Annotated in this window: 46 protein-coding genes and 1 tRNA gene (2 of these 47 cut by a window edge); 11 read left to right on the top strand and 36 right to left on the bottom strand. The window is 65.6% G+C overall.

Features of this window, described 5'->3' with window-relative positions; genetic code table 11:
* Together sufB and ACTIIH_RS02615 are read right to left on the bottom strand one after the other, a co-directional pair.
* Nucleotides 1-184, bottom strand: partial view of a Fe-S cluster assembly protein SufB gene (gene sufB, locus ACTIIH_RS02620; protein ID WP_441450319.1) — the start only. 1,247 nt of this gene lie to the left of the window's left edge; only the first 184 of its 1,431 coding nucleotides appear in the window; it begins with the start codon at nt 182-184; its stop codon lies off the left edge, out of view.
* Entirely contained in the window at nt 181-900 is a 720-nt protein-coding gene (locus ACTIIH_RS02615; RefSeq protein ID WP_441450318.1) for a helix-turn-helix transcriptional regulator, read from the bottom strand. Before ACTIIH_RS02615 ends, sufB begins: the two co-directional genes overlap by 4 nt.
* A 137-nt stretch (nt 901-1,037) precedes the next feature.
* On the opposite strand from ACTIIH_RS02615, the gene ACTIIH_RS02610 reads away from it, so the two are divergent.
* The 4 genes from ACTIIH_RS02610 to ACTIIH_RS02595 are packed head-to-tail and all read left to right on the top strand — an operon-like array spanning nt 1,038 to nt 4,021.
* Complete coding sequence (locus ACTIIH_RS02610) at nt 1,038-1,955, top strand: ABC transporter ATP-binding protein (RefSeq protein ID WP_441450317.1); 918 nt, start codon at nt 1,038-1,040, stop codon at nt 1,953-1,955.
* On the top strand, nt 1,952-2,683 hold the full coding sequence (locus tag ACTIIH_RS02605; protein ID WP_441450316.1) for an ABC transporter permease: 732 nt from the start codon (nt 1,952-1,954) through the stop codon (nt 2,681-2,683). The genes ACTIIH_RS02610 and ACTIIH_RS02605 overlap by 4 nt, the downstream gene beginning before the upstream one ends.
* Nucleotides 2,684-2,691: 8 nt before the next feature.
* On the top strand, nt 2,692-3,594 hold the full coding sequence (locus tag ACTIIH_RS02600) for a COX15/CtaA family protein (RefSeq protein WP_441450315.1): 903 nt from the start codon (nt 2,692-2,694) through the stop codon (nt 3,592-3,594).
* 16 nt (nt 3,595-3,610) lie between these two features.
* Complete coding sequence (locus ACTIIH_RS02595; RefSeq protein ID WP_441450314.1) at nt 3,611-4,021, top strand: VOC family protein; 411 nt, start codon at nt 3,611-3,613, stop codon at nt 4,019-4,021.
* 130 nt (nt 4,022-4,151) lie between these two features.
* Here the strand turns inward: ACTIIH_RS02595 and ACTIIH_RS02590 are convergent, their stop codons facing one another.
* Both ACTIIH_RS02590 and ACTIIH_RS02585 read right to left on the bottom strand, forming a co-directional pair.
* Nucleotides 4,152-5,138 (bottom strand): heme o synthase, encoded by a 987-nt coding sequence (locus ACTIIH_RS02590; protein ID WP_441450313.1) that lies wholly within the window; start codon nt 5,136-5,138, stop codon nt 4,152-4,154.
* A 10-nt stretch (nt 5,139-5,148) separates the two neighbouring features.
* The gene (locus tag ACTIIH_RS02585; RefSeq protein ID WP_441450312.1) at nt 5,149-5,706 is read right to left on the bottom strand and encodes a hypothetical protein; all 558 of its coding nucleotides are present in this window, start codon (nt 5,704-5,706) and stop codon (nt 5,149-5,151) included.
* A 225-nt stretch (nt 5,707-5,931) separates the two neighbouring features.
* Here ACTIIH_RS02585 and tkt point away from each other — a divergent pair, with 225 nt between their 5' ends.
* From tkt to ACTIIH_RS02570, 3 genes are read left to right on the top strand one after another with little or no spacing between them, the layout of a single operon-like run.
* Entirely contained in the window at nt 5,932-8,013 is a 2,082-nt protein-coding gene (gene tkt, locus ACTIIH_RS02580) for a transketolase (RefSeq protein ID WP_441450311.1), read from the top strand.
* A complete protein-coding gene (tal, locus tag ACTIIH_RS02575; RefSeq protein ID WP_441450310.1) occupies nt 8,010-9,113 on the top strand; it encodes a transaldolase in 1,104 nt (367 codons plus the stop codon). The genes tkt and tal overlap by 4 nt, the downstream gene beginning before the upstream one ends.
* A complete protein-coding gene (locus tag ACTIIH_RS02570) occupies nt 9,110-10,741 on the top strand; it encodes a glucose-6-phosphate isomerase (RefSeq protein ID WP_441089962.1) in 1,632 nt (543 codons plus the stop codon). The genes tal and ACTIIH_RS02570 overlap by 4 nt, the downstream gene beginning before the upstream one ends.
* Nucleotides 10,742-10,837: 96 nt before the next feature.
* Here the strand turns inward: ACTIIH_RS02570 and secG are convergent, their stop codons facing one another.
* The 10 genes from secG to ACTIIH_RS02520 form a co-directional block, all read right to left on the bottom strand.
* Complete coding sequence (gene secG / locus ACTIIH_RS02565) at nt 10,838-11,083, bottom strand: preprotein translocase subunit SecG (protein ID WP_152346380.1); 246 nt, start codon at nt 11,081-11,083, stop codon at nt 10,838-10,840.
* Between the two features lie 55 nt (nt 11,084-11,138).
* Entirely contained in the window at nt 11,139-11,924 is a 786-nt protein-coding gene (gene tpiA, locus ACTIIH_RS02560; RefSeq protein ID WP_441089963.1) for a triose-phosphate isomerase, read from the bottom strand.
* Nucleotides 11,925-11,938: 14 nt separating this feature from the next.
* Entirely contained in the window at nt 11,939-13,156 is a 1,218-nt protein-coding gene (locus ACTIIH_RS02555) for a phosphoglycerate kinase (protein ID WP_441450309.1), read from the bottom strand.
* Nucleotides 13,153-14,154, bottom strand: a complete 1,002-nt coding sequence (gene gap / locus ACTIIH_RS02550; RefSeq protein WP_441450308.1) for a type I glyceraldehyde-3-phosphate dehydrogenase — start codon at nt 14,152-14,154, stop codon at nt 13,153-13,155. The genes ACTIIH_RS02555 and gap overlap by 4 nt, the downstream gene beginning before the upstream one ends.
* A gap of 9 nt (nt 14,155-14,163) precedes the next feature.
* Complete coding sequence (whiA, locus tag ACTIIH_RS02545; protein ID WP_441089966.1) at nt 14,164-15,147, bottom strand: DNA-binding protein WhiA; 984 nt, start codon at nt 15,145-15,147, stop codon at nt 14,164-14,166.
* Between the two features lie 25 nt (nt 15,148-15,172).
* Nucleotides 15,173-16,168 (bottom strand): gluconeogenesis factor YvcK family protein, encoded by a 996-nt coding sequence (locus ACTIIH_RS02540; RefSeq protein ID WP_441089967.1) that lies wholly within the window; start codon nt 16,166-16,168, stop codon nt 15,173-15,175.
* 1 nt (nt 16,169) lies between these two features.
* Complete coding sequence (gene rapZ / locus ACTIIH_RS02535) at nt 16,170-17,060, bottom strand: RNase adapter RapZ (protein ID WP_441090054.1); 891 nt, start codon at nt 17,058-17,060, stop codon at nt 16,170-16,172.
* Nucleotides 17,061-17,144: 84 nt separating this feature from the next.
* Entirely contained in the window at nt 17,145-19,004 is a 1,860-nt protein-coding gene (uvrC, locus tag ACTIIH_RS02530; protein WP_441450307.1) for an excinuclease ABC subunit UvrC, read from the bottom strand.
* 5 nt (nt 19,005-19,009) lie between these two features.
* Nucleotides 19,010-21,880, bottom strand: a complete 2,871-nt coding sequence (gene uvrA / locus ACTIIH_RS02525) for an excinuclease ABC subunit UvrA (protein WP_441450329.1) — start codon at nt 21,878-21,880, stop codon at nt 19,010-19,012.
* A 58-nt stretch (nt 21,881-21,938) separates the two neighbouring features.
* A complete protein-coding gene (locus ACTIIH_RS02520; protein WP_441450306.1) occupies nt 21,939-24,434 on the bottom strand; it encodes a DEAD/DEAH box helicase in 2,496 nt (831 codons plus the stop codon).
* A gap of 65 nt (nt 24,435-24,499) precedes the next feature.
* Here ACTIIH_RS02520 and ACTIIH_RS02515 point away from each other — a divergent pair, with 65 nt between their 5' ends.
* A complete protein-coding gene (locus ACTIIH_RS02515) occupies nt 24,500-24,790 on the top strand; it encodes a YciI family protein (RefSeq protein ID WP_441450305.1) in 291 nt (96 codons plus the stop codon).
* 132 nt (nt 24,791-24,922) lie between these two features.
* On the opposite strand, the gene ACTIIH_RS02510 is transcribed toward ACTIIH_RS02515, so the two are convergent.
* The 5 genes from ACTIIH_RS02510 to rpsA all read right to left on the bottom strand — a co-directional run bounded on the left by ACTIIH_RS02510 (nt 24,923) and on the right by rpsA (nt 32,933).
* A complete protein-coding gene (locus ACTIIH_RS02510; RefSeq protein WP_441450304.1) occupies nt 24,923-25,981 on the bottom strand; it encodes a TerC/Alx family metal homeostasis membrane protein in 1,059 nt (352 codons plus the stop codon).
* A gap of 186 nt (nt 25,982-26,167) precedes the next feature.
* On the bottom strand, nt 26,168-28,300 hold the full coding sequence (uvrB, locus tag ACTIIH_RS02505) for an excinuclease ABC subunit UvrB (protein WP_101593453.1): 2,133 nt from the start codon (nt 28,298-28,300) through the stop codon (nt 26,168-26,170).
* 90 nt (nt 28,301-28,390) lie between these two features.
* Nucleotides 28,391-29,566 (bottom strand): dephospho-CoA kinase, encoded by a 1,176-nt coding sequence (coaE, locus tag ACTIIH_RS02500; RefSeq protein ID WP_441450303.1) that lies wholly within the window; start codon nt 29,564-29,566, stop codon nt 28,391-28,393.
* Between the two features lie 9 nt (nt 29,567-29,575).
* Nucleotides 29,576-31,471: a hypothetical protein gene (locus ACTIIH_RS02495; RefSeq protein WP_441450302.1), complete on the bottom strand. Its 1,896-nt coding sequence runs from the start codon at nt 31,469-31,471 to the stop codon at nt 29,576-29,578.
* Nucleotides 31,449-32,933, bottom strand: coding sequence for a 30S ribosomal protein S1 (gene rpsA / locus ACTIIH_RS02490; RefSeq protein WP_441089976.1), 1,485 nt, complete (start codon nt 32,931-32,933; stop codon nt 31,449-31,451). The genes ACTIIH_RS02495 and rpsA overlap by 23 nt, the downstream gene beginning before the upstream one ends.
* Before the next feature lie 206 nt (nt 32,934-33,139).
* Here rpsA and ACTIIH_RS02485 point away from each other — a divergent pair, with 206 nt between their 5' ends.
* Complete coding sequence (locus ACTIIH_RS02485) at nt 33,140-33,979, top strand: class I SAM-dependent methyltransferase (RefSeq protein WP_441089977.1); 840 nt, start codon at nt 33,140-33,142, stop codon at nt 33,977-33,979.
* A 451-nt stretch (nt 33,980-34,430) separates the two neighbouring features.
* On the opposite strand, the gene polA is transcribed toward ACTIIH_RS02485, so the two are convergent.
* Nucleotides 34,431-37,094, bottom strand: a complete 2,664-nt coding sequence (gene polA, locus ACTIIH_RS02480; RefSeq protein ID WP_441450301.1) for a DNA polymerase I — start codon at nt 37,092-37,094, stop codon at nt 34,431-34,433.
* Nucleotides 37,095-37,136: 42 nt separating this feature from the next.
* On the opposite strand from polA, the gene ACTIIH_RS02475 reads away from it, so the two are divergent.
* Nucleotides 37,137-37,598, top strand: coding sequence for a PaaI family thioesterase (locus ACTIIH_RS02475; protein ID WP_441450300.1), 462 nt, complete (start codon nt 37,137-37,139; stop codon nt 37,596-37,598).
* Between the two features lie 135 nt (nt 37,599-37,733).
* Here the strand turns inward: ACTIIH_RS02475 and ACTIIH_RS02470 are convergent, their stop codons facing one another.
* Nucleotides 37,734-38,354 carry an ANTAR domain-containing response regulator gene (locus tag ACTIIH_RS02470; protein ID WP_035320143.1) on the bottom strand — a complete coding sequence of 207 codons (621 nt, stop codon included), beginning with the start codon at nt 38,352-38,354 and terminating at the stop codon, nt 37,734-37,736.
* Nucleotides 38,355-38,545: 191 nt separating this feature from the next.
* Here ACTIIH_RS02470 and ACTIIH_RS02465 point away from each other — a divergent pair.
* Nucleotides 38,546-38,627, top strand: a tRNA-Leu gene (locus ACTIIH_RS02465).
* A 158-nt stretch (nt 38,628-38,785) separates the two neighbouring features.
* Here ACTIIH_RS02465 and ACTIIH_RS02460 read toward each other — a convergent pair.
* From ACTIIH_RS02460 to ACTIIH_RS02390, 15 genes are all read right to left on the bottom strand, one after another.
* Complete coding sequence (locus ACTIIH_RS02460; RefSeq protein ID WP_441089980.1) at nt 38,786-39,031, bottom strand: GNAT family N-acetyltransferase; 246 nt, start codon at nt 39,029-39,031, stop codon at nt 38,786-38,788.
* A complete protein-coding gene (locus ACTIIH_RS02455; protein ID WP_441450299.1) occupies nt 39,012-40,385 on the bottom strand; it encodes a dicarboxylate/amino acid:cation symporter in 1,374 nt (457 codons plus the stop codon). Before ACTIIH_RS02455 ends, ACTIIH_RS02460 begins: the two co-directional genes overlap by 20 nt.
* Before the next feature lie 219 nt (nt 40,386-40,604).
* Nucleotides 40,605-42,152, bottom strand: a complete 1,548-nt coding sequence (gene pyk, locus ACTIIH_RS02450) for a pyruvate kinase (protein WP_101593442.1) — start codon at nt 42,150-42,152, stop codon at nt 40,605-40,607.
* A gap of 123 nt (nt 42,153-42,275) precedes the next feature.
* Complete coding sequence (locus ACTIIH_RS02445) at nt 42,276-43,739, bottom strand: glutamate synthase subunit beta (protein WP_101553496.1); 1,464 nt, start codon at nt 43,737-43,739, stop codon at nt 42,276-42,278.
* On the bottom strand, nt 43,732-48,432 hold the full coding sequence (gene gltB, locus ACTIIH_RS02440; protein ID WP_101553495.1) for a glutamate synthase large subunit: 4,701 nt from the start codon (nt 48,430-48,432) through the stop codon (nt 43,732-43,734). The genes ACTIIH_RS02445 and gltB overlap by 8 nt, the downstream gene beginning before the upstream one ends.
* A 185-nt stretch (nt 48,433-48,617) precedes the next feature.
* Nucleotides 48,618-49,664 (bottom strand): prolipoprotein diacylglyceryl transferase, encoded by a 1,047-nt coding sequence (locus tag ACTIIH_RS02435; RefSeq protein ID WP_101553494.1) that lies wholly within the window; start codon nt 49,662-49,664, stop codon nt 48,618-48,620.
* Nucleotides 49,661-50,452 (bottom strand): tryptophan synthase subunit alpha, encoded by a 792-nt coding sequence (gene trpA, locus ACTIIH_RS02430; protein ID WP_101553493.1) that lies wholly within the window; start codon nt 50,450-50,452, stop codon nt 49,661-49,663. The genes ACTIIH_RS02435 and trpA overlap by 4 nt, the downstream gene beginning before the upstream one ends.
* The gene (gene trpB, locus ACTIIH_RS02425; protein ID WP_441450298.1) at nt 50,449-51,663 is read right to left on the bottom strand and encodes a tryptophan synthase subunit beta; all 1,215 of its coding nucleotides are present in this window, start codon (nt 51,661-51,663) and stop codon (nt 50,449-50,451) included. The genes trpA and trpB overlap by 4 nt, the downstream gene beginning before the upstream one ends.
* A 126-nt stretch (nt 51,664-51,789) precedes the next feature.
* Nucleotides 51,790-52,587 carry an indole-3-glycerol phosphate synthase TrpC gene (gene trpC / locus ACTIIH_RS02420; RefSeq protein WP_101553491.1) on the bottom strand — a complete coding sequence of 266 codons (798 nt, stop codon included), beginning with the start codon at nt 52,585-52,587 and terminating at the stop codon, nt 51,790-51,792.
* Nucleotides 52,584-52,853 (bottom strand): HGxxPAAW family protein, encoded by a 270-nt coding sequence (locus ACTIIH_RS02415; RefSeq protein WP_101553490.1) that lies wholly within the window; start codon nt 52,851-52,853, stop codon nt 52,584-52,586. The genes trpC and ACTIIH_RS02415 overlap by 4 nt, the downstream gene beginning before the upstream one ends.
* A gap of 96 nt (nt 52,854-52,949) precedes the next feature.
* Complete coding sequence (locus ACTIIH_RS02410) at nt 52,950-53,498, bottom strand: Trp biosynthesis-associated membrane protein (protein ID WP_441450297.1); 549 nt, start codon at nt 53,496-53,498, stop codon at nt 52,950-52,952.
* Nucleotides 53,499-53,502: 4 nt separating this feature from the next.
* Entirely contained in the window at nt 53,503-55,056 is a 1,554-nt protein-coding gene (locus tag ACTIIH_RS02405) for an anthranilate synthase component I (RefSeq protein ID WP_241241397.1), read from the bottom strand.
* Nucleotides 55,046-55,402, bottom strand: coding sequence for a phosphoribosyl-AMP cyclohydrolase (gene hisI, locus ACTIIH_RS02400; protein WP_101553487.1), 357 nt, complete (start codon nt 55,400-55,402; stop codon nt 55,046-55,048). Before hisI ends, ACTIIH_RS02405 begins: the two co-directional genes overlap by 11 nt.
* Nucleotides 55,399-56,163 carry an imidazole glycerol phosphate synthase subunit HisF gene (gene hisF / locus ACTIIH_RS02395; protein WP_101593434.1) on the bottom strand — a complete coding sequence of 255 codons (765 nt, stop codon included), beginning with the start codon at nt 56,161-56,163 and terminating at the stop codon, nt 55,399-55,401. The genes hisI and hisF overlap by 4 nt, the downstream gene beginning before the upstream one ends.
* Before the next feature lie 9 nt (nt 56,164-56,172).
* Nucleotides 56,173-57,671 carry the 3' portion of a carboxyl transferase domain-containing protein gene (locus ACTIIH_RS02390; RefSeq protein ID WP_441450296.1) on the bottom strand. The gene runs 4 nt beyond the window's last position, so only the last 1,499 of its 1,503 coding nucleotides appear in the window; its start codon lies beyond the right edge, outside the window — the gene reads right to left on this strand; the stop codon is at nt 56,173-56,175.

The raw sequence follows: 57,671 nt of genomic DNA, 5'->3' as shown, positions 1-57,671 counted from the left end.
GCCGACGCTTGAGCATCCACTCGGGTTCGTCCTTGAGCTTCGAGATGTTGCGGACGACTGCCTCGCTCAGGCCGCGTTCCGCGGTCGCGCCGGCGTCGTTCTCGTCGTGCCAACCGTATGCGTACTGCCCGAGGTCTTTGAGCTCGGGATTCGCATCGATGATCCGATTTCCTGTGTCAGTCATCGTGAACCTCCTTGAGGTCGATCATTGCTGTGGATGAGTGGTCTGGTCAGTTCCGAAGTCGGAATGTGGGTGGTGCACACATGGTCGCCCTGCGCCAGCGAGGACAGCCGGCGCACGTCGACGCCGAGGTAGTCGGAGAACATCGCGAGTTCCGCTTCGCAGATCTCCGGGTACTCCGCCGCCACGGCCTGGATCGGGCAGTGTCCCTGGCACAGCTGCATCGCCTCCAACGGGGTCCCGGCCGCAACCGGTGTCGCCGAGGCGGCGTACCCCTCCCGTGTCAGCGCTGCGGCGAGAGCGCGTGAGCGTGACGCCACTGTGGTGCCGCCGCGCTTCTCGAGCTCCGGTCCGAGGCGGTCCCGCAGACGGCCGACGAGGTCTTCGGTGAAGTCCTCCACGGCCGACTTGCCGTGCTTGTGCTCCATGAAGCGCAGGATGTTCACGGCCAACTCGTCGTAGGAATGACTGACCGAATCGTGTCCGGCCGTCGTGACCACATAGTGCCGGGCCGGTCGGCCCCTGCCCGCCTGTTTGCCGGCGAGTTCACGGACCTCGATGAGGCCCTCGATCTCCAATGCGTCCAGGTGACGACGGATCGCCGCGGGAGTCAGCTCGAGGGCTTTGGCCAAAGATGAAGCAGTGATCGGCCCTTCGTCGAGCACCGACTGGAAGACCTTCTGCCGGGTGCGGCGATCTTCCGTGTCGTTTGCAGCCATAATCCACCTCCTTGACTAACACAACAATATTGTTGCGTAATTTGTTTCGTAAAACTAGGTGAGCCTAACCACCGCTCGATCGGGCGCCCGCCGCCTGCGGTTTCGACACCCGTTTCGACGCGTCGTAGAATAGCCTGGTGTCATCTCCGGCCCTGACCATCCGCGGTCTCCAATTCTCCTACGGCACCCACCGTGTCGTCGACGGAATCGACCTCACGGCCGAGACCGGGTCCGTCCTCGGCGTCCTCGGACCCAATGGCGCGGGCAAATCCACGACCATCTCCCTGGCGGTGGGCACCCGCCGTCCCGATGGGGGCACGGTGGAGATCTTCGGCCACGACCCCGTCACCGCCCACGCCACGACCTCGCAGCTGGCCGGGGTGATGCTCCAGGACGGCGGACTGCCGATGAGCTCGAAGCCGCTGCAGGTGCTTCGCCATCTCTCCTCCCTCTATGAGAACCCTCTGCCGGTCGACGAACTCGCCGAACCCCTGGGCCTCCACGACTTCGCGGGACGCACGATGCGCCGACTCTCGGGCGGACAGAAGCAGCGGGTGGCGCTGGCTGCAGCCCTCATCGGTCGGCCCCGCCTGGTCTTCCTCGACGAACCCTGCGCCGGCCTCGACCCCCAAGCTCGTGAGGTCGTCCACAGCTTCATCCGAGATCTCGCCGACCGCGGAGTCGCCGTCGTCCTCACCACCCACGACCTGACCGAGGCCGAGGAGCTCGCCGACGAGGTCGTCGTCATCGATCGCGGACGGATCATCGCCCAGGGAGCGCCCGAGGAGCTGCGCAGCGCCTCCGCCGGGTCGCGGGCGCTGACGATCCGGCTCGACTCCCCCGCCCCCGCCGCTCTCGTCGATCGACTCACCGAGCTCGGTCCCGCCTCGGCGCAGGGCGCCCTGATCATCATCGACGGAGCACCGACGGCGAGCCAGATCGCGGCCGCGTGCACGGCCATCGCCGAGGCGGGCAGACAGATCACGGACATCGGCATGCAGAGACAGTCCCTGGCCGACGTCTTCTTCGAACTGACCGGGAGGCCGCTGCGATGACAGCCGCACGCATCATCTCGCAGACGAAGTTCGAGACCCTGTCCGTTCTGCGCAACGGCGAACAGCTGCTGCTCTCGGTCATCTTCCCCCTGGGCCTGCTCGTCTTCCTCGCGAAGACTCCCCTGCTCACCGGCCTCGGAGTCATCGACGCCGGGGCCGATCCGCTGTCGATCGCCGTCCCCGCAGCGCTGAGCCTGAGCCTGGCCTCCAGCGCATTCACCGGTCAGGCGATCGCGACCGCCTTCGACCGCCGCTACGGAGTGCTGCGGCAGCTGGCGACGACTCCGCTGGGGACGAACGGACTCATCCTCGGCAAACTCGGCGCCGTCATCGTCGTCGTCCTCATTCAGTACGCACTCGTCTTCGCCGCGGCGGCGATTCTCGGCTTTCGGGGTCCCGTCGACGTCCTCGGACTCATCCTGACCACACTGCTGGGCACCGCAGCGCTGCTCTCACTCGGTCTGCTCATGGCCGGCACCGTCCGCGCCGAGGCGACCCTGGCGGCGACGAACCTCATCTGGGTGCTCATGGCAGGCGTCGGTGGCCTCGTCCTCGCACATCCGGGAGAATGGGGAACGGTTGTGGGCTACCTGCCCTCCGGTGCGCTCGGCGACGCCATGCGGTCCGCCATCGGAGACGGCGGCACAGACATCAAGGCAATCATCGTGCTCCTGGTATGGGGGCTTGTGGGAACGCTTACGGCACGCAGGTGGTTCCGTTTCGAATGAGGAGTGAAGTGGTCACGAAGAAGATCCGCATCGCCGCTTGGGCCATGCTCATCGCCCAGGCAGGGATCATCCTGACCGGCGGAATCGTCCGGCTCACCGGCTCGGGGCTCGGCTGTACGGACTGGCCGAAGTGCACCCCGGATTCCCTGGTGTCCACCAGCGAGATGGGCATCCACGGCGCCATCGAGTTCGGCAACCGCCTGTTGGCTGTGGCGCTGGCGCTCCTCGGCGTGTGCATTGCGCTCATGCTGTGGAGGGTTCGGAAGCAGCGCCCGGATCTGTTCTGGCTCAATATCGGACTGCTGGCCATCGTGCCGGTCCAGGCCGTCGTCGGCGGAATCACCGTGTGGACGAAGCTCAATCCCTGGGTCGTCGCCGGACACTTCGTCCCCTCGGCCGTCGCCGTCGGCGTCGCCGCCTACTTCGTCCGCCGCACCTACGACACCGGCGTGCGGCTGGGCACGAAGGCCCCGGCTCCGCTGCCGGCATTGGGCTGGATCATCCTCGGCCTCACCGCGATCATCGTCGTCTTCGGCGTGCTCACCACCGGGGCCGGGCCCCATTCGGGTTCGACGATCTCGACCCGCAACAACCTCGACAACATCTGGGTCACCCGTTTGCATGCCGCGCCGGTGTGGCTGCTCGTCGTCGCCACGCTCTCTGCGCTCGTCGTCGCGCGGAAGAAGGCACAATCGGCGATGGTCGCTCCGCTGACCGTGCTGCTCATCGTCGAGGTCGTCCAGGGCGTCATCGGCTACGTCCAATACTTCCTCGGTGTTCCCGAACTGCTCGTGGCCTTACACATGGTCGGCCTGTCGGCTACGATTGCGGCAAGCGTTGCCGTCCTCGACAGCGCATACCCGAGGCACACCGATGTCAGTCCCGATCGTTCCGTGTCTGTGGTTCCCTGACTGCGCCGAGGAGGCCATGGAGTTCTACTGCTCCATCTTCCCCGACTCTTCCATCCTCTCCATCGAACGCTATCGGGACGAATCCCTCGACGAACACTTCGAGGGGATGAGCGGGAAGGTCATCAGCGGCCGGTTCGTCCTCGGCGGCACAGAGTTCATCTGCCTCGACGGCGGACTGGTGTTCACGTTCAACGAAGCGATCTCACTGACCGTCGAATGCGCCGACCAGGCCGAGATCGACCACGACTGGTCACATCTGTCGGCCTCTCCCGAGCACGAACAGTGCGGCTGGCTCAAGGACCGCTACGGAGTCAGCTGGCAGATCATTCCCGCGAACCTCGGCGAGCTGATGACCGGTCCGGCACGGACTCAGGCACTCATGCAGATGAAGAAGATCGTCATCGACGACCTCGTGAACGCCGGCTGAGAATTTGCGTTCCGACCCGAAGCGCAAGGCACAGACGTACAACGGCCCAACTTGAGCTGGATAGCACTGTTTCAAATCTGTGCTATCCAGCTCAAACTGGGCCGATTGGATCAGCGGGTTCTTCGGCGAGTCACCAGGTCCCGGGGATCAGGGTGGGCACGAACGGGTCGATGGCCACTGCCAGGAAGAGCAGCGACAGGTACGTGATCGACCCGTGGAAGACCTTCATCGCCTTGAGAGACGTGCCGTCCTTGCCCTGCTTGGCCCGGGAGACCAGCGAGTAGCACGACCACAGGAACCAGGCTCCGGCGCCCACGGCCACGATCGTGTAGACCGGACCCATCGGAGCGATGGGAATGAGTGCGAGTGAGCAGGCGATCATCGCCCACGTGTAGAGGATCATCTGCCGGCCGACGGACGTCGGCGGAACCTTCGACGGCAGCATGGGCACGTCGGCGGCGTCGTAGTCGGCCTTGTACTTGATCGCCAGCGGCCAGTAGTGCGGCGGGGTCCAGAAGAAGACGACGAGGAAGAGCAGCACGGGCTCCCAGGCGACTCCCCCGGTCACGGCCGACCAGCCGATGAGCACGGGCATGCAGCCGGCGGCGCCGCCCCAGACGATGTTCTGTGAGGTGCGGCGCTTGAGCACGAGGGTGTAGAAGACGGCGTAGAGCAGGATCGCCGAGGCGGTCAGCCCCGCCGTGACCCAGTTCGTGAATCCGCCGAGCCAGAAGATCGAGCCGATGCCCAGCACGAAGGCGAAGGTCAGCGCAGAGCGGGGACTGATCTCACCGGTGACGAGGGGTCGGTCCTTCGTCCGCTCCATCTTCGCGTCGATGTCGCGGTCGACGTAGCAGTTGAAGACCGAGGCCGAGGCGGCTGCGGCGGCTCCGCCGATGAGCGTATTGACGACGAGCCAGATGTTCGGCATTCCCTGAGCGGCCAGGAACATCACGGGCGCGGTCGTGACGAGGAGCAGCTCGATGACGCGCGGTTTGGTCAGCGCGATATATGCGCTGATGATCGAACGTGGTCGGGTGGAGAGGCTCTGCTCGTCGATGGCCCTCTGCAGAGGTCGTTCACTCTGCTCTTCCCGGTTCTGACGAAGTTTGCTCACGCCCAAGATTCTACCTGTTGTCGAAGTTTTTGCCAGTCGCACGCAGGCGAGTCGAGTCACTGACGATGCGGACGAGGAAGGCCACCGCGGCACACACGGGAGCAAGCACGACGACCTGTACGACGAGCACTGAGATGAAGCTCAGCGAGGCCGACTGCGAATCCGTGCGGAGGAGATTCACATCGACGCACAGGCCGATGATTCCGGCGATGACGGTATAGACGAGGGCGGTCGTCCACACCAGTCCGCCGCGCCGTGCATTGAGCATCACGGCCAGCGCGGCCGCGAAGGGGGTGAGCAGAAGGAGAGTTCCCAACGTCCACAGACCGAGCTCCTCGATGTCGACGCGGCCGCGCAGCGGCTGTGCGATCGCCGACGACACGGACACGGTCGCCATGGCGAAGAACACCGGGCACGCCGTGCCGATCCGGGAGATCAGCCGACGGAGCCCTCTCGTCTGTTCGGCCAGCTCGGCGAGGTCGGGTCGCCTGCCCGTCAGCCATCCGGGTCGACGGTCTCCGCTGTCTGCGACGGCGGCATCGATCATGGGATCAGCCTCTTTGCTCACCCTGTCATCCCTCCAGTCAGGCACGGCCCATTCTCAGTCTCTTCGGCACACCGCAGTTGTTGAATGTCGAACCACAGCTGTGCGCGAGACCACACTTTACCCGTCGGTAGCCTAAATGTCTCGCTCCCTGCCAGCAGGGCAGGTGAACAGGGGCGGCGCTTCAGACGTCCGACGGGTAGAGTTTGAATGCACGCTCTTCAGACGAACGAAGGATCGCTCGACGACATGACAACTCTGTCCTGGACTGAACTCGACAATCGCGCAGTCGACACTGCCCGCCTCCTCGCCGCGGATGCGGTGCAGAAGACAGGGAACGGGCACCCGGGCACCGCCATGAGCCTGGCTCCCATCGCCCACTACCTGTATCAGCACGGACTCACTCACGACCCGGCCGACCCGACTTGGGTCGGCCGAGATCGTTTCGTCCTCTCCTGCGGTCACAGTTCGCTCACCCAGTACGTCCAGCTCTACCTGGCAGGGTTCGGGCTCGAACTCGACGATCTGAAGGCCCTGCGCACATGGGGTTCGCTGACCCCTGGGCACCCGGAGGTCGGCCACACCGCCGGCGTCGAGATCACCACGGGGCCTCTGGGCTCCGGGCTGGCCTCGGCCGTGGGCATGGCCATGGCCGCTCGCCGTGAACGCGGACTCTTCGACCCCGAGGCGGCTCCCGGCACCTCACCGTTCGACCACAACATCGTCGTGCTCGCCTCCGACGGCGACCTCGAAGAGGGAGTCTCCGGTGAGGCCTCATCGCTGGCCGGGACACAGGAGCTGTCGAACCTGCTGGTGATCTGGGACGACAACAAGATCTCCATCGAAGACGACACCGCGATCGCCTTCGGCGAGGACACGGCCGCCCGGTACGCCGCCTACGGCTGGCACGTCCAGCACGTCGACTTCACCGCCGGCGGTGACTACCACGAGGACATCGAAGCCTTCCACGCCGCCGTCGAAGCCGCTCGCGCCGATTCCCGCCCCTCGTTCATCCGCCTGTCCACGATCATCGCCTGGCCGGCCCCGAACGCCCAGAACACCGGCGGATCCCACGGCGCGGCCCTCGGAGAGGACGAGATCCGGGCGACCAAGGAGATCCTCGACTTCGACCCGGAGGCGACCTTCGCCGTCGCCGACGAGGTCCTCGCCCACACCCGTCAGGCCCTCGACCGGGGTCGCGCCGCCCACCTCGAATGGGACAAGTCCTTCGCCGAATGGCGCAGCGCCAACCCGGACAACGCCGCACTCTTCGACCGTCTGTCCAAGCGCGAGCTGCCCGCCGACCTCGACGCGGCCTTCCCGGTCTTCGAAGCCAGCGAGAAGGGGATCGCCACTCGTGCCGCCTCCGGCCAGGTGCTCAATGCGATCGCCGAGACCATGCCCGAGCTGTGGGGCGGCTCCGCCGACCTCGCGGGTTCGAACAACACCCTGGTCAAGGGTGAGCCGAGCTTCCTGCCCGCTCACCGGTCCACCGGTGCCTTCTCCGGACATGAGTACGGCCGCAATATCCACTTCGGCGTCCGCGAGTTCTCCGCCGGTCTCATCGGCAACGGCATCGCCCTCCACGGCGGAACCCGCCCGTACAACGGCACGTTCCTCGTCTTCAGCGACTACCAGCGTCCGGCCGTGCGTCTGGCCGCTCTCCAGCAGCTGCCGAACCTGTTCGTGTGGACGCACGATTCGATCGGCCTCGGCGAGGACGGACCGACCCATCAGCCGATCGAGCACCTCTCCGCACTGCGCGCCATCCCCGGCCTCGACGTCGTCCGACCGGCCGATGCGAACGAGACCGCGGTCGCATGGCGAAAGATCCTCGACCGCACCGACGGTCCCAGCGGACTCGTCCTCACGCGCCAGGCCGTGCCGGTCCTCGACCGTGAGAGGTACGCTCCCGCCTCCGAAGCCGCACGCGGCGGCTATGTGCTCACCGATACCGGCGACCAGCCCGAGGTGGCCATCATCGCCAGCGGTTCCGAGGTCGCCATCGCCCTCGAAGCAGCCGAGACTCTGCAGGCATCGGGCACAGCAGCACGCGTCATCTCCATGCCGTGCCAGGAATGGTTCGACGCGCAGCCAGAGGACTACCGGACCACGGTGCTGCCGCGTACGCTGAGGGCCCGCGTGAGCATCGAAGCCGCCTCGGCGATGAGCTGGCACAAGTACCTCGGCGATGCCGGACGTGCCGTGTCCATCGAACACTTCGGTGCCTCCGCGGACTACCAGACCCTGTACGAGAAGTTCGGCATCACGGCCTCGGCCGTCATCGACGCAGCCAAGGAATCCATCAACGCAGCAAAGGCGGAAGCATGAGTGAACGTCTCCAGCAGCTCAGCGCGGCCGGAGTCTCGATCTGGCTCGACGACCTCTCCCGCACCCGACTCGAATCCGGGGATCTCGCGCGCCTCATCGAGGACTCCTCCGTCGTGGGTGTGACGACGAATCCGACGATCTTCGCGAACGCGATCTCCAGTTCCGACGCTTACGACTCGGCGGTCGCCGAGCTGGGCGCCTCCGGCGCCGATGTGGATGAGGCCATCGAGGCACTGACCACCGCGGATGTCGCCGAGGCGGCGCGCCTGTTCCGTCCGGTCTTCGAGTCCACGGATGGACAGGACGGTCGCGTGTCGATCGAGGTCGCTCCCCCGCTGGCCCACGATTCGCAGGGGACCGTCACCTCGGCGAAGGCCCTGTGGGAACGCGTCGGCGAACCGAATGCGATGATCAAGATCCCCGCCACCGAGGAGGGGCTGACCGCGATCTCCGAGACGATCGCCGCCGGGATCAGCGTCAACGTCACGCTCGTGTTCTCCCTGACCCGCTACCGCCACGTCGTCGAAGCCTTCCTCCAGGGACTGGAGAAAGCCCGCGCCGCCGGTCATGACCTCTCGACGATCCGGTCGGTGGCCTCGGTGTTCGTCTCCCGGGTGGACTCCGAGATCGATTCCCGACTCGACTCGATCGAGGACCCGAGGGCCGCCGAACTCAAGGGCAAGGCGGGCATCGCGAACTGCGTGCTCGCCCATGAGATCCATTCGCAGCTGTTCACCTCCGAACGCTTCCGAGTCCTCGAACTCGCCGGGGCCCGTCCGCAGCGTCTGCTGTGGGCCTCGACCGGAGTGAAGAACCCCGACTACGCCGACACGATGTATGTGACCGGGCTCGTCGCGCCGAAGACCGTGAACACGATGCCCGAACCCACCCTGGAGGCGTTCGCCGACCACGGTGAGGTTGTCGGCCAGATCACGTCCGAGCACTACCGTGCCGCCGACGAGGTCTTCGACGCTCTGGCTCGACTGGGCATCGACTACGCTGAGGTCATGACCGTGCTCGAAGAACAGGGCCTGGAGAAGTTCGATGTCAGCTGGACCGAACTCCAGGACACGATCCGGACAGCTCTGGAGCGCTCATGAGGCTCTCACTCTCTGTTCCCGTCGGCGAGGAATTCGAGGCCGAGGCCGCGCGTCTCATCGACACCGGTCTGGCTTCCCGGCTGAGCGCCAAGGATGCGGAACTGTTCGCCGGAGCCGCCGATGCCGCGGACCGGATGGGCTGGGTGGACCTTCCGCAGCAGGCTGCTGAGCTGCTCGATGAGATCGAGTCCCTGCGGGTGCGTCTGCAGGAGCAGGGTCTGCGCACGATCAGCTTGGCCGGAATGGGCGGATCATCGCTCGCTCCCGAGGTGATGGCTCAGTCGGCCGGTGTCCGACTCGAGATCATCGACTCGACGGATCCCAATCAGGTCGCCGAGGCGATCGGCACCGATCTCGACCACACGGTCCTCATCGTCGCGTCGAAGTCCGGAACCACGGTGGAGACGGATTCGATCCGCCGCAGCTTCGCCGCGGCTTTCGAATCGATCGGTGTCGATCCGGCGTCCAGGATGATCGCGATCACCGATCCGGGAACCGAACTCGAGGCGCTGGCCGCCGATCAGGGCTTCCTTGCGACCTTCCTCGTCGACCCCACGGTCGGCGGACGTTTCAGTGCGCTTTCGGCCTTCGGGCTCGTTCCCGCAGGTCTGGCCGGTGCCGATGTGCGCGGAATCGTCGCAGAAGCCGCCGCTGCCGACGCCGACCTGTCTGCCGACGGTCCGGACAATCCTGCGCTGCGGTTCGGCGCTTGGCTGAGCATCGCTCACGCCCGGACGACAGAGAAGCTCGTCCTCGCCGAGACCGCTGAGCAGCTGAACGGGCTCGGGGCCTGGGTCGAGCAGCTCGTCGCCGAATCCCTCGGCAAGGACGGTCAGGGCATCCTTCCCGTCGTCGTCGACTCCCCCGCCGACATCGGGTTCTCCGATGCACGTGCAGACGCGCTCCTGTGCCTGCTCGGGCCGGCAGCCGATGATTCAGAGCTGGGTGCGCCGTCCGGATTCGAAGCGACGATCACGGGTGGATTGGGCGAGCTGCTCCTGTTCTGGGAATACGCCACGGCGATTGCCGGTTACAGCATCGGGGTCAATCCCTTCGACCAGCCTGATGTGGAGGCGGCGAAGGCACAGGCCAGGCATCTGCTCGACGGACCGGACTCCGGTTCGACGGAGCAGCCGCAGTTCCGTGAGGGTGACATCGACGTTCTCGAGGTCGTCGATGAGGCCACGGATCTCATCGGAGCCCTTGAGGAGCTGTTCTCGCAGGTCGACGAGTACGGGTATGTCGGCATTCAGGCCTACCTCGATCGGATCGCCGATGCCGAGGCTGCGTATCTGCGTCCGCTCGTGTCCACACATGCCGGAGTACAGACAACTTTCGGCTTCGGCCCCCGCTACCTGCATTCGACCGGTCAGTACCACAAAGGCGGTCATCCCAACGGAGTGTTCCTCCAGATCACCGGTGAGGCTCGCACGGACCTGCTGGTGCCGGGACGCGGCTTCGGCTTCGCTCAGCTGCAGCGCGCCCAGGCCGCCGGCGATGCGGCGGTGCTCAGTAAGAAGGGCCGGCCCGTGCTGCGTCTGCATCTGCTTGATCGTGCTCGTGGGCTCGAACAGCTGCGGGAGGCGATCGGGTCGATCAGCCCCCGGCACCACTTCGGTCAAGACTGATCGGCTCCGACCGAGACTGATCAGCCGGAACGATGGGCAGACCACGAACGAGAAGGACCCCGACCGGAATGGTCGGGGTCCTTCTCGTTCGTCTGCTCAGGCGTTGAAGCGGGTGAGGACGCCCAGCAGGATGATGCAGGCCGCCCAGATGATCGCCATGAGCGTCGTGAACCGGTTGAGGTTGCGCTCGGCGACGCCCGAGGATCCCAGCGACGAGGACATTCCGCCGCCGAACATGTCGGACATGCCACCGCCCTTGCCCTTATGCATGAGAATCAGCAGGGTGAGGAAGATGCTCGTGAGCACGAGCAGAGCGATGAGAATGATGTTGAGGATTTCCACGTCGGATTCAACCTATGTTTCGTCGAGTGTTTCGTCGAATGATGCGTCTGTCAGTCTACTTCGCGACCGCGGCCTTGCACAAAGCGGCGAAGTCCGGGCCGCTCAAGCTCGCACCGCCCACCAGAGCGCCGTCGACGTCAGCGGAGGCGACGATCTCTGCCACATTGTCGGCCTTGACCGATCCGCCGTAGAGGATGCGGGTGGTCTGAGCAAGAGCGTCACCGTACTTCTCACCGATGCGTGCGCGGATCGCCGACGCCATCTCGGCGGCATCGGCGGCCGTGGCGGTCTCACCGGTGCCGATCGCCCACACGGGTTCGTAGGCGATGACTAGTCCGGAGAGGTCGCCTGCGTCGAAACCGGCCAGCGACTCCTCAAGCTGACCGAGGGTGAACTCGACGTGGCTCTTCTCCTGCCGCTGCTCCAGCGACTCCCCCACGCAGAGGATCGGAGTGAGTTCAGCCGAAACTGCGGCCTTGATCTTCGCGGCCGCGACCTCGTTGGTCTCATGGTGGTCGGCACGGCGTTCGCTGTGGCCGATGACCACGTAGCTGCAGCCGAGGCGGGAGAGGAACGATGCGGCGATCTCTCCGGTATGCGCTCCGGGAGCGTGCTGGGAGACGTCCTGGGCACCGTACTTCAGCCACAGCTTGTCGCCCTGGACGAGTGTCTGCACCGAACGGATGTCGGTGAACGGCGGAATGACGACGACTTCGCAGTCCCTGTCGTCGAGTTTGGCGTCCTCGAGTGCCCAGGCGAGCTTCTGGACAGTGGAGATCGCCTCCAGATGATCGTGGTTCATCTTCCAGTTGCCTGCCAGCAGCAGGGTGCGGTCGCTCATGGTGTCTGTCTTCCTCATTTGAGTGCGTCGAGTCCGGGCAGGGTCTTGCCTTCGAGATATTCGAGGCTGGCACCTCCGCCGGTGGAGATATGGCCGAAAGCATCGTCGGCGAAGCCGAGGCTGCGCACGGCGGCCGCGGAATCGCCGCCGCCGACCACGGTCAGCCGCTGTCCCCGACCGCTGGCGTCATCGGTCAGTGCCTGGGCGACGGCCTTGGTTCCGGCAGCGAAGGCAGGGAATTCGAAGACGCCCATCGGCCCGTTCCAGAACACAGTGGTCGAGCCCGCGATGATCTCGGCGTAGGCGCGAGCCGATTCGGGGCCGATGTCGAGGCCGAGGCCGTCGCCTCCGGCCGGAGTGTCTTCGAGTTCGGCGACGGGCCGGACCCAGTGCTCGGCGTCGGCGGCGAAGGAGGCGGCCATGACGATGTCCGTGGGCAGGACGATGCGTGCACCACCGGACCGGGAGCGTTCGAGGTAGCCCTTGACGTCGTCGATGCGGTCCTTCTCGACCAGGCTCGACCCGATGTTGTGACCGAGTGAGGCGAGGAAGGTGAAGACCATTCCCCCGCCGATGAGCAGATTGTCGGCACGGTCGATGAGGTTGTCGATGACGCCGAGTTTGTCCGAGACCTTGGATCCGCCGAGGACGACGGTGAACGGTGGTTCGGGGTTGTTGAGCAGCCTGTCGCTGACCTCGACTTCGGCGCGCACGAGTGAGCCGGCATAGTGCGGGAGGAGGCCGGCGATGTCGTAGACCGAAGCCTGTTTGCGGTGGACGACGCCGAATCCGTCGGAGACGAAATCGTCGGCCAGCGCTGCCAGCTGGGTGGCGAATTCCTGGCGCTCGGCATCGTCCTTCGCCGTCTCGCCGGGGTTGAAGCGCAGGTTCTCCAGCAGCAGCACGTCGCCGTCGGACAGGGCCGCGGCCTTCGTCTGCGCATCGTCACCGACGGTGTCGGCGGCGAAGGCGACCGGACGGCCGATGGCTTCGGCGAGTTCGGGGACGATCGGGGCCAGTGAGAACTGCGGATCCGGTTCTCCCTTCGGCCGGCCCAGATGTGACATCACGATGACCTTGGCTCCCGCCTCGGCGAGGGACCTGATGGTTCCGGCCGAGGCCAGGATGCGACCGCGGTCGGTGATGGTGCCGTCGTCCATCGGCACGTTGAGATCGCTGCGGACGAGTACCGTGTGTCCGGCGAAGATGCCCGCATCGTCGAATGTCCTCATGAGTCCCTTTCGCTGAGAATGTAGCTGACCATGTCTTTGAGTCGGTTCGTGTATCCCCACTCGTTGTCGTACCAGGCCACGACCTTGATCTGGTCGCCCAGCACCATCGTGAGCTTGGAATCGACGATCGCCGAGGCGGAGGTGCCGACGATGTCGCTGGAGACGAGTTCGTCGGTGGAGAAGTCGAGGTAGGGCGATCCATCTGCTGCGGAGGCGAGGATTGCGTTGACCTCGTCGCGGTCGGCGCTCGTGGAAGTGGTGAAGGTGAAATCGATGATCGAACCGGCGGGCACGGGCACGCGCACGGCCAGTCCGTCGAGCTTACCCTCGAGGTGGGGCATCACGCGGCCGACGGTGCGAGCAGCTCCGGTCGTGGTGGGCACGATGTTGACGGCGGCGGCGCGAGCACGACGCAAATCCCGGTGGGGTCCGTCGACGAGCATCTGGTCGCCTGTGTAGGCGTGAACGGTGTTGAGCAGACCGGATTCGACGCCGAGGGCATCGTCGAGCGCCTTGACCACAGTGGCCATGCAGTTCGTCGTGCACGAGGCGTTCGAGACGACGGAATGTGCGGACGGGTCGAAGGTGTCTTCGTTCACCCCCATGACGAGCGTCGCGTCGACGTCCTTTCCGGGTGCGGAGAGCACGACGGTCTGCACGGTGCCGCCGAGGTGGGCCTCGGCCTGATCCTGCCGGGTGAAGCGTCCGGTGGATTCGACGACGAGTTCGACCTTGTGCGAATTCCAATCGATGGCGGACGGGTCGGCTTGGCCGGTCACCGCGATCTCTCGTCCGTCGACGACAATCGCCTCGTCGGCGGCGTCGACATCATGGTCGAAGCGAGGCCACACGGAGTCGTGGGAGAGCAGATGGGCCAGGGTCGTCGTATCGGTGAGATCGTTGATGGCCACGACCTCGAAATCGGCATCGGGTTCGAGGGACAGACGGAACAGGGCACGACCGATGCGGCCGAAGCCGTTGATGGCGATTCGTCTCATGCCTCGATCTTAGCGATCCTCGAGCATTTCCGCGGTCAGACTGGCTTCGGTGCCGGGAATTCCCAGTTCTTCCGCATGCTTGTCCGCAGTCGACAGCAGCCTGCGGATCCGGCCGGCGACCGCGTCCTTCGTCATCGGCGGGTCGGCGAGCTGACCGAGCTCCTCGAGGGACGCCTGTTTGTGAGTCACTCGCAGCTGACCGGCATAGCGCAGGTGCTCGGGGACCTCGTCGCCGAGGATCTCCAGTGCGCGTTCGACCCGGGCGCCGGCGGCCACAGCGGCACGGGCAGAGCGGCGCAGGTTCGCATCGTCGAAGTTGGCCAGACGGTTCGCGGTCGCGCGGACTTCCCTGCGCATCCGCCGTTCCTCCCAGACCAGTACGGCACTGTGTGAGCCCATGCGGGTGAGCAGTGCGGCGATATCGTCGCCGTCGCGGATGACGACGCGATCGACTCCGCGGACCTCCCGGGCCTTCGCACTCAGTCCGAGGCGGCGAGCGGCACCGACGAGGGCAAGAGCCGCCTCGGGGCCCGGGCACGTGACCTCGAGTGCCGAGGAACGTCCCGGTTCGGTCAGTGAGCCGTGGGCGAGGAAGGCTCCGCGCCAGGCGGCTTCGGCATCGGCCACGGAGCCGTTGACGATGGCCGAGGGCAGCCCGCGCACGGGCCGGCCGCGGTTGTCGACGAGTCCGGTCTGGCGGGCCAGCGCTCCCCCGTCACGGGTGACACGCAGCAGATAGCGGTTGGAGCGGCGGATCCCGGCGGCGTTGATGACGACGATGTCGGCGTGCTGCCCGTAGAGGTCCTTGATCTCCGCACGCAGTCGTTTGGCGGCCTGAGCGGTGTCGAGCTCGGCCTCCAGGACGATCGAGCCGTTGACGAGGTGCAGAGCCGACGAGAAGCGGAAGATCGAGGACACCTCGGCCTTGCGGGCGGAGGTGCGTGTGATCGTCACGCGCGCCAACTCGTCCTTGACCTGAGCGGTCAGTGCCATAGCTCGTCCTCCTGCACCTGAAGTTCTACCACTGCTCGGCGACGCCGATCCCAGCGTCCACCAACATGTCACGGTAGCATGCCGCGAGTTTGAGACTGTCATGCTGACCCTGCCGCCGTGAGCGCAAGGGACGTTCCCAGAGTTTCGCCCCGAACATGTCTTCGGCACGCTGCGGCAGATCGGGTTCGAGTTCGGTAGCCGCCTCGTCGACGAGGACATAGTCCAAGGTCAGTGAGCGGGCATGGCGGTGGAGGGAGACGAGGTGTTCGCCGAGGCTCAGATCCCTCGTCTCGCCGTCGGTGGAACTGAGGTTGAGCGTGAGGGATTTCACCGCTGTCGAGGCCACGATCGCCTCCGCGAGGGAGGGCACGAGCAGGTGCGGCATCACCGAGGTGTACCAGGAGCCGGGGCCGAGGTTGAGGACATCGGCTTCCTCCACGGCTTCGACTGTCTCGTAGCGGGCCGGTGGGGCCGCCGGATCGAGGCGCACGGTCTCGACGTGGCCGATCGTGGACGCGAGCACGGACTGGCCGCGCACGACCTGGAAGGAGCCGGGGAACGTCACATCGGCTTCGATCGTCAGCGGCACCGAGGACATCGGCAGCACGCGTCCATGAGCACGCAGCAGCCGGGCCATCCAGTCCAGGCCGGCCACATGGTCGCCGTGGATCTGCCACAGTGCTGCGATGAGCAGATTGCCCACCGCGTGTCCGTCCAGCTCACCCGTCGATTCGAAGCGGTGCTGGATGACATCACGCCAGGTCTGGCCCCACGTGCCATCATCGCAGAGCGCGGCCAACGCCATCCGCAGATCGCCGGGAGGCAGTCCGCCGAGTTCATCGCGCAGTCGTCCCGAGGAGCCGCCGTCGTCGGCGACGGTGACGACCGCGGTGAGGTCCTCGGTGAGCAGGCGGAACGCCCTCAGCGCCGCATAGAGTCCGTGGCCTCCGCCGAAGGAGACGATATTGGGACCGTCTTTCTGTGCGCCCGTGGAGATGACGGGCAGATCCTCGGTCTCCATATCATTCTCTTCCCAGATCGCGGTGACGCACAGTCACTGGGATCCCGGTCTGGGCCGAGAGCAGTCGTCCGACGCGTTCGCTGATCGCCACGGAACGGTGTTTGCCGCCCGTGCAGCCGATGCCGATCATCGCGTAGCCGCGACCCTCGTGCAGATAGCCCTCGGCGACGGTGGACAGGGTTGCGGCATAACGTTCGATGAATTCCTCGGCGCCCTTCTGTTCGAGGACGTAGTCTGCGACATCGGAGTCGAGTCCGTTGTGTCCGCGCAGGTGGGGTATCCAGTACGGGTTGGGCAGAAAGCGGACGTCGGCGATGTGGTCGGCGTCCTTGGGCAGTCCGTATTTGAATCCGAAGCTCATCACCGTCAGGCGCAGCGGTGGGGTGTCGTCGTCGCTGAAGCGCTTGCGCACCTCCGCCGAGAGCTGGTGCACGTTGAGTTCGGAGGTGTCGACGATGATATCGGCGCGGTGTCTGAGGGATTCGAGCTCAGCACGTTCGGCTTCGATGCCGTCGAGCAGGGTCCCCTCCCCCTGCAGAGGATGGGGTCGCCTCGTCGATTCGAATCGTCGGACGAGGACTTCGTCGGAAGCGTCAAGGAAGACGATGCGCAGGGACAGACCCTGATCGACGAAATCGCTGATCGTCTCCTGCAGCTCGGTGTACTTCGTCCGCCCTTTCGCGTCGATGACGATGGCGATCTTCGGCAGGGCACCGTCGGCCCGAGCGACGAGCTCGACGAGCGGACGCATCATCTGCGGCGGCAGGTTGTCGACGACGTACCAGTCCATGTCTTCGAGCACATTGGCCACGGTGGTGCGGCCCGCTCCGGACATGCCGGTGACGAGCACCACCTCGATGGGGTGGTCGGATCCGTTCGATTCGGCCTGCACGCTCACGCGTCCTCCTCTGCTCGTGCCCGTTCGGTCGCTGGGCACACTGTCCCTCGGCACTACTCTAAGGCAGAATCGCAGAGCTCAGTCGGCCAGAGCCGCGACGATCTTCGCAGCGAGGGCGGGACCGATTCCCTTGACCTCACAGATCTCCTCGGCGGTGGCGGCGCGGACCTTCTTCACGGATCCGAAATGACGCAGCAGAGCGGTGCGCTTCGACTCCCCGAGACCCGGGATGTCGTCGAGCACCGAACTCGTCATCGCCTTCGCACGTTTCGACCGGTGATAGGTGATGGCGAAACGGTGGGCCTCGTCACGCAGACGCTGCATGAGGAAGAGCCCTTCGGAGTTGCGCGGGAGGATGACGGGGAACGGATCGTCGGGAACCCAGATCTCTTCGAGCCGTTTGGCCAGACCGACGACGGAGATGTCGACGATGCCGAGATCCGTCAGTGCCCGCGTTGCGGCCGCGACCTGCGGGCCGGCGCCGTCGACGACGAGGAGGCTGGGTCGGTAGCCGAAGCGCTCATCGGGCTCTTCGGAGGTCATCTGTTCGAGGTAGCGGCTGAACCGACGGGAGACGACGTCGTACATCGAAGCCGTATCGTCGGCCGCGGCGTCACCGTGGATGGCGAAGTGTCGGTAGTCGCGCTTCTTCGCCATTCCGTCTTCGAACACGACGAGGGAGGCGACGACGTTCGATCCCTGAGTGTGGGAGATGTCGATGCATTCGATGCGCAGCGGTGCTTCCGCCAGGTCGAGGTGCTCCTGGATCTCCTTGAGAGCCTGGCTGCGGGTCGTCAGATCGGAGGAGCGTTTGAGCTTGTGCTGGACGAGCGCTTCCTTCGCGTTCTTGCCCACGGTCTCCAAGGCGGCCTTCTTCTCACCGCGTTCGGGTACCCGCACGGTCACTCGGGAACCACGCTGCTCGCTCAGCCAGGCCTCCAGCGAATCGAGATCCGCCGGCAGAGTGTCGACGAGGATCTCCTTCGGGATGGCATCGGCGTCGAGGCCGGAGTAGGCCTGACGCAGGTAGTCGGTGGTCAGCTCGGCGGGAGTGTGGTCATCGGAGCGTTCGATGATCCAGCCGCGCTGACCGCGGATGCGACCCTGGCGCACATGGAAGACCTGGACGGAGGCTTCGAGCTCCTCGGTGACGAGGGCGAAGATATCGCAGTCGGCGCTCACGGACAGGACCACAGCCGATTTGTCGAGGACCTTCTGCAGCGCGGAGATCTCGTCGCGCAGACGGGCCGCGCGCTCATAGTCGAGTTCTGCCGCGGCGCTGGCCATCTCCTTCTGCCGGTGGCTGATGAATCGGCCGGTGTTGCCGGACATGAAATCTGAGATGCTGCGGGCGAGATCCTTGTGATCGCCCTTGCTGATCTGGCCGACGCAGGGGGCTGCGCATTTGTCGATGTATCCGAGCAGACAGGGTCTGCCGCTGCGTTCGGCCCGGCGGTAGACGCCTGCTGTGCAGGTCCGCATGGGGAAGGCCCTGAGCAGCAGATCGAGCGTGTCCTTGATCGCCCACACCTGGGCGAACGGACCGAAGTACTTCACGCCCTTGCGTCGCTTTCCGCGAGTGATGAAGGCACGAGGCACCTCGTCGTTCATCGTGATCGCCAGATACGGATAGGACTTGTCGTCGCGGAACATGACGTTGAACCGCGGATTGAACTCGTTGATCCACGTCCATTCGAGCTGGAGCGCTTCGACCTCGGTGTCGACGACGGTCCATTCGACCGAGTTCGCGGTGTGAACCATCGTCGAGGTGCGCGGATGCAGCGCGGCGGGATTGGCGAAGTACGAGTTGAGTCGGTTGCGGAGGTTCTTCGCCTTCCCGACGTAGATCACCCGCCGATCGGGGTCCCGGAACTTGTAGACCCCGGCCGAGGTGGGGATCGACCCGGTGGCCGGACGGTAGGTGGATGGCTCAGGCATTCGGATCAGGACTTGAGAATCGGTTTGAGGAACCGTCCGGTATGGGATTCGGCCACCTCGGCGACCTCTTCGGGGGTGCCCTGGGCGATGATCTGCCCACCACCGCGACCGCCCTCCGGTCCGAGGTCGATGATGTGATCGGCGTTGCCGATGACGTCGAGGTTGTGTTCGATGACGATGACCGTATTGCCCTTGTCGACGAGTCCCTGGAGGACCATGAGCAGCTTCGAGATGTCCTCGAAGTGCAGTCCGGTCGTCGGTTCGTCGAGCACGTAGACGGTGCGGCCGCGGGAGCGCTTCTGCAGTTCCGCGGCGAGTTTGACACGCTGGGCCTCACCGCCGGAGAGAGTCGTGGCCGGCTGCCCGAGTCGGACATAGCCGAGCCCCACTTCGACGAGCGTCTTGAGGTGTCGCGAGATCGCCGGAATCGCGGCGAAGAAGTCGTTGGCCTCTTCGATGGGCATATCGAGGACTTCGGCGATGTTCTTGCCCTTGAACGTGACTTCCAGCGTCTCGCGGTTGTACCGGGCGCCCTGGCAGACCTCGCAGGGGACGTAGACGTCGGGCAGGAAGTTCATCTCGATCTTGATCGTGCCGTCGCCGCTGCAGTTCTCACAGCGTCCGCCCTTGACGTTGAACGAGAACCGTCCGGGCAGATAGCCGCGGACCTTCGCCGATTCGGTTTCGGCGAAGAGTCGGCGGACATGGTCGAAGACGCCGGTGTAGGTCGCGGGATTCGACCGCGGGGTGCGGCCGATCGGTGACTGGTCGACATGGACGACCTTGTCGAGATTGTCCAGGCCGGTCACGCGCTTGTGCCGTCCCGGCACCCGGGAGGCGCCGTTGAGGACGTTGGCCATCTGTGTGTAGAGGATCTCGTTGACGAGAGTCGATTTGCCCGAACCAGACACGCCGGTGACGGCGGTGAGCACACCGAGGGGGAAGGACACCGTGACGTCGCGCAGGTTGTTCTCCACGGCCTTCTCGACGGTGACCATCCGGTCCTTGTCGACGGGGCGCCGGGTCGGCGGGATCTGGATCGCACGTCGGCCGGAGAGGTAGTCGCCGGTGATCGATCCCTCGGCATCCTTGAGGCCGGTGACGGGACCGGAGTAGACGACCTCTCCCCCGTGCTCGCCGGCGCCGGGTCCGATGTCGACGATCCAGTCGGCGGATTCGATGGTGTCCTCATCGTGTTCGACGACGATGAGGGTGTTGCCGAGATCCTTGAGCTTGTTGAGCGTTTCGATGAGCCGGCGGTTGTCCCGCTGGTGCAGTCCGATCGAGGGCTCGTCGAGGACGTAGAGGACGCCGACGAGGCCCGAGCCGATCTGCGTGGCCAGGCGGATGCGCTGGGCCTCGCCGCCGGAGAGCGTACCGGCTGCCCGATTGAGGCTGAGGTAGTCGAGGCCGACGTCGAGGAGGAATCCGAGTCGGGCGTTGATCTCCTTCATCACCTGTGCCGCCACTGCGGCATCGCGGGAGCTCAGCTCGAGGGAGCCGAGGAAGGAAGCTGCTTCATCGAGGGCGAGTTCGGAGACCTCGGCGATGGACCTGTCCCCGACCTTGACGGCGAGGATCTCCGGTTTGAGGCGCGTACCGTCACAGCTGGCACATGGGATCTCGCGCATATAGGACTCGTAGCGTTCGCGCGACCACTCGGATTCGGTTTCCTCGTGTTTGCGCTGAATGTATTGGTAGACGCCCTCGAAGCCCGTCGAGTACGTGCGTTCACGCCCGAAGCGGTTCTTGTACTTGACGTGGACCTTGTAGTCCTTGCCCGTGAGAATCGCGGTCTTCGCGGACTTCGGCAGCCTCTTCCACGGCGTCTTCATATCGAAGCCGAGTTCGTCGCCGAGCCCCTTGAGCAGACGGTTGAAGTACTTCGAGACCTGTTTGCCTCCCGACCAGGGTGCGATGGCGCCGGAGCCGAGGCTGAGATCCTCGTCGGGGACGACGAGATCTTCGTCGACCTGCAGGCGCGTGCCGATGCCGTCGCAGGTGGGGCAGGCTCCGAAGGGCGAGTTGAAGGAGAACGAGCGCGGTTCGATCTCGTCGATCGTCAGCGGGTGCTCGTTGGGGCACGACATGTGCTCGGAGAAAGTGCGGGTCGTGCCTTCGTCGACGAGTTCGATGTCGATGCGTCCGTCGGCGAGTCCCAGGGCGGTCTCGACGGAGTCGGTCAGCCGCGGGCGCATTCCCGATTTGGCGACGAGGCGGTCGACGACCACGGAGATCGTGTGCTTGTACTGCTTCTCCAAGGTCGGCGGTTCGCTCAGGCTGATCTGCTCGCCGTCGACGATGGCCCTGGAGAAGCCCTTGGACTGCAGGTCGGCGAAGAGGTCGACGAATTCGCCCTTGCGGGACCGGATGACGGGAGCGAGGACGAGGAACTTCGTCCGCTCCTCGAGTTCGAGCAGCTGGTCGACGATCTGCTGCGGGGTCTGCTTCGTGATGACCTCACCGCAGACGGGGCAGTGCGGGATGCCGATCCGCGCCCACAGCAGGCGGAGGAAGTCATAGACCTCGGTGATCGTGCCGACGGTCGAACGCGGGTTGCGCGACGTCGACTTCTGGTCGATCGACACCGCCGGAGACAGTCCTTCGATGAAGTCGACGTCGGGTTTGTCCATCTGCCCGAGGAACATCCGGGCATAGGAGGACAGGGATTCGACGTAGCGTCGCTGCCCCTCGGCGAAGATCGTGTCGAAGGCCAGCGAGGATTTGCCGGAACCGGACAAGCCGGTGAACACGACCATCGAGTCACGCGGCAGCGCGATCTCGACGTTCTTGAGATTGTGCGCTCGGGCTCCCTTGACCCACAGGGTGTCGAGATGGGAGACGCCTGTCACTTGCTCACCGTTATTGGTTTTCATCACCTGACCACTGTATTACTCGGCACTGACATTGCTGTATTCGCAACGGTTCGAAGACTCATCCGCCGATCTCTCCGACGGAGAGGATGCGGAGCACGATGTCTCCGGATTCGTCGCTGGCGGCCACGTCCACCTCGGCGTCGATGGCCCAGTCCCGGTTGTCGTCGGGATCGGCGAGGATCTGTCGGACGCTCCATGTGTCTGAACCGGGACTGATATGGATATATTCCCGACCGCGGGCCTTCTGGTCGACGATGAGCTCCCCGTATTCGTCGTAGAAGTCCTCGATCGCGTCCTCCCAAGCACGGGAGTCGAATCCGGATTCGGCGTCGAGGCGACCGAGCTCCGTGTAGTTCGCACGTTCGGCCAGCAGCACTCGGTGGAACAGGGCATTGCGGATCTCCGCGGTGAACACCTTCGTGTTCTCGGAGAAGCGGCGGTCGAGTGCCGGCAGATCGTCGTAGGCTTCGGTGGGGTCGAGTCCCTGCAGGGTGCGCCATTCGTCGAGCAGCGACGAATCCGTCCGGGCAATGGTCTCACCACACCATTCGATGATGGTCTCGAGTTCCTCGGTCCGGTTCTCCGCGGGGACGTTGTGGAGCAGTGCGCGGTAGACGTCGGTGAGGTAGCGCAGCAGGCTGCCTTCGGCCCGGGCGAGGCTGTAGTAGCCGACGAACTGGGTGAAGCCCATGGCCTGCTCGATCATGTCGCGGACGATGGATTTGGGTTCGAAGCCGCCTCGGTGCAGCCAGGGATGGGTCTCGACGAAGTGGTCGAAGGCCGGGTCGAGCATCTCAGCCAGGGGTGCGGGGCTTTCGATCTCGTCGAGGATCGCCATGCGTTCGGCGTATTCGACGCCTTCTGCCTTGAGCTCGGCCAGGGTCTCTCCCTTGATCCGGTCGAGTTGGCCCTTCAGTATCTGGAACGCCACCGAGGTGGTCGCCTCGACGATGGATACGACGTCGAGGGCGTAGGTGTCGTCGTCCTCGTCGAGAAGCTCCAGTGCGGCGAGGACGAAGGGAGCCAGGGGCTGGTTGAGCGCGAACTGGGGGCCGAGGTCCTGGGTGGCGATGAGTTCGCTGCCGCGGACCTCGATGAGTCCGGCGTCGATGAGGGAGCGTCCGATGCTGATCGCGGTGAGTTTGAGGTCGAGTCGGCGCTCCCTTGTCTCATGCGTCTTGTCGATGAAGTCGCTGATGGTCGACACATCGGAGCCGGGACGGGCGACGAGGTTGAGGATCGTCGAGTGGTCGATCTTCATCCGCGGCCGCAGGGTCTCGGATTCGCCTTCGATGAGTTTTGCGAAGGTCTCTTCGGACCAGCCCACGAAGCCGACCGGAGCGGCCTTCTTCTTGACCTTCTTCTTTTTCTTCTTGTCATCGTTGGCCGCTTTGGCTTCTGCCTTGAGGTTGTCGATGACGTGTTCGGGGGCTTGGGCGATGACGTAGCCGCGGGTGTCGAATCCGGCGCGGCCGGCACGTCCGGCGAGCTGTTGGAATTCGCGGACGCTGAGTCTGCGCATCTTCCGCCCGTCGAACTTCGTCAGTCCGGTCAGCAGCACGGAGCGGATGGGCACATTGATGCCCACGCCGAGGGTGTCGGTGCCGGAGATGACGAGCAGCAGTCCCTTCAGCGCGAGCTGTTCGATGAGACGGCGGTACTTCGGCAGCATTCCGGCGTGGTGGACGCCGACGCCGTGCAGCAGCAGTTTGCGCAGGCTGGTCCCGAATCCCTTGCCGAAGGTGAAGCCCTTGATGGCTGCGGCGATCGCGGCCTTCTGTTCCTTGGAGGCGAGATCCACCGAGAGCAGGTTGGTGGCGAGGTCGATGGCACCGTTCTGAGAGTAGGAGACGACGTAGACCGGGGATTTGTCGTTGCGGACGAGGCCGCGGAGAGTGTCCGAGAGCGTCTCCGTCGAATATTCGTAGTCGAGCGGGACTGGCCTGGTCGCCGAGGTGACCACGGAGGAGTCGCGTCCGGTCGTCTCCGTCATCGTCCGTCGGATGTCGGTGGTGTCGCCCAAAGTGGCGGACATGAGGACGAACTGGGTCTGCGGCATCTCGAGGAGGGGCACCTGCCAGGCCCATCCGCGGGAGGGGTCTGCGACGTAGTGGAATTCGTCCATGACGACCATTCCGGCGTCGAGCATTCCGCCTTCGCGCAGCGCCTGATTGGCCAGGATCTCCGCCGTGGCGCAGATGACGGGCGCCTCCGGGTTGACGGTGGAGTCGCCGGTGATCATCCCGACGTTCTCGGCACCGAAGGCGTCGATCAGGGAGAAGAACTTCTCGCTCACCAGGGCCTTGAGCGGGGCCGTGTAGTACGACCGGATCCCGCGGGTGAAGGACTGGTAGAGAGCGAACAGAGCGACGAGTGACTTCCCCGATCCGGTCGGGGTCGCCATGATCGTATTGTCTCCGGCGAGGATCGTGAGGAACGCCTCGTCCTGAGCCGGGTAAGGCTCGACACCGATCTCTCGGCAGTATTCGCCGAAGGACTCATAGATCGTGTCGTCGTCAGCGAATTCCGCTGGGATCTCCTGCAATCTGGCCACGCTGATGCACAGACCTTTCCGATTAGACTGGTTCCATCCTATTGCTCGACACCGAGGAGTCACATATGCCGGTCTTCGCCGTCACCTACCACTATGGTCCCGATACGGATACGCGGATGGAACACCGCCCCGCGCATCGCCGCTGGCAGGCGGAGCTGAATGAGGCCGGGACGATCCTCGCTTCCGGCCCCTTGGACAACGATCCGCAGCCGGGAGGGCTGCTGATCCTCAACGCCGCCGACCGTGCGGAGGTCGAAGGCCACCTCGCCGCCGATCCCTATGCTTCCCTCGGTGTCATCGAGTCGACGGACATCCGCGAATGGACTCCCGTGTTCGGCCCCTTCGCCCAGGGCTGAGAGCCGCGCTGCCGGTCCGGGTCTGCCCGGACAGGGAAGACGCGAGCGGGGTCCGTCCCGAGAGATCGAGACGGACCCCGCTCGTTCTGAGCCGACACCGAGGCGGTGCCGGCGCGACCGGGTTCGATCGGCTCAGGCCTCTTCGGATTCGTTCGAGCTGATGTCCTTGAAGGAGATGCCGTCCTTCTTCATCTTCATCAGTGAGGCCAGGGTGGCTACCACCATGGCGACGACGATGAAGGTCAGCGACAGCCAGGTCGGCACCTCGGGGATCGAATGACCCCACGAGAGGAACTCCCACTCACTCGAATGCAGAGCGTGGATGATGAGCTTGACGCCGATGAAGCCGAGGATCGCGGCGATTCCGTAGTGGAGGTAGACGAGCTTGTCGACGAGTCCTCCGAGCAGGAAGTACAGCTGACGCAGACCCATGAGGGCGAACACGTTCGCAGTGAACACGAGGAACGCGTTCTGAGTGACGCCGAAGATCGCGGGAATCGAGTCGAGAGCGAACATCACGTCGGTCGAGCCGATAGCGATGAACACGATGAACATCGGGGTCCAGTACTTCTTGTTGTCGTCGAGGGTCACCCTCAGCTTGTTGCCGTGGTATTCGTCGACGACGTTGATCCGCTTGCGCAGGAATCGGATGAGACCGTTCTCGCCGTCCCCCTCGTCTTCGGAGCTGAAGGCCTGCCGGTAGGCGACGATGAGGAGGAAGATGCCGAAGATGAAGAAGACTTCGACGAAGGCGCTGATGATCGCCGCACCCGCGAGGATGAAGATGCCGCGGAAGATGATAGCGATGATGATGCCGACCATGAGCACTTCCTGCTGGTACTTCCGCGGTACCGAGAAGCTGCCCATGATGATGATGAAGACGAACAGGTTGTCGATGCTCAACGAGTACTCGAGCAGCCAACCGGTGAGGAATTCGCTGCCGTGCTGGGCATCGCCGATGGCGAACAGCGCACCGGCGAAGACGAGCGCCAGGGCGACGTAGAAGGCGACCCAGATGCTCGCTTCGCGCATCGACGGGGTGTGTGGTCGCTTGACGACCAGCAGGAGGTCGAAGACGAGGATCGCAACGACGATGGTTCCCGAGGTGATCATGAACCAGAGGGGAATCGGAGATTCGCTCGCTGCAGCGGCGTTGCCGCCGGCGGCCAGCGTGGAGGACAGGATATCCATGGATGCCTTTCGTGGTGAAGAGGATGTATCCAGGTCGAAAGTCTCTCCCACGCGGTGAATCTGCGTGCGCTCCGCGTCCGGACCCCTTATGGGGTCGTGGTGACGACCGCGGATGGACGGGATACTCCCTTTCGCCAGCACACCAGTATAAACACGCGAGCATCGCTCACGCGTCACCGGTGCGGATCAGGCGTGCCCTGCCTCCTTCATCTGACGCAGCTCCTGCTTGAGGTCGGAGAGCTCATCGCGCAGACGTGCGGCGAGCTCGAACTGCAGTTCCGCAGCAGCCGAATGCATCTGCGAGGTCAGCGATTCGATGAGCTCGGTGAGGTCGGCTGCCGGCGGGCGCAGCGAACCGGGTTTGCCGGCGGCTTCCCTCTGTTCGTCGGTCAGGGTCGAGTTGTAGCCGCGCTTTCCCTTGCCGTAGTCGAACTCGGTGAGCAGCTCGCGAGTGTCCTCGTCCTCACGCTGCAGACGCTCGGTGATGTCCGCGATCCGCTTGACCAGCGGGGCGGGATCGATGCCGTGCTCTTCGTTGTAGGCGATCTGGATCGCGCGCCTGCGGTCGGTCTCATCGATGGCCGTGCGCATCGAATCCGTGATCGTATCGGCGTACATGTGCACCTGGCCGTTGAGGTTGCGAGCGGCACGACCGATCGTCTGGATGAGCGATGTCGACGACCGGAGGAAGCCTTCCTTGTCGGCGTCGAGGATCGCCACGAGGGAGACCTCGGGCAGGTCGAGACCCTCCCGCAGCAGGTTGATGCCGACCAGCACATCGAACTCACCGGCGCGCAGCTCTGTGAGCAGTTCCACACGCCGCAGGGTGTCGACGTCGGAGTGGAGGTACTGGACCCGGATATCGTGTTCGAGCAGATAGTCGGTGAGATCTTCGGCCATCTTCTTCGTCAGCGTGGTCACGAGCACACGCTCGTTCGCATCGACGCGTGTCCTGATCTCGTCGAGCAGGTCGTCGATCTGCCCCTTCGTCGGTTTGACCTTGATCTCCGGGTCGACGAGTCCGGTGGGGCGGATGATCTGCTGGACGTAGCCGTCGGAGTTCCCGAGTTCGAAGTTGCCGGGGGTAGCGGACAGGTACACGCTCTGTCCCACCCGCTCCCGGAACTCGTCGAACTTCAGCGGCCGGTTGTCCATGGCGCTGGGCAGGCGGAATCCGTGTTCGACGAGCGTGCGCTTGCGCGACATATCGCCTTCGTACATGCCGCCGATCTGCGGGACGGTGACATGCGATTCGTCGATGACGAGCAGGAAGTCCTCGGGGAAGTAGTCGAGCAGACAGTTCGGTGCCGAACCGGGTGCGCGACCGTCGATATGCCGGGAGTAGTTCTCGATGCCGGAGGTGAAACCCATCGATTCCATCATCTCGAGGTCATAGGTCGTGCGCATCTTCAGCCGCTGCGCTTCGAGCAGCTTGTTCTGAGACTCGAAATCGCTCAGCTGCTTCTGCAGCTCGTCCTCGATCCCGCTGATGGCCTTCGCCATCCGGTTCTCACCGGCGACATAGTGGCTGGCCGGGAACACGTGGATGGTCTCCTCGTCGCGGACGATCTCACCCGTCAGGGGGTGGAGAGTCTGCAGCGATTCGATCTCGTCGCCGAAGAACTCGATGCGCAGCGCGAGTTCCTCGTACTGCGGGATGATCTCCACGGTGTCTCCGCGCACACGGAAGGTGCCGCGGGTGAAGGCCATATCATTGCGGGCGTACTGCATGGACACGAAGCGTTTGAGCAGCTCGTCCCGATCGCATTCGTCCCCCTTGTGCAAGGTGACCATCCGGTCGACGTACTCCTCGGGTGTGCCGAGACCGTAGATGCACGACACCGTCGAGACCACGACGACATCGCGTCTGGTCAGCAGCGAATTCGTGGCCGAGTGCCGGAGCCGTTCGACCTCGTCGTTGATCGAGGAGTCCTTCTCGATGAACGTGTCCGTCTGCGGCACATAGGCTTCCGGCTGGTAGTAGTCGTAGTAGGAGACGAAGTACTCGACAGCGTTGTTGGGCAGCAGCTGCCGGAATTCGTTGGCCAGCTGCGCGGCCAGGGTCTTGTTCGGCGCCATGATCAGCGTCGGTCTCTGCACCTGTTCGATGAGCCATGCCGTCGTCGCCGACTTGCCTGTGCCGGTGGCACCGAGGAGGACGATGTCCCGCTCTCCCGCGTCGAGCCGGTCGGAGATCTCTCGGATCGCCGTGGGCTGGTCACCGGAGGGAGAGTACTCGGACACGACCTCGAAGGGCGCCACTTCGCGGGTGACGTCGGGGCGGTGGCCGATCGCTGGCAGGGGGCGTTCTGAGCTCATAGTCCTACCCTAGCCCTCGCCCCTGACATTGGGCAGACCGGAGTCGGAACGACAGCCTCGGCGAAGTGCCTGCCGACATGTGTCACCGTGTCAGTCGAAGCTGTCGGGCACCAGTCGGCGGCGCATCTGCAGGAAGTACGGTTCCTTCGATTCCGCATATGTTCGAATCATCTGCCCGTTCGTCCCGCCCGCAGCCTTGGCATCGGCCAAACGGTCTCTCTTCATTTCGAGGTAGCGGTCCCGCTCCCCCGTGTCCGCGATGAGCAGGTCACGGAACGCGCGGGCGAAGCGCGCACCGACCGACTCCGCGGTGCGCACATGCAGATTGACGGCGCGGCCGGGATCCGAGTTCGCGTGGAACCATTTCCCTTCGGTCGACTCCTCGCCGAGGTGGTCGCTCGTCTCGGCTGCCGGATAGCCGAGTTCGGCCAGTCGGGGTGCCAGCTCCCTGGCGGCGGTGAGATCGGGGACGAGGAGCTGCAGATCGATGACGTCCCTGGCGGGCAGTCCCGGCACAGCGGTGGAGCCGATATGGTCGATGGCGAACTCCTCGCCCGTTCCGTGTCGCAGCTTCCTGATCGCTCTCTGTGCGTCACCGATCCAGTCGGCCTCCGCGGGATCGACGAGTTCGAGGGCTGCCTGCGGTGCCCGCCGCCCGGACGCAAGATTGGCGGCGAAGGGGCGGATCCGCGATTCGATGAGCCGGGCGACCGCGGCCTTCGTCTCTTCGACGGGACCGGAGTTGTCGATGATGACATCGCAGGCTGCTCGGCGGGTGTCGTCATCGGCTTGGCGGGAGATCCGTGCAGCGGCGTCGTCGCGGTCCATTCCGCGGGAGTCCATGAGCCGCTGCAGACGCACCTCGGCGGGCACGTCGACGAGGAGATTGAGGTGGTAGGCCGGTGTCATGTCGTTCTCGACGAGCAGCGGGACGTCGTGGACGACGATCTCGGCCTCGGCCTGTCCGGCGAAGTGTTCGGCGGTGCGGTCGCGGATCGCCGGATGCATGAGGCCGTTGAGCCGTGCTGTGTGGTCGGAATCGACGAAGGCCGCCGCGGCCAGTGCCGGCCGGTCGAGCGAGCCGTCGGAGTGCAGCACCTGCGGCCCGAAGGCCTCGGCCAGCTTCTCGAGCAGCGGCTGTCCGGGTTCGACGACTTCGCGGGCGATTGCATCGGCGTCGACGAGCACTGCCCCGTGTTCGACGAGCATTGCGGACACCGTTGACTTTCCGGCGCCGATTCCGCCGGTGAGACCGATTCTCAGCATGGGATCATCTTACTGATCCAGGCGGTAGACCCGCACTCCCTCATCGGCGAAGATCGGATCTCCGACCGCGGCTTCGAGGAATGCCGCATACTCTCCGTCACCTCCCGGCAGGAGCGGAGCTTCGGGGGCGAGGACGATGAAGTCGACCCCGGTCTCCCTCAGTGAGGCGACCGCCGAGGCGACTTCCGGGCTGTCCGCGCTCGGCATGGGCTCCCCGTCGAAGACGGAGCCGTGCAGGAGTTCGTCGAGGGCATCCTCGGGGGCGGAATAGGTCACCGCAGATTCCGGGCTCGAGCCGATGAAGTAGCCGCCGGTCTCCCGGTAGCGGAATCCGCTCACCGACTGCCACACCATGGCTTCGTCGGCGTGGGGCTCGGCCCATGCGAGGGGGCGGGGGAAGGTTTTGACGACGGATCCGGCGGGGATCACCTCGGCGATGGAGTGCTCGTAGAAGTCCGGAACTGTCACCTCATGGGCGGTCTGCGGAGCGGGGAGGATGGCAACGGCGGCGAGGACGAGCAGAATGAGGAGGGCGCGGGCGCGAAGCAGCTTCCGGTGGTTCAGCGCCCACTGGAGGCCGATGCCGAGCACGGCGAAGAGCGCGATCGTCGAGTGGAGGACGAGCCGCATGGGCAGGATGTTGTTGAGTACGGGGATGGCTTCGATGAGCGCGAACGGACCGGTCTCGAGGGCGATTCTGCCGCCGAGGAGGATCGGGGAACCCAACGCCAGCAGGAAGACGAGGAAACCGGTTGCGGCCGCAATGCGCACCGGGACCGCATACACGGAGCGGCGGCCGAGGCCGCAGACGATGAGCACAGCTGCCGCCAGTGCTGGTGCGCCGACGTAGGCGCCGAGTTCGGCGGGGTCGATCTCCATGATCCGGGGCAGAGGGGATACTCCGGAACTCAGCCAGGCCGGGGCGGCGGGCAGGATCGGGTCGAGCAGGTCGGTGTTCCATACTCCGTGTGGGCGGATGGCGCCCTGTGGGGCGTTCGGTCCGGACATGGTCACCAGCAGCGGGATCGCACACAGCATGGCGATACAGCCGGCGACTGCGGAACCGAGACCGAGGGCGACCCATGACCGGGCGCGGTAGACGCGGAGTCCGAAGACGGCGAGGCTGGCCAGGAAGCAGAGTGCGGCGAGAAAGGTTCCGGCCAGAACTTCGGTCGAGACGTAGAACTGGAAGCCGAGTAGGAGCCCGAAGCCTCCTCCGAGCAGCCACAGGCGACGGCTGCGCAGCAGTGAACGGCCGGGATCCGCCTGTATCGCTCGGCCGAGGTCGAGGAGAGCGAGGATCGCCCAGGCGGTCAGGGGCGGAGTGACGATGTAGGCGAGGTTCGGGTGGCCGCCGAGCTGGGCGATGACATAGCTGGAGAAGCCGACCCCAGCAGCGGCGATGAAAGCGGGCAGACGGTCGAGGAAGCGGCGGAAGAGCACGGCTGCGGCCAGGCTGCCGAACACCGGGAAGGCGAGGATGAGGAGGTTGTAGCTCACGATGGGGCCGGCCACCCACGTGACGGGAGCGAGCAGGATCGCGAACCCGGCGAGCGAGGTGTTCCAGGCTCCGTTGACTCCCCCGCCGAGGGCGTTCATCGATTCCGTGTACAGCAGGCCGCCGGTTTCACCGGCTCCGAATCCGAGGGCGTCTGCGAGAACCTGCGCGCCGTGCCCGAGCCACCAGATGAACAGTGAGGTGTCGTCATTGGAGGCGACGACGCTCCCGCCGGGGTCCGCGGCGACGGAGCCGAAGACGGTCAGGCTGCCGACACAGAGGATGAGCGTGTACCACAGCCACGGGCGCAGGCGTGCGCGAGCCGTGGGGGCGTACAGAAAGGGCTCCCGGCCTTCCGACCGGGAGCCCTTCTGGTGGCTGCTGTCAGCTGCCTGCAAGCTTCTCACGCAGGGCTGCGAGAGCTTCGTCGCTGGCCAGGGTGCCCTCGTCGTTCGCCTCTTCGGAGGAGAACGATCCGGTGGCCGGGGCGGCTTCGGCAGATCCGACGGCGTCGGCTGCGGAGGCCTCGGCATCCGCTGCGATGGCCTTGGCGACCTGCTTCTTGTGCTCTTCCCACCGTTCCTGAGCGGCGGCGTACTGCTGCTCCCAGGTCTCGCGCTGAGCCTCGTAGCCCTCGACCCATTCGTTGGTCTCGGGGTCGAAGCCCTCGGGGTACTTGTAGTTGCCGTCCTCGTCGTACTCCTGCGGCATGCCGTACAGAGCGGGGTCGAGGAACTCTTCGGCCTCGGGGTCGACGCCTTCGTTCGCCTGCTTCAGTGACAGCGAGATGCGGCGGCGTTCCAGGTCGATGTCGATGACCTTGACGTAGATGGTCCCGTCGACCGAGACGACCTGCTCGGGCAGATCCACGTGGCGCACGGCCAGCTCGGAGATGTGGACGAGGCCTTCGATGCCGTCTTCGACGCGCACGAATGCACCGAACGGAACGAGCTTGGTGACCTTGCCCGGCACGATCTGTCCGATGACGTGCGTGCGAGCGAAGTGCTGCCAAGGATCTTCCTGGGTGGCCTTGAGCGACAGCGAAACGCGCTCACGGTCCATGTCGACGTCGAGAACCTCGACGGTGACTTCGTCACCCACGGTGACGACCTCACCCGGGTGATCGATGTGCTTCCAGGACAGTTCGGAGACGTGGACGAGTCCGTCGACACCACCGAGATCGACGAACGCACCGAAGTTGACGATGGAGGACACGACACCAGGACGGACCTGGCCCTTCTGCAGGGTCTGCAGGAAGTCGTGACGGACGGCCGACTGGGTCTGCTCGAGCCAGGCACGGCGTGACAGGACCACGTTGTTGCGGTTCTTGTCGAGCTCGATGATCTTGGCTTCGACCTGCTGGCCGATGTAGGGGGCGAGGTCGCGGACGCGGCGCATCTCGACCAGGGACGCGGGCAGGAAGCCGCGCAGTCCGATGTCGACGATCAGGCCGCCCTTGACAACCTCGATGACGGTGCCGGTGACAACGCCGTCGTCTTCCTTGATCTTCTCGATGTCGCCCCAGGCACGCTCGTACTGAGCGCGCTTCTTCGACAGCATGAGACGACCCTCTTTGTCTTCCTTCTGAAGAACGAGGGCTTCGATTTCGTCCCCGACCTCGACGACTTCGCCGGGATCGACATCGTGCTTGATGGAAAGCTCACGTGCGAGGATGACGCCTTCCGTCTTGTATCCGATGTCGACGAGGACTTCGTCACGGTCGACCTTGACGACTTCGCCCTCTACGATGTCGCCATCGTTGAAGTACTTGATGGTCTCATCGACGGCGGCGAGGAAATCCTCAGCGGTTCCGATGTCGTTGACAGCGACCTGCTTCGGCTGCACCGATTCCGGCGTGGTGGTGGTCATATAGGTAGGGACTCCGATGGAATATTGGTCCAGATCCGGTACCCTGGCGACAGGTCGTGTAAGTTGCCGCAAGAACCGAATCCGGTCTCGATTGCGAATTTGGACTTGTATGCACAGGCGCATACGGTTGTCAATGCTAGCACCTTTTCGGGTGTGAATGCACGCCGAAGAGACGAATCATCACCACCTGGGGCCACGGAGGAACCATGAGCGAAGGAACTGGCGGAGCCGAGGTCATCAGCGGTGGCTATCTCCCGATCGACGAAGAGGCTTCCGTCCGGGCCAATCGCAGCTATTGGGACAACTCGGCCGAGGAGTATCTCGCCGAACACGGCACGTTCCTCGGGGCTTCGGATTTCATCTGGTGTCCGGAAGGAATTCACGAATCCGATGTGCGCCTCCTCGGCGATGTCGACCGGAAGCAGGTTCTCGAGGTCGGCTGCGGTGCCGGTCAGTGCTCCCGGTGGCTGGCCGAGCAGGGCGCGATCACCACAGGTGTCGACGTCTCCACCGGAATGCTCGAGCAGGCCTCGCGTCTGCAGCGCGAGCATCCCCTGAGCACCGAGGCGACTCCGCCGACGTTCCTTCTCGCCGATGCCCGACAGCTGCCGTTCGCATCGAACAGCTTCGATCGGGCGTTCTCCTCCTACGGCGCTCTGCCCTTCGTCAAGGATGCCGAGGTCGTCTTCGCCGAGGTCGCACGAGTGCTGCGCACCGGCGGACAATGGGTCTTCTCGACGACTCACCCGATGCGGTGGATGTTCCCCGATGTTCCGGGTGAGGCCGGGCTGACCGTCGAGTACTCGTATTTCGACCGCACACCGTACGTCGAGCTGTCCTCCGACGGTCAGCCCGTCTACGCCGAGCATCACCGCACGATGAGCGATTGGGTCCGACTGCTCGTCGATGCCGGCTTCTCGATCGATTCGGTGACCGAACCCGAATGGCCGGAAGAGAATCGGACGGCCTGGGGTGGTTGGTCACCGCTGCGCGGAGCGCTCATGCCCGGCACCGTGATCTTCTCCACCACCCTGACCAAGGGCTGAGAGGACCGAACGTCCGGTTCCGTCAGAACGGCTGTCTGGGCACCTTTCCGCGGCCGGGTTCGGAATAGGGACCATCATCAGCCGAGGACTGTGAAGTCCTCGGCCAGTCCCGCGAGGCCGGTCAGCCCGGCGAGCACTGAGCTCCCCTTTCCGCTCTGCACCGCGAGTTCCACGGCGATCGTCATGATCGTCGCATCCGCGTCTGCGGAGCTCAGTGCAGAGCGGAGATGTAGCGGCTCGCGACTAACAGAGTGCCAGCCTTCGGCACACAGTGTCCTCGTTCAAACCGTCCGAACCCTGCGCAATTCAGCCGCCGCACTCTCGTTCAAGCGCTAGCGCATATGTCGTGTGGTACACGGCGCGCAAACTGCGGGAACGCGTGAACGAGCGCAGGCGAGACCCTTTTCTGAGCTTGTGCTTGAACGAGAGCGGCGGTTCAGTGGGCAGCGGGTCAGTGGGCGGCGGCGTGCCAGGAGCGGCCGGTGCCGACGTTGACGTCGAGGGGCACATCGAGCTCGAACGCCGACCCCATCTCCTCCGTGACGATCGTCGTCACCTCGCCGATCTCATCCGGGCGGACGTCGACGATGATCTCATCATGAACCTGCAGCAGCATCGGCGAGTGCAGGTCCTGCAGCCGCGCGGCGACCTTGAGCATGGCGATCTTCATGATGTCGGCGGCCGACCCCTGGATCGGTGCGTTGAGTGCGGCGCGTTCGGCCATGTCCCGCAGCTGTCGACGGTCACTGTGCAGTGCCGGCAGGTAGCGGCGGCGGCCCATGATGGTCTCTGTGAACCCCTTGGCGCGGGCCTGTTCGACGATGTCGTCGAGGTAGTCCTTGACGGCACCGAACCGTTCGAAGTACTGGTCCATCAGCCCCTTGGCTTCATCGACTCCGATCGCCAGCTGCCGGGAGAGTCCGTATGCGGAGAGTCCGTACACCAGCCCGTAGGACATGGCCTTGACCTTCGAACGCATCTCGGAGTCGACTTCGTCGATGCCGACGCCGAAGACCTTCGAGCCGACATAGGAGTGGAGGTCCTCGCCGTCCTTGAACGCCTGGATGAGCGCGTCGTCGCCGGACAGGTGAGCCATGATCCGCATTTCGATCTGCGAGTAGTCGGCGGTGAGCAGAGTCCCGCCCGACACCTCGGGATCGGCGATGAAGATCTCCCGGATGCGTCGGCCCGATTCGGTCCGAACCGGAATGTTCTGCAGGTTCGGATCCAGCGAGGAGAGCCGACCGGTGGCAGCTACGGTCTGCTGGTACGTGGTGTGGATGCGGCCGTCGTCGGCGACGGTCTTCAGCAGTCCGATCACGGTCTGCTTGAGCTTGGTCGAATCCCGGTAGGCCAGCAGGTGCTGGAGGAAGGGGTGCCCGGTTTTGACGAACAGTTCGGCCAGGGCGTCGGCATCCGTCGTGTAACCGGTCTTCGTGCGTTTGGTCTTGGGCATATCGAGTTCGTCGAAGAGCACTGTCTGCAGCTGTTTGGGAGAACCGAGGTTCACCTCGTGGCCGATCGCGTCATAAGCCTCCTGCGCACTGGCTTCGGCCTGTTTCGTGAATTCGTCGATGAGGTTCGACAGTCCGATCTCATCGACGGCGATCCCGGTCGCTTCCATGCGTGCGAGCACGGGCACGAGCGGCAGTTCGATCTCGCGGTACACCTGCGTCATGTTCGCGTCCTCGACGGCTTTCGCGAGCACCTCGTGGACTTCGAGCAGTGCGGCGGCACGTTGGCCGTGCGTGGTCACCGAGGCAGCGGAGTCGAGGTCGAGGGCGAGCTGTCCTGAATCGGCCTCGGGTTCGCTGAGGTCGATTCCGGCACGGTCGGCGGCGATCTGACCGAGTTCGTAGGACCGGGCATCGGGAACGAGGAGGTAGGCGGCCAGAGCCGTGTCCCCGGCAATGTCCGTCACGGACAGTCCCATCGACTCCCAGGCTTTGATCTGCAGCTTCGAGCTGTGGAGGATGAGCGAATGCCCACCGAGGGCGGATCCGAGCGCGCCGACGGCCTTCTGCCCCGCCTCGGCGAGGTCGACGACCCAGGCCTGGCCGGGTTCCGCGGAGACCGCGAGGGTCCGTGCCTGACCGTGGCCGAGTTCGTACGAGGCATCGGAATCGAGCGCCAGCACATCGTGGTCGGCGATCTTCGTCAGCAGCGTGTCGATGTCGACGGTCTCGATGGTCGTCTCGCGTACCGGTGCCGGCTCGGATTCGGCTCCGGCCTCCGGAAAGATCGCGGCCAGACGCTTGCCGAGGGCCTGGAACTCGAGTTGGTCGAACAGGCTCGACAGCTCGGCCGGGTCGCCTTCGCCCCAGACCAGATCGTCGAACTCCAGTCCCAGGTCGACGTCGTCGAGGAGGCGGTTGAGTCGGTAGTTCCGCTCCACCTCGGTGATATGGTCGCGCAGCTTCTCCCCGACCTTGCCGCCGATCTTATAGGCGTTGTCCAGCACGCCGGACAGGTCGCCGTGCGCGGTGAGCCATTTGGCAGCGGTCTTGTCACCGACTCCGGGCACGCCGGGCAGATTATCGGCCTTCTCACCGACGAGCGCGGCCAGGCCCCGGTAGTTCGCGGGGCTGACCCTGTACTTCTCCTCGACCGCGGCCGGAGTCATCCGGTTGAGATCACTGACTCCGCGTTTCGGGTAGAGGACCGTGACCCGGTCGGAGGCGAGCTGGAACGAATCCTTGTCTCCGCTCACCACCTCGACGAACGAGCCGGCCTCGGTGCCCATCTTCGCCATCGTCGCCAGGACGTCGTCGGCTTCGAAGCCCTCCTTCGTCACGACCCGGATCCCCATCGCCGTGACGATGTCCTTGATGAGGTCGATCTGCGGATGGAACTCGGGCGGAGTCTTCGCCCGGCCGGCTTTGTACTCGGGGTATTCCTCGAGGCGGAACGTCTGGCGGCCGAGGTCGAAGGCCACGGCCACATGGCTGGGCTCCTCGTCGCGGAGGACGTTGATGAGCATCGAGATGAAGCCGTAGATGGCGTTCGTCGTCTGACCGGTGCTGGTCGAGAAGTTCTCGACCGGCAGGGCATGGAAAGCCCGGTAGGCCAGGGAGTGTCCGTCGATGAGCAGGAGGGATTCGTTTGAGTGACTCACATGGCATAGCCTAGCGTTCGAAGCTGACTTGAAGGAGAACCGATGCTGCGTCCCGACGTGTCCCTGACTGCTCACACCACATCTGAGGAGATCGACGCGCTGCTCGAGCAGCTGCGTGGGCCGGGCGCCGGTGGTGAGCTGGCCGAGAGGATGGGAATCGAATTCGTCGAGCTCGCCCATGACCATGTCGTGGCCACGGCCCCGGTCCTCGGCAATCGGCAGCCGATGGGACTCTTCCACGGAGGCGGCCACGTCGTCCTCGCCGAATCGCTGGCATCGATGCATTCGTACCTGCTCTCCGGGGGCAGGAACGTTGTCGGTGTCGATCTCAATGCCACTCACCTGCGTGCCGCACGTGAGGGCGTGGTCACCGGTCGCGCCGAGGTGCTCCACCAGGGACGCACGATCGTGTCCCATGAAGTGAAGATGACCGACGAGGCGGGGCGGCTGCTCTCGATCGTGCGGATCACGAACATGATCCTGAAGACCGAGCCGAAGGGCTGAGGTCCGAATCGAAGGGCGGAGGTGAAGGGCCGAGACAGGACCCTCCGCAGCGAACGCAGAAAGCCGGCGAATCCATCTCGGGATTCGCCGGCCTTCTTGGGTTCCGGGTCCGGACCTGCCTGGTCCGGAAGGGGGTTACTTCTTGCTGCCGATCTGCTTGAGCACGGTCTCGGCGACCTCGCGCATCGTCAGTCTGCGGTCCATCGAGGTCTTCTGGATCCAGCGGAAGGCCTCGGGTTCGCTCAGCCCCATGGACGTCTGCAGCAGGCTCTTGGCGCGTTCGACGAGCTTGCGGGTCTCGAAACGTTCTGTGAGATCGGAGATCTCGGACTCGAGCGAGCTGATCTCGGCGTGACGCGAGAGCGCGATCTCCAGGGCCGGGATGAGGTCGGCCGAGGTGAACGGCTTGACGACATAGGCCATGGCGCCGGCATCGCGGGCACGCTCGACGAGCTCCTTCTGCGAGAAGGCGGTGAGCAGCACCACGGGCGCGATGCGGGCGCGGGCGATGCGCTCGGCCGCAGAGATTCCGTCGAGGATGGGCATCTTGATGTCCATGACCACGAGGTCGGGGCGCAGCTCCTCGGCCAGGCGGATGGCGGATTCGCCGTCCGCAGCCTCACCGACGACGTCGTAGCCGACTTCGCGGAGCATTTCTACGATATCGAGACGAATCACGGCCTCGTCTTCGGCCACGACTACGCGGCGGACCGGCACGGACTCATCTGAAGTTGATTCTTCGCTGTTTGAAAGCACGTCACCAGTCTAGACCAGGCGCTCAGCGTCGTGGCCAGCGGACCGGTAAGTTTCTTCTGTGAGGGTGGCCACGGCCGGTGACGGTGGCCACCGGCGGGCATCCTCGGCGGGTGGCGAATGTGCAATCGGTCCGCGCACGCAGTAGAATCATCCCGTTGCACAGGCGGTCCTGACAGGACAGCTCGTGACGAGCCGGATTGGCGGAATCGGTAGACGCGGTGCACTCAAAATGCATTGTCGAAAGACGTGCGGGTTCGAGTCCCGCATCCGGTACAGACGAAGGCACTGTCGACCATGTTGTCGACAGTGCCTTCTTGCATTCCCTCGGCGGTGTCAGCACCCGCGGGCTCGAAGTGCATACGCACTGATCACGATCACTACCTATGATTTTCGAAGCCGCCCGTGCACGCCGTTCGGCTCATTCGGCCGATTCAGCGCCGCAGGGCGAGGGCGACGATCTCCGTCCCGCGCTCACGCGCCGCCCGGATGAGCGCTGTCAGCAGGCCCTTCCCCACACCTCTGCCCTGCGCCGCCGGGGCAACTGCGACCTCTTCGATGTCGACATGGGGGTCGGAAGGTCGGCCCTCGACGAGGCGGCCGAGCAGCGATGTCACCTGCGGGACATCGTGCTCGGACAGACCCTCGGCTGAGAAGAGATCAACTCCGGCTGTGGGCATCCTCGGTGCGGATCTCGTCGACATCGGCATCCTCCTCGGTCGGAACGTAGCCGTTGATGCGCGGGGCATCGAAGCGTTCGACATCCAGGATCTCATGCCGCTTGGCCACGATGGCCGGAACGAGTGCCTGACCGGAGACATTGAGCGCGGTGCGGCCCATGTCGACGATCGGCTCGATGGCCAGCAGCAGACCCACGCCCTCGAGGGGCAGCCCCAGCGTCGACAGCGTCAGGGTGAGCATCACGGTCGCACCCGTCGTGCCGGCCGTGGCGGCCGAACCGATGACGGCGACGAAGACGATGAGCAGATACTGGATGAGGGAGAGATCGATGCCGAAGAACTGAGCAACGAACACCGCCGCGATCGCCGGGTAGATCGCCGCGCAGCCGTCCATCTTCGTCGTTGCGCCGAAGGGCACGGCGAAGGCGGCGTAGGAATGGGGCACCCCGAAATTGTCGGTGGCGACCTTCTGCGTCACGGGCATGGTGCCGATCGAGGACCGAGAGACGAAGCCCATCTGCGTGGCCGGCCAGACTCCGGAGAAGTACTGGCGCACGGACAGACCGTTGGCACGAGCCAGGGCCGGGTAGACGACGAAGAAGACGATCGCGAGACCGACATAGACGGCGACGACGAACCACAGCAGCGATCCCATCGTCGACCAGCCGTAGGAGTTCACGGCGTTGCCGATGAGGCCGAGCGTACCGATCGGAGCGATCCGCACGATCCACCAGACGACCTTCTGAACCACGGCCAGAGCCGCCTCGGTGAACTGGAGGAACGGCTCTGCGGCCTTGCCCACCTTGACCGCGGCGATGCCGATGGCGCCGGAGACGATGATGAGCTGGAGGATGTTGAAGTTGACATCGGAGGTCAGCGCTCCGGCCTCATCCGCCGACGTGGCGACCTCGAGTCCGAGGACGTTCACCGGGATCAGACCGGTGAGGAAGGCCAGCCAGCTGCCCTGGGATTCGGGAGCGCCGGTGCTCAGCGACGCAGCATCGGCATGGGCACCGGGCTGCATGACGACGCCTATGATGAGTCCGAGGATGACGGCGATCAGCGCCGTGAGGGCGAACCACAGCAGGGTCGACACCGCAAGCCGGGCGGCATTGGTGACCTTGCGCAGGTTGCCGATGCTCGCGATGATCGCAGTGATCACCAGCGGTACGACGGCGGCCTTGAGCAGGGTGACATACGACGAGCCGATGGTGTCCAGGGTCTGGCCGAGCCGGTTGTCAGCACTGTCGCTGACCGGTCCCCATGAGCGGGCGATGAGCCCGAGGATGACACCGGCGATGAGTGCGATGGTCACCTGCACTCCGAAGGACTTGCTCCACGCGGGCAGTCTCATTGAATTCCTCTCCTAGCGGGTCCTCCCCTCTGTGATCCGCAGGGAGGATTGGGCAACAGAGAGCACAACTGTTGAGCAATCCCTGAAATTCCTCGATCTTCTGTGATCTGTCTCGCATCCTGGAATCGGCTCGCGACGCGCCCGCGGGCACGCAGACGCCGGCGGCGCCTGCCCTGTGATGACAGGACAGGCGCCGCCGGCGCGTCGGACCGCAGTTGATCAGTGGCGGGGCGAGTGGCCCTCGCGCACGATCGGCACCTCGCGGGTGATGGGCGCTTCGGCGACGACCCCGTACCCGGCCAGCGGATCCTCCTCCGAGTCCGAGGCGTCCTGGTAGGCGGCCGTCACACCCTTGGCGGCATCGCCGATGGTGTGGATGCGCAGGGCGTTCGTCGAGCCGGGGATCCCGGGAGGCGAACCGGCCACGAGGACGCTCTGATCGCCTTCGCGAGCCGTGCCGTCGGCGAGCAGAACGGCGTCGACCTGGCGTGCCATCTGGTCGGTGTGACGCACGGTCTTCACGAGATACGGCCGGACTCCCCAGGTCAGCGCCAGCTGGTGACGGACCTGCGGGTCGGGGGTGAAGCCGAGGATCGGCCAGGCCGGGCGCAGACGCGACATGCGCCGCACCGAATCGCCCGTCTGCGAGAAGGTGCACAGAAGGTCGATATCCAGTTGCTGAGCAATCTGCACGGCTGCCGCGGTGACGGCTCCGCCCTTCGTATGGGGAACGGTGCCCAGCGCGGGAATCCGTTCGAGACCGTGCTCTTCGGTGGAGCCGATGATCCGGCTCATCGTCCGGATCGCTTCGACCCAGTGACTGCCCACCGAGGTCTCACCGGAGAGCATGAGCGCATCGGCGCCGTCGAGGACGGCGTTCGCGCAGTCGCTGGCTTCGGCGCGGGTGGGCCGCGGTGCGTCGATCATCGTCTCGAGCATCTGAGTGGCCACGATGACGGGCTTGGCCTGCTGACGGGCGATTTCGACGGCCCGCTTCTGCACGATCGGGACCTGTTCGAGCGGCAGTTCGACGCCGAGGTCGCCGCGGGCGACCATGATGCCGTCGAAGGCGTCGATGATCTCATCGAGCTGGTCGACCGCCTGCGGCTTCTCGAGCTTGGCGATGACCGGAGCGGTGATTCCCACCTCGTCCATGACCGCTCGCACATCGTTCATGTCCTCGGGGCTGCGGACGAAGGACAGGGCGACCCAGTCGAAGCCGAGCTGCAGACCCCACTTGAGGTCGTCGACGTCCTTCTCCGACAGAGCGGGAACGGAGACCGGGACTCCGGGCAGGTTGATGCCCTTGTGGTTGGAGATGGTTCCGCCGATCTCGACCTCGGTGACCACATCGGTGGCGGTCACCTCGGTGGCGCGCAGGCGCAGGCGTCCGTCGTCGATGAGCAGCGGATCTCCCACGGACACGTCTTCTGCCAGGGTCGGCAGTGTCGTGGAGACGAGCTCTGCGGTGCCGGGGACATCACGGCTGGTGATGGTGAAGGTGGCCCCTTCGACGAGCTCTTCCTTCCCGTTGGCGAAGGTGCCCACGCGGATCTTCGGACCCTGGAGGTCCAGCAGGACGGCGACGGGGCGTCCGGTGTCGAGGGCGGCCTGGCGGACCCAGGCGAACTTCTCCTCGTGCTCTTCTCGTTTTCCGTGGCTCAGATTGAATCGGGCGACATCGACGCCTTCATCGACGAGCTCGCGGATCTCTTCATAGGAGTTCTGGTTCGGACCTAAAGTTGCGACTATCTTTGCACGCCTCATACGCTCCACCCTACCTAAAGTCTCAGCTGACGGTTTTCACCGATCGGCGCTGGTCACGGACGGTGGGACGGCACTGCGCTGTGCCGCCCCACCGCCTTTTCTCAATTTCTGACATAACCTATCTTAGCATTTGAACCCTTCGTCGGTGGGCTGCACGGGTGCCGGCAACCTCGTCGACCCGGTGAGGAACCGGTCGACTTCGGCGGCCGCGGCGCGCCCCTCGGCGATGCCCCACACGATGAGCGACTGCCCGCGTCCGGCATCGCCGGCGACGAAGACTCCGGGGGTCTCCGAAGCGTAGGAGTCATCACGGGTGAAGGCTCCGGTCTTCGCGACGTCGAGATCGAACGATTCCGATTCCGGTCCGGAGAAGCCCAGTGCCAGCAGCACGAGATCGGCCTCGAGGACGTGTTCGGTGCCCGGTGTCGGAATCCGGCGGCCGTCGACGAATTGGGTCTCGGCGACCTCGATCCCGCTCACGCGGCCGGTGTCGTCGCCGACGAAGCGCGTGGTCGAGGCGAGGTACTTCCGCGTTCCGCCCTCCTCGTGCGAGGACTGGACTTCGAAGACGCGAGGAACGGTCGGCCACGGATCGCTCTCACTGCGTTCGGCAGGCGGCTGGGCGCCGATCGCCAGAGTCGTCACCGAGGCGGCCTTCTGGCGCAGGGCAGTGCCCAAGCAGTCGGCGCCCGTGTCCCCGCCGCCGATGATGATGACGTGTTTGCCCGCGGCATCGATGAACGCCGACGAGTCGGCCTCGGGGCCGCGATGATCGCCCGCCTGATCCCGATTCGAGGGCACGAGGTAGTCCATGGCGAATTCGACCCCGTCGAGATCGCGGCCGGGGATCGGCATGTCGCGCGGAACCGTCGCACCCGTGCACACGATGACGGCATCGAAGCTCGAACGCAGGGATTCGAGCGTGACATCGCGTCCGACCTCGACCGAGGTCTTGAAGCGGGTGCCCTCCGCACGCATCTGATCGAGTCGACGATCGATGTGGTGCTTCTCCAGCTTGAAGTCCGGGATGCCGTAGCGCAGAAGTCCGCCGAGGCGGTCGGCGCGTTCGTAGACGACGACCGTATGCCCGGCTCGGGTCAGCTGCTGGGCCGCGGCCAGCCCGGTGGGACCGGATCCGATCACGGCGACCGTGTGGCCCGTGATCCGCTCGGGGATGATCGGCTGGATGAGACCGGCCTCGAAGCCCTGATCGACGATCGTGACCTCGACCTGTTTGATCGTCACTGCCGGCTGGTTGATGCCGAGGACGCAGGCGTTCTCGCACGGGGCCGGACAGGCACGCCCGGTGAACTCCGGGAAGTTGTTCGTCGCGTGGAGCAGTTCGACGGCGCGCGGGAGCTCGCCGCGGTACATCGCGTCGTTGAACTCCGGGATGAGGTTGCCCAGCGGGCAGCCCTGATGGCAGAAGGGGATGCCGCAGTCCATGCAGCGTGACGCCTGCCGTCGCAGCTGCTCGGGATCACCCGCCTCGTAGACCTCCTTGAAGTCCATGAGACGGATCGGGACGGGGCGCCGCTTCGGCAGCTCCCGGTGTTCGACGGTGAGGAATCCGTGCGGATCAGCCATTGGTCGCCTCCAGAATCGTGTGCCAGGCCTCGTCCGAGTCGACGGCCTTGCCGGCCGCGACGAACTCGTCCTGGATGTCTTTGACCGTCGCGTAGGCGACGGGGATGATCTTCGTGAAGCGGGAGAGGACGTCCTGTCCTCGGCGCAGTCCGTCGAGGAGCTCGCCGGCCAGCGGTGAGGCAGTCCATTCGACATGCTCACGCAGCAGCCGCTCGAGGATCTCCATATCGTCCACACCGACGCCGGTGAAGCGGAAGACCCCGGCCGCCCGCTCCTTCGGATTGAGTCGGGCCGGATTGAAGTCGAGCACATAGGCGGTGCCGCCGGACATGCCTGCGGCGAAGTTCCGGCCGGTGCCACCGAGGATGACTGCCACACCTCCAGTCATGTATTCGAGGCCGTGGTCGCCGATGCCCTCGACGACTGCCTCGGCGCCGGAATTGCGGACGAGGAACCGCTCCCCCACCTGTCCCGAGAAGAACAGCTTGCCGGCCGTCGCCCCGTAGCCGAGCACATTGCCGGCGATGACGTTGTGTTCGGGTCGGGTGGGGTTCGCCGCATGCGGCCGAACGCTGACGATTCCTCCGGACAGGCCCTTGCCGACATAGTCGTTCGCATCACCGTGGAGTTCGATGCTGACCCCCTGCGGCAGGTAGGCGCCGAGGGACTGTCCGGCAGTTCCGCGCAGCTCGAGCCGGATCGTGTGGTCCGGCAGTCCCGCTTGCCCGTGGGCGAGAGTGACGTGATGGCCGAGCAGGGTGCCCGCCGAGCGGTCGGTGTTCTCGATCGCCGAGGTGATCGTCGTCTCCGTGCCCTCCGAGATGGCGTCTCGGGCCTGCTCGAGCAGGCGGAGGTCGAGCTCGTCGGCGAAGTCGCGGTCGACGGGTTCGCCGCATTTGCGTGCGACGTCGGAGCTGCCGTGGAGGTCGACGGGGACCTTGAGGATCGAGGCGAGATCGAGGTCGAGCCCTGTTGCGGCCGCCCGCTCCTCGTCGATGCTCAGCCGCTCGACCGCGCCTATGGCCTCATCGAGGCTGCGCAGGCCGAGTGCCGCCAGGTAGGCGCGGACCTCCTCGGCGATGAAGGTGAAGAAGTTGACGACGTGATCGGCCTGACCGTGGAAGCGCTCGCGCAGCTTCGGGTTCTGGGTCGCCACACCCACCGGGCACGTGTCCTTGTGGCACACGCGCATCATGATGCAGCCGGAGACGACGAGGGCCGTGGTCGCGAACCCGAACTCCTCCGCGCCGAGCAGGGCTGCGATGATGACATCCCGGCCGGTCTTGAGCTGACCGTCGACCTGTACGCTGACCTTCTCGCGCAGACCGTTGAGCACGAGGGTCTGCTGAGCCTCGGCGAGGCCGAGCTCCCAGGGAGTGCCCGCATGCTTGAGCGAATTGAGCGGACTCGCTCCGGTTCCGCCGTCGTGCCCGGAGATGAGGACCACGTCGGCACCGGCTTTCGCCACTCCGGCAGCCACCGTGCCCACGCCGATCGCGGACACGAGCTTGACGTGGACCCGAGCCTTGGCGTTGGCGCGGCCGAGGTCGTGGATGAGCTGGGCCAAGTCCTCGATCGAGTAGATGTCATGGTGCGGCGGAGGCGAGATCAGCCCGACGCCCGGAGTCGCGTGACGAGTCTTCGCGATCCACGGGTAGACCTTCGTCCCGGGCAGCTGCCCGCCCTCGCCGGGCTTGGCTCCCTGCGCCATCTTGATCTGCAGGTCGTCGGCCTCGGTGAGGTAGTGGCTCGTGACGCCGAAGCGCCCCGAGGCGATCTGCTTGATCGCCGAACGGCGCTCGGGGTCGATGAGCCGCTCGGTGTCCTCGCCGCCTTCGCCCGTGTTCGACTTGCCGCCGATCCGGTTCATCGCGATCGCCAGGGTCTCGTGGGCCTCCTGGGACAGCGAACCGTAGCTCATCGCTCCGGTCGAGAACCGCTTCATGATCTCCTCGGCCGGTTCGACCTCGGAGATGTCGATCGGGCCCGATTCGCGTGGAACGAGGTCGAAGAGACCGCGCAGCGTCATGAGCTCGCGCGACTGTTCGTTGATCTGTGCCGTGTACTGGCCGAAGATGTCGAAGCGTCCCGTGGAGGTGGAGTGCTGGAGCTTGAAGATCGTCTCCGGGTTGAACAGATGCTCCGGCCCTTCGCGACGCCACTGGTACTCCCCGCCGACGTTGAGGTTCCGGTGCGAGGGGCGGGGGTGATCATCGCGGTAGGAGTCCCCGTGGCGGGCACTCGTCTCCGCCGCGATCTCCCTGATGCCCCTGCCGCCGAGCTGGTGCGGAGTCGAGGTGAAGTACTTGTCGATGAATGCTTCGGACAGTCCCAGAGCCTCGAAGGTCTGCGCCCCGTGGTAGGACTGCACAGTCGAGATGCCCATCTTCGACATGATCTTGAGCAGTCCCTTGTTGAGCGCGGTGAGCACGTTGGCAACTGCGGCCTCTTCGCTGATTCCCCGGATCCGGTCCGAGCGGACGAGCGCCTCGGCGGATTCCATGACGAGGTACGGATTGACCGCGGACGCCCCGAAGGACACGAGGGTCGCGACGTGGTGGACCTCGCGGACGTCACCGGCCTCGACGATGATGCTCGCCCGCGTCCGCGAGCGTTCGCGCACGAGGTGGTGGTGCAGCGCCGAGGTGAGCAGCAGCGACGGGATCGGAGCGAGATCGGCCGTCGAGTCCCGGTCGGAGAGGATGATGAACACGGCGCCGGCCTCGATCGCCGCGCTCGCCTCGGCGCACAGCGCCTCGAGACGCTCGGCCATCGCGTCCTCTCCCCCGTTGACCGAGTAGAGGCCGGAGAGGATCACGGAGGGGTGTGCGTTCTCCACGCCGAGGTGGCTGCCCTTGACGTGCGCGATCGCCGTGAGCTCGTCGTTGTCGATGACCGGCTGGTCGAGCAGGATGTGCGCGGAGTCGGGCTTCGAGAACTCGAGCAGATTGCCCTCTCGGCCGATCCCGGCAGCCATGCTCGTCACGATGTCCTCGCGGATCGAGTCGAGCGGCGGATTCGTCACCTGAGCGAAGTTCTGGTGGAAGTAGTCGAAGAGCAGGCGAGGTCGCTGGCTGAGCGCTGCGATCGCGGTGTCCGTGCCCATCGCACCCAGCGGTTCGGCCCCGGTCTCGGCCATCGGCGAGATGAGGATTCGCAGCTCCTCCTCGGTGTAGCCGAAGGTGCGCTGGCGGCGCCTGACCGAGGACTGCGGGTGAGTGACGTGGACGCGGGTGGGCAGATCCTTCAATCGCTTCGAGCAGCTGTCCACCCAGTCGGAATAGGGGTGGTCGGTGGCGAGCTGGTTCTTGATCTCCGTGTCGGAGATGATGCGCTCGGACTCGGTGTCGACGAGGAACATGCGGCCCGGGGTGAGGCGGCCGCGGGCGACGACCTCGGACTCGGGCAGATCGACGACTCCGACCTCGCTGGCGAGCACCACCGTGTCCTCGGTCATCACGTACCGGGCCGGGCGCAGGCCGTTGCGGTCGAGGACGGCGCCGGCGAGCCGGCCGTCGGTGAAGGCCACACAGGCGGGACCGTCCCAGGGCTCCATGAGCAGCGAATGATATTCGTAGAAGGCCCGACGCTCCTCGCCCATGCCCGGATTGTTCTCCCAGGCCTCGGGGATCATCATCAGCATCGTCTGCGGCAACGATCGTCCGGAGGCGACCATGAGCTCGACGACGGCATTGAACGACGCCGAGTCGGAGGCACCGGGCGGCACGATCGGGCACAGCCGGTCGAGGCTGCGCGCGGTCTCGGGCACGGGAGAGACGAGGAGTTCGGAGGCGAGCTTCGATTCCCTGGCCTGCATCCAGTTGCGGTTGCCGCGCACGGTGTTGATCTCGCCGTTGTGAGCGATCGTGCCGAATGGCTGGGCGAGCTGCCACGACGGGAAGGTGTTCGTCGAGAAGCGCGAGTGGACCAGTGCGATCCGCGACGTCAGCCGCTCGTCGCGGAGTTCTGTGTAGAACGAAGAGAGCTGACCGGTCGAGAGCATCCCCTTATAGGTGATGGTCGCCGGGGACAGCGAGGGAAAGTAGATGCCCGCGTGGTCGAGTCGCTTGCGCACGATGTAGGCGCGACGGGTGAGGTCCGCGTCGTCACGGGCCGGGTAGCGCTCGTCGCAAGTGAGGAAGACCTGGCGCATCCGCGGCATGGTCGACCGGGCGATGTCGCCGAGCACACTGTCATCGTGGGGCACATCCCGCACCGCGTGGACGCGCAGGCCCTCCTCGGCGGCGATCCGGGCGACGAGGTCGTCGTGGGTTTCGTCGCCGGCCGCGGAGCCGGCGCCTAAGTCCGGGGACACGTTCTCCGACAGCGGCGGGGTTGCGGCCTTGAGATCGCGGCCGTAGTCCTGGGCGAAGAATCCGATGCCCACGGCGTACGCGCCGGGCTCGGGCAGGTCGATGCCGTCGGCGGCGAGCACCTCGGCGAAGTAGTCATGGGGCACCTGGAGAGTGATGCCCGCACCGTCGCCGGTGCCCTCGTCCGAACCGATGCCGCCTCGGTGCTCGAGCTTGCGCAGAGCGGTCAGGGCCTGTTCGACGACCTCGTGGTCGGCAGATCCGCGATAGCGGACGATGAGCGCGAGGCCGCAGTTGTCGTGTTCGAGCGCCGGATCGTAGAGACCGATGCGGCCAGGTGGGGCCGTGGTCTTGGGGGTCGACTGAGCGCTGTGGTTCATATCCTGCCTTCTCGGTGTTGAGTGCTTCCCGAAAAGACGGCGCTGTCCCTTGCGGTGTGGACGAGTCCGAAAAACAGCGTTTCCGAACCCGGCTGTGAGATCACTCTCACAGCCGGAGTCCTAACTTACACCATGTGCAATTTCAGAAAAAGCAGACAAAGGAACGAACAGCGAACCAATTCGTCTCATTTGTTGGACCTTCGCGGGTTCTCTTCGTGGGAGGCAGGCGCCGAATTTCCGCGCACATCGGGCACGATCGAGATCGCCGAGGTCACGGCTCCGAAGAAACCGAAGCTGTGGCGACCGCTGAGATCGATGTCTGATTCGCGCTCGATCTCCATCTCGTCAGCCTCGGTGTCAGTCGCGGCGACGGGCGCGTCCGCGCTCGCGCGGTCATCGGGGTCGGCCACCCGCGCCACGGACGGCAGCGGAGCTCCGGAGGTCTCGGCCGCCTCGGCGATATTGGGTGCATTGATCCCGAAGGTGTGCTTCCCACGGCGGTGTCGACGCAGCAGGGTGCGAGATCCGTGCGCGTAGACGCCGGTCTCATGGGTGCGGTGGCGCAGACGGGAGACGACGAGCCAGCAGAGACCGATGAGCAGGGCGAGGACGGCCGTCCACACGTTGAACGGCAGTCCCAGGAGGAGCCGTGCATCCTCGGCGGCCGGGCTGCCGACGCGCAGGGCTTCGAGCAGGATGCGGCCGAGGCCGAACAGGCACAGGTAGAGGGCGAAGACCTGGCCGTAGCCGAGCCGGAGGCGCTTGGAGACGATGATGAGCACAATGCAGGCGATGAGGTTCCACACCGATTCGGTGAGGACCGTGACCAGTTCGAGGCGACCGTCGAACCAGTCGCTGAAGGCACCGGCGACGTGGCCGAGGATGAGTCCCGGTGCGACGGAGTCGAGCAGCGGTCGGAACCTGATGCCCTGGAAGCGGGTGAGCACCCACACGGAGACGAAGCCGAGGATGGTCGCTCCCCAGAAGCTGAAGCCCCCGTCCCAGACGGCCAGCGCCCGCAACGGATCGCCGGCGGGGCCGAAATAGGTGTCCGACGCCGCGATCAGATGGCCGAGCCGCCCGCCGATGACGGCGGCAGGAAGACCGACGACCGTGATGGCCCACAGGTCTCCCTTGTGGCCGCCGCGGGAGCGCCATTGGATGCCTGTCATCCACAGTGCGAGTCCGATGCCGAGGACGGTGAAGACGACCCATGCCGGGCTGAAGCTCATGCACACCCTTCTGCGAGCTCGCCGGCGAGTCGACCGACCCCGGCCGCTCCCTCGGAGCCCAGTGCGCGGACGAGGGCGGAACCGACGATGACGCCGTCGGCGTATTCGGCGACCTCGGCCGCTTGGTCGCGGTTCGACACGCCCAGGCCGACGCAGGCGCGTTCAGCACCGGCTTCTTTCAGCCGGGCGACGAGTTCGCGGGCGTGGTTGTCGACTTCCGAGCGGACGCCGGTGACACCCATGGTCGAGGCGGCGTAGACGAAACCGGAGCTGTTCTCGACGATGCGGGCCAGCCGCTCGGGCGTCGATGAGGGTGCGGCGAGGAAGATGCGGTCGAGGCCGTGCTTCTCCGACGCCGTCAACCACGGTCCGGCCTCATCGGGGATGAGGTCGGGGGTGACGATGCCGCCGCCGCCGGCCGAGGCGAGATCGCGGGCGAAGCTGTCGATGCCGTACTGGAGCACGAGGTTCCAGTAGCTCATGACGACGGCGGTGCCGCCGGCGTCGGCAATGGCTTCGATTGCGGTGAAGATGTCCGCGGTGCGCACCCCGTTGGCCAAGGCAGTCTCACCGGCACGCTGGATGACGGGTCCGTCCATTCCGGGATCGGAGTAGGGCATGCCGACCTCGATGATGTCGACGCCGCTGCGGACGAGTTCGACCATGGCCTCGGTCGATCCCGCCACAGTGGGGAAGCCGACCGGCAGGTAGGCGATGAGCGCGGCCTTGCGGCCCGCCTCGGCGACGGCGTCGAGGGTGGTTCCTGTGCGTGGGCCTGCGTGCGTCATACCTGCACCGCTCCTTCGTCGATGTAGTCGAACCATTTCGCGGCGGTCGTCATGTCCTTGTCGCCGCGGCCGGAGAGATTGACCAGCAGGACCGCATCGGGTCCGAGCTCACGGCCGATGCGCATGGCCCCGGCCAGAGCGTGGGCGGATTCGATGGCGGGGATGATGCCTTCGGTGCGGGAAAGAAGCCGCATGGCCTCCATCGCCTCGTCGTCGACGACAGGTTGGTAGGTCACCCGGCCGGTGTCGTGGAGGTGGGAGTGTTCGGGACCGACCGACGGGTAGTCGAGGCCGGCGGAGACCGAATGGGAGGCCAGGGTCTGTCCGTCGGAGTCCTGGAGGATGTAGGTGGCCGAGCCGTGGAGGACGCCCGGGCGCCCCGCGGAGAACCGAGCGGCGTGATGGCCGGTGTCGACTCCTTCGCCGCCGGCTTCGAAGCCGTAGATCTTCACATCGGCATCGGACAGGAATGCGGCGAAGAGTCCCATCGCGTTCGATCCGCCGCCCACGCAGGCGCAGACGGCATCGGGCAGACGGCCGGCCAGCTCCTGGATCTGCTCGCGCGCTTCGATGCCGATGACCTTCTGGAACGAGCGGACCATCGCCGGGAACGGGTGGGGGCCGGCGACCGTGCCGATGACGTAGTGGGTGTCGTCGACGTTGGCCACCCAGTCGCGCAGGGCTTCATTCATCGCGTCCTTGAGCGTGCGCGTGCCGTTGGTCACGGCGTTGACCGTGGCGCCGAGCAGACGCATGCGCGCGACGTTGAGAGCCTGACGCTGGGTGTCCTCCTCACCCATGTAGACCACACAGGACATGTCGAGCAGGGCCGCCGCTGTCGCCGTCGCGACTCCGTGCTGACCGGCTCCGGTCTCGGCGATGAGACGGGTCTTGCCCATCCGCTTCGCCAGCAGCGCCTGAGCCAGTGCGTTGTTGATCTTGTGGCTGCCCGTGTGGTTGAGATCTTCGCGTTTGAGGAACACGCGCGCCCCACCGCAGTGCTCGGCGAAGCGAGTGGCCTCGGTGAGCAGAGAGGGACGGCCGATGTAGTTGCGCTGCAGGGTGAGCAGTTCGTCGGTGAAGGCCGGGTCCACCTGGGACTTGCGCCAGGTCTCTTCGATCTCGTCGAGCGCCGGGATCAGCGCTTCGGCGATGAACCTGCCTCCGAACTCGCCGAAGTACGGTCCTGTCTCCTGGCTCAAATCGGTCATTGCGATCCTTCTCGATCTCCTCGTGGTGTCGTCGAGCGGGGCGGAGGGCCCCGCTGCGCCCGACGACCGGATGGGTACGGTATCGGCCCATCGTCGGCCACTTCAGGCAGCCGACGGGGGGCGGGTTCAGGATGCGGACAGGGAGCGCTGTTCCCGGCCGAGCGCGGTGTACTCGTCGACCGCGGCCTGCGGACGACCGCCGGTGACGAGGGCTTCGCCCACGAGCACGAGGTCGGCGCCGGCATCCGCGTACTTCGTCACCTCGGCGGCACCGGCGACGCCGGACTCCGCGACGAGGGTGCAGCCGGCCGGGGCGAGATCGGCCAGAGGTGCGAACCGGTCGGTGTCGACGCTGAGATCCTTGAGGTTGCGGGTGTTGACGCCGATGAGTTCGGCACCGAGCGCGGCAGCGATCTCCAGTTCTTCGCGGTTGTGGGTCTCGACGAGCGCGGTCATCCCCAGCTCCGTGGCCAGGGCATGGAAGTCGCCCAGCTGGATGGGATCGAGGGCCGCGACGATGAGCAGCACGATATCGGCGCCGTGGGCACGGGCCTCATGGAACTGGTATTCGTCGACCATGAAGTCCTTGCGCAGCACCGGGATGTCCACGGACGCCCGCACGGAGTCGAGGTCGGCGAGGCTGCCGTTGAAGCGGCGGGCCTCGGTGAGCACGCTGATGGCCCGGGCTCCGCCGGCGGCATAGAGGCCCGCGAGAGTGCCCGGGTCGGGAATCCGGGCGAGGTCCCCACGGGAGGGCGATTTCCGCTTGACCTCGGCGATGACGCCGAAGTCGGCGGACAGGTCGAAGGGACGGACCGGTTCGGCCGCTGCGGCCCGAGCCGTGATCGCGCTCAACGGAACCTCTCTCCGGCGTGACTGCAGGTCGTCCCGCACACCGGAGATGATGTCGCCCAGAACCGTCATTTCTTCTTCGGCTTGTTGCCCAGCCCGACGGCACGCAGGATCAGTCCGACGACGACGCCGAGGGCGACGATGCCGATGGCGATGTAGGTGATCGTGGGGTTATGGATCGTGAAGCCCACACAGCCGACGCTCACGCCGATGAGCATGATGATGACTCCGGTCCATCCCGCCACAGAGTTGCCGTGACCGGGATCGGCGATCGCTGCGTAGTCGATCGTGGATTTGTCGAGATCTGCGGCCCCGTTGCGGGCGATGGACTGCGACATGGCGCTCCTTAGTGTGAGTGCGTGACACGCGTGTGGAATCTTTCCTCCATTGTGTCACGCTTCGTCTGCTGACCGGACACCGACCCGGTCACAAGGTCATTTCGAATCCCGCTCGGCATCAGGACCGTTCGGCTCTTCATCGTCGGGGGCGTCCTCGACGTCGTCTCCGCGGGACAGGGCGTCCCAGGTCGCGGCCGAGTCGAATTCCCCGCCGGCGGATTCGGCGGTGCGGGCGTAGCGGTTGGAGTTCGTCCACCCGTCCGAGGCGACGGCGACCCAGATGATGCCGATGGCGCCGATGCCCGCAGCCACTGCCGCGATGATCGCCCAGGAAGTCGCTCCCGGCGCCGAGGCGGCACTCAGGGCCGTGAACCCGTAGCCGATGCCGGCGATCCCGGCCAGACCGAGGACGACGAAGCGTCCGATCCGACCGAGCATTGCGGCGAGCAGACCCGAGACGGCGATGATCGCCACACAGGCGGTGGCCACGGGCGAGGCCTGCGAACTCGCATCCTCGGTGACCTTCGCCACACCGGTGGGTCCGAGTGTGTCGCCGCCGGCGCCGGCCTGCCAGGCGGAGATCGTCAGCGCCCACAGTGCGGCGGCGATGACGAGGACGATGAGGACTCCGCGTGATTTCGTCATGGCCTCACCTCCGGCTTCCTTCGCCCGTGCGCAGCGCGTCGGCCGCGGCGGCCGCACGCAGCACGGCCGCGGCCTTGTTCTCGGATTCCTGGTATTCGGTCTCCGGCACGGAATCGGCGACGAGCCCACCTCCGGCAAAGACGCTCATCGTGCCGTCCCGGAGCACTCCGGTGCGGATGGCGATGGCCAGATCGAGGTCACCGGTGAAGGACATGTAGCCGACCACTCCCCCGTAGATTCCGCGTCCGACGGGTTCGAGCTCGTCGATGATCTGCAGCGCCCGGGGTTTGGGCGCACCCGAGAGCGTCCCGGCGGGGAAGGTCGCCCGGAGCACGTCGATGGCGGTGGTTCCGGGCTCGAGTTCACCGCGCACGGTCGAGCTGATGTGCATGATGTGGCTGTAGCGGACGATGTCCATGAACTCGCTGACGTCTATGGTTCCGGCCGCGCAGACCTTCGCCAGATCATTGCGGGCGAGGTCAACGAGCATGAGGTGCTCTGCTCGCTCCTTCTCATCGGCCAGGAGCTCCCGTGCCAGGGAGTCATCAGCTTCCGGTGTGGCACCGCGGGGGCGAGAACCGGCGATCGGGTGCGTGACCACCTCTCCGGACCGGACGGTGACGAGCGCTTCCGGTGAGGAGCCGACGATGCTCACCGGCTCCCCTCCGTCGTCGTGGAGGTTGAGCAGGTACATGAATGGGCTCGGGTTCGCATGCCTCAGCATCCGGTACACACTCAGCGCATCGGCATCGCAGGGGGTGTCGAAGCGCTGGCCGACGACGACCTGGAAGATCTCTCCGTCGACGATCTTCTGCTTCGCCGTCTCCACACCGTCGAGGTACACCTGCGGTTCGGTACGGGTGGCCACCTCGGGGTCGGCCTTCCTGGGGCGCAGGATATCGGCTGGGCTGGGCTGCTGGAGGCGCTCACACATCGCGGCGATGCGTTCGACTCCGGAGGCGTAGGCGTCGTCGATGCCGGTATCGGCGCCGTTGACGTTGAACACGTTGGCCACGAGGGTGACCATTCCCGAATAGTGGTCGAAGACGGCGATATCGCCGGGGATCATCAGCTGCACGGTCGGCAGGTGGTGTTCGTTGGGCCGCGGCGGGCCGAGCTTCTCGAAGCGGCGGACGATGTCCCACCCGAAATAGCCGACGAAGCTCGAGACCATGGGCGGCAGCTCCGATTCCGCCTCGGCCACGGCGAGGAGCTCGAGAGTCGCGGTGACCGCGTCGAGGACGTCGCCGTCGGTGGGGATGCCCACCGGCGGGGTGCCGGTCCAGTGGAATCCGTCATCGGTCGAGATGAGGGTGGCCACCGGTGCGGATCCGATGAAGGAGTACCGGGCCCAGGAACCGGCGACGGCGGATTCGAAGAGGAAGCTTCCCGGTCCGCCGTCGGTGAGTTTGCGGTAGAGGCTCAGCGGGGTCTCCGAGTCCGCGAGTACCTGGGTGTGGACCGGTACCAGCCGGTGTTCGGCGCCGAGGGCTCGGAACTGGTCGAGGCTGGGTCGGATCGGCAGGTCGGTCGGGTTCGCCGCTGGGTCAGTCGACACTGATGATCCTTCCGGTGAAGCAGGTCGGGGTGTTCGTATGGCAGGCGGGTCCGGTCTGGTCGACGAGCATGAGCAGGGCGTCGGCATCGCAGTCGAGGGCAAGTGAACGGACATGTTGGACATGGCCGGAGGTCTCGCCCTTCACCCAGTATTCCTGCCGGGACCTGGACCAGTAGGTGGCCCGCTTCGTCTCGAGTGTGCGGGAGACGGCCTCAACGTCCATCCAGGCGAGCATGAGCACGTCGCGGCTCGTGGCCTCTTGGACGATGACGGGGACGAGTCCGTCGTCGTTCAGCCGGATGATCTCCCGCCAGTTCTCCGGGGTGGCATCGATATCGCTGCTCATCGGACCTCGATTCCCTCCTTCCGCAGTGCGTCCTTGACCTCGGCGATGCTCAGAGTGCCGAAGTGGAAGACGCTGGCGGCCAGCAGAGCATCGGCTCCTGCTTCCACCGCCGGGGCGAAGTGTTCGACCTTGCCGGCTCCGCCCGAGGCGATGAGCGGCACGTCGACGGCGGCGCGGGCGGCACGGATGAGCTCGAGATCGAATCCCTCACGGGTGCCGTCGGCGTCGATGGAGTTGAGCAGGATCTCGCCGACCCCGCGGTCGGCGGCTTCCCGGATCCAGTCGATGGCGCAGCGTCCCGTGCCTTCGCGGCCGCCGCGGGTGGTGACCTCGAATCCGGATGCCGTGGTCGTCCCCTGTGTCCGGCGGGCGTCGAGGGAGAGGACGAGGACTTGGTTGCCGAAGTGCCGGGAGATCTCACTGATGAGCTCCGGGTTCGTCACCGCCGAAGTGTTGACCGAGACCTTGTCGGCCCCGTCGCGCAGCAGACGGTCGACGTCGGCGACGCTGCGGATGCCTCCGCCGACGGTGAGCGGGATGAAGACCTCTTCGGCGCAGGCGCGGACGACGTCGTGGACGGTCTCCCGGTCACCGCTGCTGGCCGTGACGTCGAGGAAGGTGAGTTCGTCGGCTCCGGATTCGCCGTAGCGGCGGGCGAGTTCGACGGGGTCGCCGGCATCCTTGAGGTCGGCGAACTTCACTCCCTTGACGACGCGTCCGCCGTCGACGTCCAGACAGGGGATGACTCTGACAGCTACCACGCAGTCCTCCTAGATTCCCAGGCCCCGATAGCGATCCATCCGGCGGGCCAGGCGTCTGGCCGATGGTTCGCGCATGAGCGAGATGAGTTCGTATTCGAGTGTCTCACCGACCCGGGCGACGAAGTCCAACGGCTCGTCGCTGGCGTCGGGGTGTTCGGCGATGATCCGGTCGACGACTCCGTTGGCCTGCAGCATGGGGGCGTGCACACCTTGGTTCTGAGCCATCTCGGCGGCTCTCTCGGTGGTGCGGTGCACGATCGCCGAGGCGCCTTCGGGCGGCAGCGGCGAGAGCCAGCCGTTCGCGGCGCTGAGCACCCGGTCGGTGGGGATGAGTGCCAGTGCGCCGCCTCCGGAGCCCTCGCCGAGGATGAGCGAGACGGAGGGGGCGTCGAGGTTCGCGAGGTCGGCGAGGCTGCGGGCGATCTCACCGGCGATTCCGCCCTCTTCGGCTTCCTTCGACAGGGCCGCACCGGGGGTGTCGATGACGGTGACGAGCGGCAGGCGCAGTTCCGCTGCCAGACGCATTCCGCGCCTGGCCTCACGCAGGGCCGCCGGTCCCATGGGGGCCCGGGAGTCCTGCCGGAACCGGTCCTGGCCGAGGACGATGCACGGTGCGGAACCGAACTTCGCCAGGGCCAGCAGCAGTCCGGGATCCTTCTCGCCTTCGCCGGTGCCGTTGAGCGGCAGCACGGTGTTCGCGGCGGTCCGCAGCAGGTCACGGACGCCGGGCCTCTCGGGCCGGCGCGAGCTGGTGATCGCGGCCCAGGCATCGGAGTTCGGGTCGACGGTGGCCGGGGCCGTGTCCGGATTCGGCACCTGGCTCGGGACCTCCTGGGCGCCCATGAGCACATCGAGGACGCGGGAGACGGTGCCGGCGATGCGTTCGGGACCGATGACGGCGTCGACGATGCCCATCTTGTGCAGGTTCTCCCCGGTCTGCACGTTCTGAGGGAACGTCTCCCCGTAGATTGCCTCATACACTCGGGGGCCGAGGAATCCGATGAGGGATCCGGGCTCAGCCACGGTGACATGCCCCAGCGATCCCCAGGAGGCGAAGACGCCGCCTGTGGTCGGATGGCGCAGGTAGACGAGGTAGGGCAGTCCGGCCTTGCGGTGGGCGATGACGGCGTTGGTGATCTTCACCATCGACAGGAAGGCGATCGTGCCCTCCTGCATGCGGGTGCCGCCCGAGGCGGGGCCGGCCAGCAGCGGCAGCCCTTCGAGGGTCGCGCGTTCGATCGCGTCGACGAGGCGCTCGGCCGCGGCCACGCCGATCGAGCCGGCGAGGAACCGGAATTCGCCGGCGATCACGGCCACTCGGCGGCCGTCGATGGTGCCTTCGCCGGTGATGATGGATTCGTCGACGCCGGACTTCTGCGCAGCGGCGTCGAGTGCAGCCGCGTAGGCGGCCGAGATCCCGCCGGCGGGTCGGATCGGTGCGGAGTCCCAGGACAGGAAGGAGCCTTCGTCGAGGACGATGTCGACGAGTTCGAAGGCGTTGAGACGCG

Origin of the sequence: Brevibacterium sp., from assembly GCF_052105255.1 — a bacterium.
Lineage (GTDB): Bacteria > Actinomycetota > Actinomycetes > Actinomycetales > Brevibacteriaceae > Brevibacterium > Brevibacterium linens_B.
This window is presented reverse-complemented; position numbering and strand designations above follow the sequence as displayed.

Excerpts from the sequence above, each read along its gene's own strand:
- ACTIIH_RS02615 (WP_441450318.1), bottom strand. The coding sequence starts at position 900 with ATGGCTGCAAACGACACGGAAGATCGCCGCACCCGGCAGAAGGTCTTC.
- ACTIIH_RS02605 (WP_441450316.1), top strand. The coding sequence starts at position 1,952 with ATGACAGCCGCACGCATCATCTCGCAGACGAAGTTCGAGACCCTGTCC.
- ACTIIH_RS02595 (WP_441450314.1), top strand. The coding sequence starts at position 3,611 with ATGGAGTTCTACTGCTCCATCTTCCCCGACTCTTCCATCCTCTCCATC.
- tkt (WP_441450311.1), top strand. The coding sequence starts at position 5,932 with ATGACAACTCTGTCCTGGACTGAACTCGACAATCGCGCAGTCGACACT.
- tal (WP_441450310.1), top strand. The coding sequence starts at position 8,010 with ATGAGTGAACGTCTCCAGCAGCTCAGCGCGGCCGGAGTCTCGATCTGG.
- ACTIIH_RS02570 (WP_441089962.1), top strand. The coding sequence starts at position 9,110 with ATGAGGCTCTCACTCTCTGTTCCCGTCGGCGAGGAATTCGAGGCCGAG.
- tpiA (WP_441089963.1), bottom strand. The coding sequence starts at position 11,924 with ATGAGCGACCGCACCCTGCTGCTGGCAGGCAACTGGAAGATGAACCAC.
- ACTIIH_RS02555 (WP_441450309.1), bottom strand. The coding sequence starts at position 13,156 with ATGAGGACATTCGACGATGCGGGCATCTTCGCCGGACACACGGTACTC.
- gap (WP_441450308.1), bottom strand. The coding sequence starts at position 14,154 with ATGAGACGAATCGCCATCAACGGCTTCGGCCGCATCGGTCGTGCCCTG.
- whiA (WP_441089966.1), bottom strand. The coding sequence starts at position 15,147 with ATGGCACTGACCGCTCAGGTCAAGGACGAGTTGGCGCGCGTGACGATC.
- ACTIIH_RS02540 (WP_441089967.1), bottom strand. The coding sequence starts at position 16,168 with ATGGAGACCGAGGATCTGCCCGTCATCTCCACGGGCGCACAGAAAGAC.
- uvrC (WP_441450307.1), bottom strand. The coding sequence starts at position 19,004 with ATGCCTGAGCCATCCACCTACCGTCCGGCCACCGGGTCGATCCCCACC.
- uvrA (WP_441450329.1), bottom strand. The coding sequence starts at position 21,880 with ATGAAAACCAATAACGGTGAGCAAGTGACAGGCGTCTCCCATCTCGAC.
- ACTIIH_RS02515 (WP_441450305.1), top strand. The coding sequence starts at position 24,500 with ATGCCGGTCTTCGCCGTCACCTACCACTATGGTCCCGATACGGATACG.
- ACTIIH_RS02510 (WP_441450304.1), bottom strand. The coding sequence starts at position 25,981 with ATGGATATCCTGTCCTCCACGCTGGCCGCCGGCGGCAACGCCGCTGCA.
- uvrB (WP_101593453.1), bottom strand. The coding sequence starts at position 28,300 with ATGAGCTCAGAACGCCCCCTGCCAGCGATCGGCCACCGCCCCGACGTC.
- coaE (WP_441450303.1), bottom strand. The coding sequence starts at position 29,566 with ATGCTGAGAATCGGTCTCACCGGCGGAATCGGCGCCGGAAAGTCAACG.
- rpsA (WP_441089976.1), bottom strand. The coding sequence starts at position 32,933 with ATGACCACCACCACGCCGGAATCGGTGCAGCCGAAGCAGGTCGCTGTC.
- ACTIIH_RS02485 (WP_441089977.1), top strand. The coding sequence starts at position 33,140 with ATGAGCGAAGGAACTGGCGGAGCCGAGGTCATCAGCGGTGGCTATCTC.
- ACTIIH_RS02475 (WP_441450300.1), top strand. The coding sequence starts at position 37,137 with ATGCTGCGTCCCGACGTGTCCCTGACTGCTCACACCACATCTGAGGAG.
- ACTIIH_RS02460 (WP_441089980.1), bottom strand. The coding sequence starts at position 39,031 with ATGCCCACAGCCGGAGTTGATCTCTTCTCAGCCGAGGGTCTGTCCGAG.
- ACTIIH_RS02455 (WP_441450299.1), bottom strand. The coding sequence starts at position 40,385 with ATGAGACTGCCCGCGTGGAGCAAGTCCTTCGGAGTGCAGGTGACCATC.
- pyk (WP_101593442.1), bottom strand. The coding sequence starts at position 42,152 with ATGAGGCGTGCAAAGATAGTCGCAACTTTAGGTCCGAACCAGAACTCC.
- ACTIIH_RS02445 (WP_101553496.1), bottom strand. The coding sequence starts at position 43,739 with ATGGCTGATCCGCACGGATTCCTCACCGTCGAACACCGGGAGCTGCCG.
- gltB (WP_101553495.1), bottom strand. The coding sequence starts at position 48,432 with ATGAACCACAGCGCTCAGTCGACCCCCAAGACCACGGCCCCACCTGGC.
- ACTIIH_RS02435 (WP_101553494.1), bottom strand. The coding sequence starts at position 49,664 with ATGAGCTTCAGCCCGGCATGGGTCGTCTTCACCGTCCTCGGCATCGGA.
- trpA (WP_101553493.1), bottom strand. The coding sequence starts at position 50,452 with ATGACGCACGCAGGCCCACGCACAGGAACCACCCTCGACGCCGTCGCC.
- trpB (WP_441450298.1), bottom strand. The coding sequence starts at position 51,663 with ATGACCGATTTGAGCCAGGAGACAGGACCGTACTTCGGCGAGTTCGGA.
- trpC (WP_101553491.1), bottom strand. The coding sequence starts at position 52,587 with ATGACGGTTCTGGGCGACATCATCTCCGGTGTGCGGGACGACCTGCAG.
- ACTIIH_RS02415 (WP_101553490.1), bottom strand. The coding sequence starts at position 52,853 with ATGTCGCAGTCCATCGCCCGCAACGGGGCCGCAGATCTCGACAAATCC.
- ACTIIH_RS02410 (WP_441450297.1), bottom strand. The coding sequence starts at position 53,498 with ATGACGAAATCACGCGGAGTCCTCATCGTCCTCGTCATCGCCGCCGCA.
- hisI (WP_101553487.1), bottom strand. The coding sequence starts at position 55,402 with ATGAGCAGCGATATCGATGCCACCCCGGAGAACTGGCGGGAGATCATC.